The sequence below is a fragment of the Rummeliibacillus pycnus genome (genome assembly GCF_050459865.1).
GTDB lineage: Bacteria > Bacillota > Bacilli > Bacillales_A > Planococcaceae > Rummeliibacillus > Rummeliibacillus pycnus_B.
In genome coordinates, this window is record NZ_JBCMNM010000005.1 from 1 (window position 1) to 47,208 (window position 47,208).

Sequence of the window (47,208 nt, forward strand, 5' to 3'; positions counted from 1 at the left end):
AGCGTAATTAAGGAACGGAGTCTAAGAACGCCACGTCCTGTGGCAACGACTCCGTGACCAACATCCTGTTGCCCCGAGGAGGCTCGTCAGTTCGCCCACGGAAAGCGGAGCTAATTCCACTTCAAGTAAATGCAGCAATTCTATCCAAATTATTTCACTTTTTAGTTGATGAAACTTCTAAATGTTTTTGTAAAGAACTTGAAATTTGAGATAACTCTTTTTGGTCCGGGATGTAATACCAAATGCCATGGATGATCTTACCTTGTCCTTTTTCAAAATGAATTTGTTTGATATCACCTAGTGATTGTCGATAATTTTGCTGCAATTCTTTTATTTGATTGAACGTAAGATTTGTGGAGACGTTCTTGCCAAGAATTTTAAAAATGTCTTGATATATCATTAACGTCTTTAATGATGTACCTTTATCGATGATTGCTTGGATGACTTGCTTTTGTCGATTTTGTCTGCCAAAGTCGCCTTGTGGATCTACTTTTCGCATACGTACATAATCGAGCGCAGCTGATCCATCTAAACTAATCGTTCCCTTTTTAAAATGATGACTTCCTTGTTGGAAATCTATCTCATTTTGGACTTGTACATTACCAATAGTATCAATGACTTGTTTGAATCCTTCCATATTGACTTTAGCTACATAGTCGATTGGAATATCTAATAATTTTTCGATGGTGTTCATGGACATTTCCATACCGCCAAATGCATAAGCATGATTGATTTTATCTTTTCTATTTTTACCGACGATGGTTGTATACGTATCACGTGGGATACTAACCATTAATGTGTTTTTCGTTTGTGGGTTAACGGTTAGGACAATAATCGTATCTGAACGTCCGACATCATTTTCTCGTTCATCGACACCCAGGAGTAACATAGAGAATGGATGTTTTTCTTGTAATACTACTGGTTGAGTGCGCTGTTCCGTAGGAGTATGTTTAATAGGTGTGTGGATTTCCTCAAATGTTGAAACAGCGTTATAATAAACATGATAAGCGAAACCGCCTATCGTCAGGATGACAATGAAAATGATGCCCATGCACCATTTCATTAATCTATTTATTTTCAATCGTACTACCCCCAAATATAGGATTTTTCTGAATGGATTGGGAATCTTGTGATTTAAAAATCTTATAAATAATATGGTTGCGATATTGCTTTAATGAGAGGATTTCCAATATATTCGTTAATTTATTCAAATTTCCCTGTATATTTTATGAATTTAATAGCTTTTTTTACTATTTAAAAATTAGGAAAATAATAGAATAATACTTATCGTTCATTTGCACTAAATCGTTAAACAGTGTTAAAATGAGGGTTGAGACTATATAGGATGTGAAAATGAATGCCCAGCATATTGAATAAAATTTTTGATCCAAATAAAAAAGAAATTAAACACTTAGAAAAAGTTGCAAGTTCAGTTGAAGCACTTGCTCAAGATATGGAAAAACTTTCTGATGAACAATTAAAAGCTAAAACAGATGAATTTTATAAACGATACTCAGAAGGCGAAGAGTTGGATAGCATTCGTCCTGAAGCTTTTGCGGTTGTTCGTGAAGCATCAAAACGTGTACTAGGAATGTTCCCATACCCTGTACAAATTATGGGTGGCGCTACACTTCATGAAGGTAACATTGCAGAGATGAAAACTGGGGAAGGTAAAACATTAACATCTACTTTACCCGTTTACTTAAATGCACTTACTCATAAAGGCGTTCATGTTGTTACTGTCAACGAATACTTAGCTAGCCGTGATGCTGAAACAATGCGTCCATTATATGAATTTTTAGGTTTAACAGTTGGTTTGAACTTAAATAGCATGAATAAAGACGAAAAACGTGAAGCTTATGCTTGTGATATTACTTATAGCACAAACAATGAATTAGGTTTTGACTACTTACGTGATAATATGGTTCTTTACAGAGAAGAACGTGTTCAACGCCCCCTTTACTATGCAGTAATCGATGAAGTTGACTCTATCTTAATCGATGAAGCACGTACCCCTTTGATTATTTCTGGACAAGCTAATAAGTCAGCTGCCTTATATAAACAATCAAATGCATTTGTACGTACGTTAAAAAAAGACGAAGAATACAATTACGATGTTGAAACGAAGGGCGTTACGTTAACTGAACAAGGGATTGAAAAAGCTGAAAGAGCATTTAATATTGATAACTTGTTTGATTTGACTCATGTTGGGTTAAACCATGCGATTAACCAATCTTTAAAAGCACACTCAAGTATGCATTTGGATGTCGATTACGTAGTGCAAGACGGTGAAATCTTAATCGTTGACTCATTCACTGGTCGTATTATGCAAGGCCGTCGTTATTCAGAAGGACTTCATCAAGCAATCGAAGCAAAAGAAGGCGTGGAAATTCAAAACGAATCCATGACTATGGCAACTATTACATTCCAAAACTACTTCCGTATGTATGAAAAACTATCTGGTATGACTGGTACTGCAAAAACAGAAGAAGAAGAATTCCGTAATATTTACAATATGTATGTGGTTGTTATTCCTACGAACAAACCGATTGCTCGTGATGACCGTCCTGATTTAATCTATGCATCAATGCAAGGTAAATTCGATGCAGTTGCTAATGATATCGCTGAACGCCATAAGAATGGTCAACCAGTTCTTGTTGGTACTGTTGCCATTGAAACTTCCGAGCTGATTTCACATTTATTATCTAAACGTGGTATTCCTCATAACGTATTGAATGCGAAAAACCATGAACGTGAAGCTGAAATCGTAGCAGAAGCAGGTCATAAAGGCGCAGTTACAATTGCTACAAACATGGCTGGACGTGGTACCGATATCAAACTTGGTGAAGGTGTCCTTGAAGTAGGCGGCTTAGCGGTAGTTGGTACAGAACGTCACGAGTCACGCCGTATTGATAACCAATTACGTGGTCGTGCTGGACGTCAAGGGGACCCTGGTGTTACTCAATTCTATCTTTCACTTGAAGATGAATTGATGAAGCGTTTCGGTTCTGAAAGTATGAAAGCCATGATGACTAAATTAGGTATGGATGATACTCAACCTATCCAATCTAAAATGGTATCAAAAGCTGTTGAATCAGCACAAAAACGTGTTGAAGGTAACAACTTTGATGCTCGTAAGCGTTTATTACAATATGATGATGTATTACGTCAACAACGTGAAATTATCTACAAAGAACGTTATGAAGTATTAGAAACTGAAAATATGCGCGGATTAGTTGAATCGATGGTGGATGAAGAATTAGTCAATGTTGTTAATTCTTATACAGCTGAAGAAAATGCAAATGACTGGAATTTAACAGGTTTAGCAAGCTTTGTAGGTGCTAATTTACTTCCTGAAGGTGTTGCAACAGAAGAAAATCTTCAAGGTAAATCTCCAGAAGACATTATTGAATTCCTTCGTGCTGAAGTGAAGGAAGAATACGACCGCAAAGAAGAAGAACTTTCTCCAGAACGTATGCGTGAGTTCGAAAAAGTTATCTTACTTCGCGGAATTGATTCTAAATGGATTGACCATATCGATGCAATGGATCAATTACGTCAAGGTATCCACCTACGTGCGTACGCTCAAACAGACCCACTTCGCGAATATCAATCAGAAGGTTTTGCCATGTTTGAAGCAATGGTTGATTCAATTCGTTCAGATGTCGCTAAATATGCGATGAAAGCTGAAATCCGTAGTAACTTAGAACGTGAAGAAGTGGCAAAAGGTGAGGCAGTTAATCCGAAAACAGAAGAAAATGGACCTGCTAAACGCAAACCTGTTCGTAAAGAACAAGAGGTTGGTCGTAACGATCTATGCCCTTGTGGTAGCGGTAAAAAATATAAAAACTGTCACGGTGCTGTTTAATCTAGCCCTTTCAGATTCATATAGTGCACTCTTCTTGAGTTCTTGTAACCACCGAGTGACATAGGCAAAGGGGCTGTCCAAAAGTAGCTTTTGGACAACTCCTTTATGCCTTTTATAGAAAGAAACTATTTTGGAGGAATTTAAATGATCGAATTATCAGATGTTCGAAATGAGTTAGATAATACTGCTAAGAAATTAGCGGACTTTAGGGGGTCTCTTTGACTTAGAAAACAAAGAGGCTCGTATTCAAGAATTAGATGAAATGATGCTTGAACCTTCCTTCTGGGATGATCAAAACAATGCTCAAAAAATTATCAATGAATCAAAAGGCTTAAAAGATATTGTCAATGAATTTTACGTACTAGTCGAAACACAGGAAAATCTTGAAATGACTTTAGAGTTATTAAAAGAAGAACCTGATGAAGAATTGCAACAAGAGCTTGGCGATGAAATGAAGGAATTCACAAATCGTACTACAGAGTTCGAATTACAATTGCTTTTAAGCGGCGAATACGATAAAAATAATGCAATTATAGAATTGCATCCAGGTGCAGGTGGTACTGAATCACAAGACTGGGGCTCTATGCTTTTGCGTATGTATACACGCTGGGCTGAGAAACATGATTTTAAGGTTGAGACATTGGATTATTTACCAGGTGATGAAGCAGGTCTAAAATCCGTTACGCTTGCAATTAGAGGGCATAATGCATATGGCTATTTAAAAGCAGAAAAAGGCGTTCACCGCTTAGTTCGTATTTCTCCATTTGATGCAGCTGGTCGTCGTCATACATCCTTTGTTTCTTGTGATGTTATGCCAGAATTCGATGACGAAATCGCCGTTGAAATTCGTTCAGAAGATTTGAAAGTGGATACGTATCGTGCATCAGGTGCAGGTGGTCAGCACATTAACAAAACAGAATCTGCTGTCCGTATTACCCATTTGCCAACAGGCGTTGTTGTAGCATGTCAAGCTGAACGTTCACAAATTAAAAACCGTGAAAAAGCAATGAGTATGCTACAAGCAAAATTGTATCAACTCAAAGTAGAGGAACAACAAGCTCAATTAGATGATATCCGAGGTGAGCAAAAGGAGATTGGTTGGAGTAGCCAAATTCGCTCTTACGTATTCCATCCATATTCAATGGTAAAAGACCACCGTACAAATACGGAAACCGGTAATGTCCAAGCTGTCATGGACGGCGACGTCGACCAATTTATCAATGCTTATTTACGTTCACAATTATAATAACGAAAAAACTGTGGAAGAATGAAAATGTTCTTCCGCAGTTTTTTGTTTTACCAAATATTACAACGCCCATTTACTTGTCAAAAGCGTGACCTCATTGTAAAATATAAAACAGAACATTCGTTCTTATTTTGGAGGTGGAATGATGTTAAAATTATCAAAAGAAGCAATCCAAATGTTAGAACAGGTCATTTACTTACCAATGGTTTTACAAATTCTACAAAGAGACTGTCAGGCGTTTGAACAAGGTGCATTTAAATTAAAACAGCCATATATTAAATTAGTCGAACAGACCATATCATTTGTTCAAAAAGAGTTAGCAGAGGCTAAGCGCTATTTACGTCAAAATCAGTTACAGGTATTCCGTGGTGAACGAGACGATTTGTTTTCAGAGTACATTTTTGTACGTCAACGTGCACAAGATTGTCGTCGCTACTCAAATATTCGGCTGCGCAATCATGTAGAAGATTTATTGTCCTACTATTTATCTAAGGCACAAGAAATAACTCGTTGCGAACAGTAGCAAGTATATTTTCAGCATATTGTTGCTGTAGCATATTATCCATATGACGGAAGTATAAAATGGATGCATAGTATTGCTGTCTTGATAGGGTTGTGAAACTAATTTGTTCTTCTGTATAGACATCATTTTTAAAATGTAGGCCTATACCTTGCTTGCCGATTGATGAGTGCCCTCTAAAATTTTGCCATAGAATCCATGTATTATGATTCTTTTTAGGCGAAGCAGTTGGAAAGAAAATATAAGGTTTATTAAGAGTAGATAAAATAATAGGTAATTTAATCATATTTTCTTCCTTATCAGCATTTACATTTATCTCTCTAAAAATACGATTGGAATAATTTAAAGTGGTATCTAGGGTAGTACCTAATGATGCACAAATCCGATTCATTAAACGTGTTACTGAACAGGGGACGACATAACATTTTTCTAACTCCAAAACGAACGAATAATTATGCCCATCCAGCACCATTGGTTTCATCATGCAAAAATTAGGTGTTAAACAAAAATCATAAAGACTTACCATTTTGTAGTTCATTTTAGTTCCTCCTTGTGATCAAATCTTTGTTTTGATGACGATACCAAAAATGAAAAACAGGATATATATTGTGTATAATAGCACCTACTTTCTTTTCTAAAATGTTATGAAAAAGTAAAAAAATTGCATATTCATGATGTTTTTTTTATACTATCAAAAAGTATTAAGAATAGAAAAATGACAAAAGTGATCATTTTGTTGGCAAAACGGGCTGTTTACTTGGACCAAATGAGCAGTTTGGTTGGACCAAAAAATTTTTAATAAACGGTTTTTATTATTTATTTTTTTCGCAAAATCTCCCAAGGAACTTCAGTTAAAATGACTTATATTGAAAAAAGACATCCTAAGGAAAATTGTTGACTATGCTCCTTCTAAAGATAAAAACCGTTCTATCAGAGCGGTTTTTTTATATAAATATCTAAAACGTACGTTCGCACTTTTCTCGATATTTTCTAACAGCTATGTTAAAATATAGCTACTAGATGGAGACAAGCAAGGAGGAAGAAAATAATGGGGCAGGAATTCGATTTGCACTCAGCCTACAAGCCAAGCGGAGATCAACCAACCGCAATTCGAGAGCTTGTTGAAGGGGTTCGACAAGGAAAACGGGATCAAACACTACTTGGTGCAACAGGAACAGGGAAAACATTTACCGTTTCTAATGTTATTAAAGAAGTAAAAAAGCCAACACTTGTAATAGCTCATAATAAGACACTTGCAGGACAGCTGTACAGTGAATTCAAAGAATTTTTCCCAAATAATGCAGTTGAGTATTTTGTAAGTTATTACGATTACTATCAACCAGAAGCATATGTACCACAAACAGATACCTATATTGAAAAAGACTCCAGTATAAATGACGAAATTGATAAGCTAAGACACTCTGCAACATCTTCTTTGTTTGAACGTGATGATGTCATTATCATCGCATCTGTTTCATGTATTTATGGCTTGGGTAATCCAGAAGAATATAGAGAAATGGTTGTCTCCATTCGAACTGGCATGGAAATTGAACGTAATCAACTATTACGAAAACTAGTGGATATCCAATATGAACGAAATGACATTAATTTTATCCGTGGTAAGTTTAGAGTGCGGGGGGATGTAGTCGAAATTTTTCCAGCATCAAGAGATGAACATTGTATCCGTATCGAGTTCTTTGGTGATGAAGTAGATCGTATTCGTGAAGTTGATGCCCTCACAGGCGAGATATTAGGTGAACGTGAGCATATAGCTATCTTCCCAGCTTCTCACTTCGTAACACGTGAAGAAAAAATGTTAAAAGCAATCGAAATGATTGAAAAAGAATTGCAAGATAGATTAAAACAACTTCGCTCAGAAGATAAACTTTTAGAAGCACAAAGATTAGAACAAAGAACGAATTATGATTTAGAAATGATGAAAGAAATGGGCTTCTGCTCTGGTATCGAAAACTATTCACGTCCTATGACCCTACGTCCACCAGGAGTAACACCTTACACCTTGTTGGATTATTTTCCAGAAGACTTTTTGTTAATAGTAGATGAAAGTCATGTTACATTACCGCAAATTCGTGGGATGTATAACGGTGACCAAGCTCGAAAAAATGTTTTAGTAGAGCATGGTTTTCGCTTACCATCTGCACTTGATAATAGACCGTTAAAATTTGAAGAATTTGAGAAACATATTCATAACGCCATTTATGTTTCGGCAACACCAGGACCTTATGAACTGGAACATACACCTGAAGCGGTTGAACAAATTATTCGTCCGACAGGTTTGTTGGATCCAGAGATTGAAGTACGCCCGATTGAAGGACAAATTGATGATTTAATCGATGAAATTCAACAACGTGTTGAACGTAACGAACGTGTACTAGTAACGACTTTAACGAAGAAAATGTCAGAGGATTTAACCGATTACTTAAAAGAAATGGGCATTAAAGTTCAGTATTTGCACTCTGAAGTTAAAACGTTAGAACGTATCGAAATCATTCGGGAATTACGAATAGGTACGTATGATGTCTTGATCGGTATCAACTTATTGCGTGAGGGATTAGATATTCCAGAGGTTTCACTAGTTACCATTTTAGATGCAGATAAGGAAGGTTTCTTACGATCTGAACGATCACTAATCCAAACGATTGGACGTGCGGCTCGTAATGCCAATGGACATGTCATTATGTACGCAGATCGTATGACGGATTCCATGACGAAAGCAATTGAGGAAACAAACCGTCGTCGAGAAATTCAAATGGCTTACAATAAAGAACATGGTATTACACCAAAAACGATTCAAAAGAAAATTCGAGATGTAATTCGTGCAACACAAGCGGCAGAAGAACCAGAATCTTATCTAACACAAGTGACGAATGGTAAAAAGTTAACAAAGGCAGAAAAAACAACATTACTAGAATCACTCGAAAAAGAAATGAAGGATGCAGCAAAAGCGCTTGATTTCGAACGTGCAGCTGAACTTCGAGATACTATTTTGGAATTGAAAGCGGAAGGATGAGCAGTTTGAAAAATCAAGAAATCGTTGTACAAGGAGCACGGGCAAATAATTTAAAGAATGTTAGTGTAAAAATTCCGCGAGACCAATTAGTTGTCATGACTGGGCTATCAGGTTCTGGTAAATCTTCACTTGCATTCGATACGATTTATGCGGAAGGTCAAAGACGTTATGTAGAATCTCTTTCAGCCTATGCGAGACAATTTTTAGGACAGATGGACAAACCAGATGTGGATGCCATTGAAGGACTTTCACCAGCAATTTCAATTGACCAAAAAACAACAAGTCGTAACCCGCGTTCTACAGTCGGAACAGTGACAGAAATCTATGATTACTTACGTCTACTTTTTGCGCGTGTCGGGAAACCAATTTGTCCAAACCATGGTATTGAAATTACGTCTCAAACCGTTGAACAAATGGTTGATCGAATTGTGCAATATCCTGAACGAACAAAGCTACAATTACTAGCACCGATGGTATCTGGTCGTAAAGGAACACATGTTAAATTATTAGAAGACTTGAAAAAACAAGGCTATGTTCGAGCACGAATTGATGGCGAGCTACGAGATTTAGATGACAATATCGAATTAGAGAAAAACAAAAAGCATAATATTGAAGTAGTCATTGACCGCGTTGTATTAAAAGAAGGTGTAGAGTCTCGTTTAAGTGATTCTTTAGAAACAGCTTTAAGATTAGCTGATGGCCGAGTGATGGTCGATGTGATGGAATACGAAGAATTGCTATTCAGTGAACATCATGCTTGCCCAATTTGCGGATTCTCTATTGAAGAGTTAGAGCCTCGTATGTTTTCATTTAACAGTCCATTTGGAGCTTGCCCACAGTGTGATGGACTTGGTACAAAGCTTGAAGTAGATGAAACAATGGTCATTCCAGATTGGGATGTAACGCTAAATGATGGCGCGATTGTGCCATGGAATCCAGTCAGTTCTCAATTCTATCCACAATTATTAAAGTCTATATGCGATCATTACGGAATTGATATGGATATACCTGTAAAGGATATACCAAAAGAGCAAATGGATAAAATATTACATGGCTCAGGAGAAGACTTCATTCATTTCCATTATGAAAATGAGTTTGGGAATGTTCGTGATCAAGATATTCAATTTGAAGGAGTTTTACGGAATGTGGAGAGACGTTATCGCGAGACTTCTTCAGATTATATTCGTGATCAAATGGAAAAATATATGGCACAGCAACCTTGCCCATCTTGTCACGGGCACCGTTTAAAACCAGAAACTTTAGCGGTGAAAATTGATGGCAAACATATAGGGGTAGCAACGGAGTTTTCTATTAAAGAAGCCTATACATTTTTCCAAGAACTCAAACTATCAGAAAAAGATATGCAAATTGCTCGATTAATTTTAAGAGAAATCCAAGAGCGACTTAGCTTTTTAATCAATGTAGGACTAGATTATTTAACATTAAATCGAGCAGCTGGTACTTTATCAGGTGGGGAAGCACAACGTATTCGTTTAGCGACTCAAATTGGATCACGTTTAACTGGTGTTCTCTATATTTTAGATGAACCATCAATTGGACTACATCAACGTGATAATGACAGATTAATTGCGACATTACAAAGTATGCGCGATCTAGGGAATACATTGATCGTCGTAGAACATGATGAGGACACAATGCTTGCGGCTGATTATTTAATTGACGTAGGTCCTGGTGCAGGTGTACATGGTGGAGAGATAGTAGCAGCTGGTACACCACAACAAGTAATGAAAAATAAGAATTCACTGACAGGACAATATTTAAGCGGACGTAAATTTATTCCGCTTCCAACAGAACGAAGAAAGCCAGATGGCCGTTTCCTAAAGATCAAGGGTGCAAAAGAAAATAACTTAAAAAATGTGAAAGTAGATATTCCATTAGGTGTTTTCACAGCAGTTACTGGTGTTTCAGGATCAGGAAAAAGTACTTTAGTAAATGAAGTGCTTTACAAATCATTAGCGCAAAAGTTAAATCGTTCAAAAGTAAAACCAGGTGAAGTAAAAGAAATTGAAGGAATCGAACAATTAGAAAAAGTAATCGATATCGATCAATCGCCAATTGGTAGAACACCACGCTCAAATCCAGCCACTTATACAGGTGTATTTGATGATATTCGTGATGTCTTTGCGGTAACGAATGAAGCAAAAATACGCGGTTATAAAAAAGGCCGATTTAGTTTTAATGTTAAAGGTGGCCGTTGTGAGGCATGCCGTGGTGACGGTATTATTAAAATTGAAATGCATTTCTTACCAGATGTTTATGTACCATGTGAAGTGTGTCACGGCAAACGTTATAATCGTGAGACCTTAGAAGTAAAATATAAAGAAAAAAGCATCTCAGATGTTTTAGAAATGACTGTTGAGGATGCATTAGAATTTTTCAAAAATATCCCGAAAATTGCACGCAAATTGCAAACAATTGTTGATGTAGGTTTGGGTTATATAAAATTAGGGCAACCTGCAACTACGTTATCAGGTGGGGAAGCGCAGCGTGTGAAATTAGCATCTGAATTGCATAAACGATCTAATGGGAAATCTATTTATATTTTAGATGAACCAACAACAGGGCTTCATGCAGAAGATATTTCACGGTTATTAAAGGTTTTACAACGTTTAGTTGACAATGGAGATACTGTATTAGTAATCGAACATAATTTAGATGTAATCAAAACGGTAGATTATATCATTGACATGGGACCAGAAGGCGGAGACAAAGGTGGTATCGTCATCGCAAAAGGTACACCAGAAGAAGTAATTGAAAAGGAAGACTCTTATACTGGGATTTACTTAAAGAGAATTTTACTGCGAGATCGCGACCGTATGAAAGAAGCAGTCGCTGGCGCTCAAAAATAGTTGTTAAAAGAAATTATTTTTCTGCGACGAGTAATCGAAGGAGCAATCTTTACCATCGGGAAAGCAAAGCTGATTCAACTTCAGACAAAACAGTTTTCACTATAAATTTTTTATTAAATTAGTATTTCAGTGCCCACGTATTCACAAAGCCACTGAAAAAGTAAAAATAGCTGTTTTTTATGATGAAAATCTTGTGGGATTATCTTAATTGAAGTGGAATTAGCGGAGACTCCTCGAAAAAGCATTTGCATTTTCTTCGTGTGATGTTAATTCAATGTAATGTTGGAAAATGGGATAGACGAGACTACGAGGGCGCTGAAAAAGTAAAAAAAGTTGAAAATTTATAGAAAAAACTTGTATAACTATCTTTGTTGATGTGGAATTAGCGAAGACTCCTGCGGGAATGCGAGCAAGACGAGACCCCACAGCGTAGCGAGGAGGCTCGTCAGTTCGCCCGCGGAAAGCGAAGCTAATTCCACATCATGCAGATTATATTTTTTATGAATACTGCATTATGAAATTGATTTAACTAAATCAATATTGTTTTACCCACGTTAAAAAGTTACCAACTACTCTATCTAAAAATTGCACCGTTCCTTCATCTGTTAGATTTCCTGAATCATCAAATTTGGTATGCACTTCCCCTATATATACATCATTCCCTATTAGGATTGGAGAAGATAAGCCTCTTGAAAATAAAATGTCGCGTAAATGCATTTGTGCTTTTGCAGTTCCCAATACTCCCATCGAAGCTCCCATAATCCATGAAGGTTTGCCAATCATAACTTGGTCTACGCGTGATAGCCAATCTATCGCATTACCTAATACACCAGGAATAGATCCATTGTACTCTGGTGTTACCCAAAGTACCGCATCGGCAGCTTTTACCTTTGCTTTAAAATCCACAACAGATTGAGATGGATTATTTTCATTATCTTGATTGTACATAGGTAAATCATTTAAAGTTAAGATTTCCATGTCAAATTTATCTGTATTATATTTTTTTACAAATTCAGCTAGTTTTTTGTTATATGAGTCTTTTCGGATACTACCTACAATTGCAACAACATTCATAATCATTCCTCCAAAAATAGAATTCATCATATCATTCTCTTTTTTATATTTTTTATACCTCATTCATGATTGATCATTTTGGAGTTACTTTTTTGTAAAGTGACACTTAACTAAGATATTTTAATATTTTTACTACATTGTACCCCGGCTGTGATTATCACCAAATGATTAAAGAGGTTTAATTAGAAGTATTAAAAGCCTATAAATCGGTAACATTGGTACTGATAGAAAATTATGGAGGGCGAAAAATGAAAAAAATATCGATGGTACTTGTCTTAGCAATTACGGTAATTTTATCTGCTTGTCAATGGCAAGATTTTAATTTTGGCAAACAAGAACTTACTGCAAATGATAAAAATGAAACAAAAATACCCGTTACTTCAGAAGTAAAGAGTAATGAAGAGTCGTCGTTAAGTAAAGGCGAGAAAATTGCAAAAATCCTCGGAAGTACGTCTTGGCAAGGAACAAAAGTATATGATAAAAACAATCATGATTTAACACAAGAAAATCCAAACTTTATTGGCCTTGCTAAATATAACGCTGAAGCATCGAGATACGAATTCTTTGATAAAACGTCAAAAGAGAGCCGCGATAATGGAACTTTCTTTATTACAAATAGTGGTAAATTTCGTGTTCTCAAATCTAAATCTAAAGGAACACAGAGTGCTGTAGAGTTAACTGAAGTAACTGAGGAGAAATACACTTATAAAAGAATAGGAAAAGATGCAAACGGAAAAGATGTAGAAGTTTTCGTGGAACATATACCTTATACTGAAAGTAAACTTGCTTTTTCTGAATCAGAATAAATATAAGAGGACATGATATTATTATAACGTTCCATATTATGGTGAATTGAACCAACATTCACTCAGTAACAAAAATGAAATGAAACGTTTCGTATTATCTAGACCAAAATAAAAAGAAAAAAGTAAATAAAAGGACATTACATAATTTAATATGTAATGTCCTTTCTTATATTTCTGGAACAAACTAAACGAGCGCCTTCAGCACTTATTTTATCCGGCTTCAGCGGCTAGACCCTCGAGTCACAACGCTTTCTCGGTCGAAAACTGTAAAGACGTTTTCGATTCGAAAGCTTTTGTGATTTTCGGGTCTAAACGAGCCGCTTCAGCACTTAATTTTACATTTTTTCTGGTGCAGAAACTCCGATTAGTTTTAGTGCATTTGCGATTGTTGTACGGACAGCTGTGATTAGAGCAAGGCGAGCTTCAGAGCGGTCTTTGTTGTCAGCATCTAGAACTTTTTCTGCGTTGTAGAAGCTGTGGAATGTTGCTGCTAATTCTTGGATGTAGTTTGCGATACGATGTGGTGCGCGTACGCGTGCTGCATCTGCTACGACTTGTGGGAAATCGCCAACTTTTTTCAATACTTCAATATCTTTTTCTGTTGATAATGTGTCAAGATGTTCAGTTGAAGGTGCAAAACCTTTTTCTGATGCTTGACGTAAGATTGAACTAATACGTGCGTGTGCATATTGTGCATAGTATACTGGGTTTTCATTTGATTGTTTAACAGCCAAATCTAAATCGAAATCTAAGTGAGTATCGCCAGCGCGCATTGCAAAGTTGTAGCGTACTGCATCTAATCCTACTTCTTCTACTAGTTCACGTAATGTTACTGCATTACCTGTACGTTTAGACATTTTGACCTTTTCACCATCACGAAGAAGGTTAACCATTTGGATTACTTCTACTTCTAATGTGTCGCGGTCATATCCAAGTGCTTCGATAGCTGCTTTCATACGTGGGATGTAACCGTGGTGGTCTGCTCCCCAAATATTGATTAGTTTATCAAAGCCACGACGTAATTTATCTTCATGGTATGCGATATCTGGTGTTAGATAAGTGTAAGAACCATCTGATTTGATAAGTACGCGATCTTTGTCATCACCAAATGGAGTAGAACGGAACCAAGTTGCACCATCTTGTTCAAACACATGACCATTGTCTTTTAGTTTTTGAAGTGCAATTTGTACCTTACCTTCTTTGTATAAAGAAGTTTCAGAGAACCATACATCGAAATCTACACGGAAGTCTTTTAAATCTTTTTGAAGTTTACCGAATTCGTGTTTTAAACCATGTTCACGGAAGAATTCAAAACGTTCTTCATCCGATTTTTCTAATACATCTTTGCCAAATTCTTTAGATAATTCTTGTGCAATTACGATGATATCTTTACCATGGTAGCCATCTTCAGGCATATTAGATTCTAAACCTAGTGCTTCACGGTAGCGTGCTTCTAGTGATTTTGCTAATTTTGTAATTTGGTTACCAGCATCATTGATATAGTATTCACGTGATACATTGTAGCCCGCAAAATCTAAAACGTTACATAGAGAATCACCAACAGATGCTCCACGTGCGTGCCCTAAGTGTAAATCACCAGTTGGGTTAGCTGATACAAATTCAACTTGAACTTTTTCACCTTTTCCAGCATTGGTGCGACCGTATTCTGAACCTTGTTCAAGAACAGTTGTAACAACTTCTGCAAGATAGTCTTTGCGTAAAGTGATATTCATGAAGCCAGGTCCTGCGATTTCTATTTTTTCAATGTCAGTACCTTCTGTATCTAAGCTTTCTAAAATAGCTTCTGCGATAGCACGTGGTGGTTTTTTGGCTAACTTTGTAAGTTGCATCGCAACGTTTGTTGCATAGTCGCCATTTTCTTTATTTCGTGGTGTTTCTAAGTGAATGTTCAAAGTACTTGTATCTTCTACAAGTTCTGCTTTTTGAATCGCTGCAACAAGCGCTTCTTTAACGGCTTGTTGAACTTGTTCTACTGCGTTCATTAATTTCCCTCCGTATAGTTCAGTTCTAAGGCATAGTCTCCGACGGATTCGCCACCGATTAATAATTCATATTGCAAATAAAATCGACCGTTTTGTAAAGATTCGGACGGTTCGAATTTCATCTCTTTCGTTAAAGTAACGATTGGTAATTGGCCATATTCACTATTGTAGTGACCTTTTTGAGCTTGTCCAAGTACAAAAGGCATGCGCATTTTAATATCTCCATTACGAATAATTATGGCATCTTCTTGGCCAAATCGTAGTGTCGTGTGCATCTGTTGCTCTTCCTGTACTTCTTCATAACGTAAATAGATTTGATCACGCTTTTTCATAATTGTACCTTCAGACCACAGTTCAAACTGCTCAGGCTCTGTACCCTGTTGTGTAACAGTTGTTATTATTTTTAATTTTACGGGTGCTGTAAGTGCATCTGCCATTTTACGATGCCTCCGTTTTCTTCTTAATATAACCTTCTTATTATAGGATAGGATTATACTTGTTTTCAAGATACAACATTCTAATAGAAGGCTATTATTTCTATGACATCTTGATAATAATACTTTTTGTTCCTTTTTTGTTGATAAGAAAGAATTTTTACCCAATTAGCTAATTAATGAATGCTATAATTAAGTATAACTTGGTGGTGATCTTCGATTGATTCTTAATTATATTATCAATTTCTCGCTATTATTTACTTTTGTGATCTTTTTTTATCTTGTGTATGAATTTCTAGAACAATTCCACGATTCACTTAAAGATTTACATCCTTGGATTGTTGGAGTATTATCAGCTATCACTGGTTTACTAATAATAAAAACTTCCATCCATTTTGGTAATGGTGTGATTGGAGATTTACGAAATGTCATTATTCTAATAGCTGGGTTAATTGGTGGTCCAATTTCAATTGCTGTTTCCTCTGCTCTTATTGGTTTGTTTCGAATTTATATAATAGGCATGACAACAACTTCCATTATTGCAGGTTTAAATACTATATTTACTGGATTTATCCTTGCATTGTTTGCTAAGTGGAAGCCTATTTCATATCGGAATATGCATTATTATTTAGCATATACAATCATTCAATTCGGTTTTGCTATTATTTTTTTAAGTAAAGATGAGAAAAGTGCACTTCTTGGAATTTCTACATTACTCTTTACTTCAATGCCTGCACTCTATATAACCGTTTTTGTTCTTAAACTATTTAGAAAACAATTTGAACGAATTGATGTAATTAAAAAGTTAGCAGATACCGACTATTTAACAGATTTACCCAACAGTCGAAAGTTTGAAAGTATAATAGACGAGTTTATAAAAAATAATGAACATTTTACTTTACTTTTAATCGACATCGATCATTTCCGTAAAGTTAACTCGACTTATGGACATCTAGTTGGGGATGAAATATTAAAACAAATTGGACAGCATTTAAAACAATTTGTTTTGGAACACGAAGGTGCAAATACTGCACGAATTAGTGGTGAAGAGTTTTATATCGCTTGTAAGCAAATTGCTCCAGCTTTCGGTTTGCAGTACGCACATGAGCTAAGTAAAATGATTTCTCAAAAACCTTTTCACAGTTCTGATGGACGCAAAATTCCGATTACAGTTTCGATTGGCGTTGCAAACTTCCCAGACAACGGAAAAAGCATCTCAGAGCTTGCTGCTGCAACAGATCAAGCATTGATGCGAGCAGTCTCACAAGGTAATAATAAGATTATTCATTATAATAACATTCATGCATAACTTAAGAAAGGATTTCAATTTCCAATAAGGAAGTTGAAATCCTTTTTTGTTTCCATTTTTTGTGCCTATATGAACCAGATAGGTTCTCGAGGTTTTATCTAAGTGAACCCTATAAGCTTAATAAATTCATCATCGCTATTAATAGACAAAATTCGTGCTTTTCTTCCGTTTAGTTTATCCAAACACTTCACATACTAGATTCAACGATAAGAAAGGAAGCGATTGGATGAACCGAGCTGAATATCATCGGCAGCGGAAAAAGAAACTAAGACTACGGCAAATAATAGTTTGGGTTATCGTATGCGCCTCAGCATTTGCAACCGCTCTGTTGTCACTCCGCATATATGCTCAAATTACAGGAGCTCCTTCCTTAACTGTCCCGAAAGCAACTATTTTCTTAGATGCAGATGGAGAGCAAATAGGAGATAAATTTGCACAACAGCGACGTTACTGGGTTGATCTTAATGAAATATCACCGTTTGTAACAGAAGCACTTATTGCAACTGAGGATCAGAATTTTTATAGTCACCATGGTTTTGACTATACTCGTATTGCTGGCGCTTTATTAAAAGATTTAAAAGCTATGGGAAAAGTAGAAGGTGCAAGTACGATTACTCAACAATATGCAAGAAACTTGTATCTATCACATGATAAAACATGGCTAAGAAAAATAAACGAGGCGTTATATGCCTATCGTTTAGAAACCTTTTATGATAAAGACAAAATACTTGAAGGTTACTTAAATACAGTTTACTTCGGTCATGGCATGTATGGGGTTGAAGCAGCCAGCAGGTATTACTTTGCTAAATCAGCAAAAGATTTAACGCTTGGAGAAGCAGCTTCATTAATCGCAATACCAAAAGGCCCTAGTATTTACTCACCTCTTGCTAATGAAGAAAAAAACCATAATAGACAACAACTTATTTTGGCATTAATGCAAAATCAAAATATGATTACGAAAGAGGCAAAAGAACGCGCAAAACAAGAGAAACTTACTTTCAAATATGATGAGTGGGATAGCGGTAAAATGAGTGCACCATACTTTATCGATACAGTATGGGCAGATGCGCAAAAAATATTAGAGAAGAGTGGTCGAAGCATTGAAGAAGGTGGTTGGACTATTCAAACAACTTTAAATCCTTATCATCAAAAAGCAGCTGAAGAAGCAATTGAAAAAAATCTACCTAAATCAGGGCTTGAAGTTGGTTTCATGAGCATGGATCCAAAAACTGGATATGTTACTGCATTAGTTGGCGGAAGTCAGTATGTAAAAAGTCCATTTAATCGTGCTACACAAGCGAAAAGACAACCAGGCTCAGCTATTAAACCATTCTTGTATGCTACTGCTTTAGAGCAGAATTTTTCACCTTTAACATTTATGAGTACTGAACAAACTATTTTCACATATGATGGCGGTCGCTCTGAATACGAGCCAAAAAATGTAAATGGCAAATTTGCAAATCACCCATTATCACTGGCACAAGCTATTGCGATTTCTGATAATATTTATGCGGTTAAAACATTTGAAGAAGTTGGCTATCGTAAATTCAAACAAATGCTTGATCGCTTTGGATTAGGAGAAACTGTGCAAAATACACCATCTGTAGCTCTAGGCACTACAGAAGTTTCCTTAATGGATATTACTTCTGCATACAATACAATTGCTGCAGGTGGCATTAAGAGAACACCGATTACCGTTCTATCAATCAAAGATGCAGATGGAAAAGTTCTATACAAATTAAATAAGCATAAGGAATCAAAAAGAATAATGAAAAAAGACGATGCATTCATATTAACACAGCTAATGACAGGCATGTTCGACCCTGTGTTTAATGATTATGCACCTGCAACAGGCATTAGCCTTCGAAACAGACAAACACGACCTTACGCTGGAAAATCAGGAACAACACTTACAGATCAAATGATGATTGGTTTTTCCCCTTCACTAACAGCTGGTGTTTGGAATGGTTACGATCAAGGAAAGCAAATGACTTCTGATGCAGATAGTCGTGCAACGAAGCAAATTTGGATTGACTTTATGGAAAATGCACATAAAGATATAGCAAGTGAACCGTTTATCGCACCAAATGGAGTAGAAGCAGCGATTATCGATGTAGAAACGGGTGGCATAGCAACAGAAAGTTGTAGTAGACAACGAGTGGTTTATCTAAAGAAAAAGGATATTCCAAAGAAAAAATGTACAGATCCTTCGATAATAAAAGATTTAACGAGGGATACTAAAGATACTTGGAGTCTATTTCCATTTTCATTCTTTGAATAATTTTTTCGACAAATAATCAATGGCTTTGCCTTAAGAGTATTTCGCTCTTTGGGCAAGGCTATTTTTATGGTGTTCAAAACTCAAAAATAAAAGCTTCCATTCCAACGAAGTCCGTTATCCGTTGGAATGAAAGCTTCTTTGCTTAAGAGAAGATGGGAATCATGGGCATGAGGATTGGTCCAGTTCAAAATGCCAAATGATGCTCATACAATTTCTATAAGCTTTTGTCCTAGCCTACTTTTGTAAGCTTTGTTTTAAGTTTACTTCCTGTCCATGACAGTTTCAATTATGTATTGAAAAGCTTAGAAAATGTCACAGATAATTTAAGGAATCACAATCTAAAAACCTAATTCTTTACGTAGAATAGGATCACTTTGCTGCCACATTTCTTCGTTAAAGTTCTTTAAGAATTCTCCTAACACTTGTTTAGAAGACGCATCCATATGATCTAAAATAATGTGTCGTTTCATTGATTTATCCATTTTATTAACATGGTCTGCTAGTATTTTATAGCCTCTACGTTTTTCACGATTAATCACCATTTCGCAAGCTGTTACACCTGCATAATATGCGCCTTCTGGTTTTTGTTCAATGGTAACCCATACTAACCAATATGGTTTTCCACCCTCAGAGTCGGCGCGGTCTACTGTAAATTTAATTCCTTTTTCTACTGCACTACGAGCATGCATAGCACCGACATCAACTTCTGCTGTTTTTTCGTTGATATCGATAATAACCGGTGAAACATTTTCAAGTGATAGTGAACCGATGCCAAATCCTTTGTGGCCATCAGTTGGATTGTTTTTTATAATTGTAAATTCCATTTTTTTAGATTTTTCTTCATTTGCCATTTCGCTAAATCCCTCCGTTCTGTTATTATAACGAATATACACTATATTTTACACGAGGAGGACTTAGAATGCCTGTAGTTACTATTAAAATGATTGAAGGTCGTACAGACGAACAAAAACATAACCTAGTTGAAAAAGTAACAGAAGCCATTTCAGAAACTGTCAATGCTCCAAAAGAAAATGTAACAATTATCATTGAAGAAATGAAAAAAGAACACTATGCTATCGGTGGCGTTCGAAAAAGCGAACAATAATAAATTAATTTTGGATTTATATCGTATACAAAAAGCCACATATAAGTATGTGGCTAGCCTGTAGATGAACTAGAAATATTATAGTTTGTCTACAGTTTTTTTCTTTATTATCTTATACGAGCAAAGTACACCGTTAATTTCCGCTGCGGGTGGCGCTTTCCGCGGGCGAGCGGTGAGCCGCTTCCTTCGCTACGCTCAGTCCAGGGTCTCACCTGTCTCGCTATTCCCGCAGGAGTCGCCACCCTCCGCTCCAATTAACTGAATCGTATTTACAATATTATAATTCTAGCGAATCTTTAAAACCTAGAAGAACATACATTCAAACACTTACAGTAGAAAGTTGTTTTTCCTAATAAACAAAATTCATCTGTTTCTGCCCAAAAGGATTTATGAAATTGATTCATTTGTCTTTTTTAAAAAAAGTAAGTGTATCCGACTGAAAAATCGAATACACTTTTGTTGATCAAAAAATTAGTTGACTTTAATTTGGGAAAGTGTGCCAATTATTTCAAAAGCGTCATCCATTTCTTGTTCTGTAAAATTTAATTTTCCTTTTACGACATGTATCTTTTCAATTTGTTCATTTTTAGGTAATTCATCAAAGTACAACAATGTTGAAACAAGCTCTAAGAATCTTGCACTTTTATTATTCAATATGTCAATAATTTGACCTAAATTTTGTTGCTCCTCGCATAAAGCATTGGAAAAGTCTTCCCCTTTATCTGTTACCTTATAGCAATATTGAACATATGAACCTTTGTCCTCCATTTGTTCTGTTAAAAAGCCCATCGTACATAATTCTTCCACGCGTAATGTAAGTTCTTCTGAATATGGTCCATAAATATGAAAATGATATTTTTCATGGAATGGAAATTGCATTTTCTTTGCGATATAAACCATCTTTTGCAATTTTTTGCGACCAGTGACCTGTCCTGCTAACGACACAAATTGTACTACTTTTGCGTGTTCTTCTAACACATTTTTCTCCTTTCGAGAAGATTTATCCTCTCAACACATTTAGTATTTGTTTTCGTAATGTTTTTTGTTTTCCATTTTGTAGTAACGCATCTTCTGGAAAATATAATTTATGATTTGAACGACGCTTACCTGAAATTGCATCGACAATTTCAGAACAACGGGATAATTCCTTAATGTCTCCATTTGGCATTAACAATTGGATAGGTACTCGTTCTTCCTCTTCACCTGGACGATAGAAATCATACGGTAAATCCGATATCGAATCGTGCACTAAATAATATTTTGGATTCATCCCTGCTTGTATAAATAAATCTTCCAAATCTCTTAGCTTTTCATATTCATTTGCCGGATCGAATTCAATGTATTTAAATAGTTTTCTATTGATAAAGCGACGACTTAAATCACTTAATATAGGATCATTTTCTTTTATCCACATTTGGAAATAGGTCAATAATATACTTTCATCCAGTGAAATATAATCTTCCAATTCAATTTTATTATCAAAAAATGCCTTGAAATGAGTAGGTTCTTGAATGAATTTATAGTTTTCTTTACTTAATTCTTTTGCACGATGCAGGATTTTAGTTAATATTACTTCTGCACTTCGAGATACAGGATGGAAATAGACTTGCCAATACATTTGATAGCGACTCATAATATAATCTTCAACTGCATGCATACCACTCGATTTAATCACTACTTGTTCTTCTTTTGGTCTCATAACGCGTAGTATTCTTTCCATATCAAAATGGCCATAGCTTACGCCAGTAAAATACGCATCTCTTTGTAAATAATCCATGCGGTCTGCATCGATTTGGCTAGAAATCATACTGACAACCTGTTTATTTGCGTATGTTTTAGCAATAACATCTGAAACCTTTTGTGGAAAATCTGAAGCCACACGAGTTAGTACTTCGTTTACTTCGGTGTTTCCCTTGATAATCGCCCTTGTAAATTCTTCATGATCCAAGTCAAAAACATGTTCAAATGCATGCGAAAACGGACCATGGCCTAAATCATGTAATAACGCTGCACATAGTACGACTAGACGTTCACTTTCATTCCATTCGGGTCTGCCCTTGAACACATCATCGACCATTCGACGTACAATTTCATAAACTCCTAAAGAGTGACTAAAACGGCTATGTTCTGCCCCGTGGAATACTAAATATGTTGTCCCAAGTTGTTTAATACGACGTAAACGCTGAAATTCTCTAGTTCCTATTAAATCCCAAATCACTTGATCTCGAACATGAATATAGCGATGTACGGGATCTTTAAATACTTTTTCTTCTGTTAGCTTTTTTGTCGCATAACTCAATTTAAGCACCTCCGCCCACACTCTTAATAAGTTACATAATGTACTATATTATTTCATTATAAATGAAAAAACCACCTTATTAAAAGGTGGAAAAAGTAGTGTTATGAGGATTTTTTTAATACGTTTTTATTATTATCCGATTTTGGATACTAGTTAATCGAGCCATCTCAGTATCTAAATTGATAACAAAAAAATAATTTCCATTCAGATATTTTATGATTTTCTGACCTGAATGATCATCCTCATTTTTATATTTTTTCTTGATAACTTTCAGGTAATTTGTTTTGTGATTTCAATTTGGCGATAATTTTAGGCATTAATTCTTCTTCTGTATGTGCTGCACATGGACGGTTATTTACGATTGTAAATGTTTTACGTAGTCCAGGACCACAATAGGATTGGCATTTAATATCTATTGTTGCATCAGGATCGATTGCTTTTAGCTTTGGAATTAATGTTTTTAAATTAACGGCCTGACATTCATCGCAAACACGAAATTCGTTTGCCATCTTGTCTACAACCCTTTCTATATCTCAGTTTAAAGTCTATGTAATAGTGTATCGCATTTTCTATCTTTCATTCAAGACATAATACTCACAAAGCTATTACAAGTTTATGAATAAAAAATATAAAAACTGTCTAGGCTAATCCTATGAATCAAATAGGAGGTTTCAAAACAATGAAAACAAGACAAGATGCTTGGTTACAAGAAAACGATGAATTATTAGCTGAAGCTGTTTTACGTCATGTTAAGGAAGGAAGTACTCAACTTACTGCTTTTGAAGAAGCAGGCGATGCGTTGAACCGTACTGCTGCTGCTTGCGGTTTCCGTTGGAATGCAGTGGTTCGAAAAAATTATGAGAAAGAACTTTCTCTTGCAAAAAAAGAACGTAAGGAAAGAATGCGTATTTACGGTGCTTCAGCTCGTAGAAGAACGGCTGGACTCTATTTATTACCCAATGAAAAACATCCTGAAGTAACACGCACGATTCCACTTTCTTCAATGTCAATTGATCTAGTTATTGCATACTTAATGCGTCTGCAACAAAGTGATTTTCACGATGAAGAAGTGACTAGATGGCGCCATTTAGCAAATATCGCTAATGATAAAGCATCACGATTGGAAAAAGAAGTGCTCCGTTTAGAGAAAGAACATCGTAATATGAAAAAAGATTATGATCAATTTATGCACGTGATGAATCGTGCAAGACGTTTAATGACACTTGGCACAGAAGATGAACATATAGCGCCAATCTTTACAATGGAGCGAAATGGAAATCTTGTTAAAAAAGAAGATGCATCAGTAGGCGTTGAAGAATAGGCTGTCTTATAAGCCAATAAAAAGCAACAATTAAGTATCTTTAGACAATAAGCCCTTTTCTCAAGAACAACTAAAAATTTTCTTATGAATAATTTAGATTCAAGCAAGAAAGCTGTCCAAAAGTGAGTTTTCCATTACTTTTAGACAGCTTTTTTAATTTTTTTATTATAAAGGATCTGTTAAAACGAGGAAGTTGGTCGGTTCACCCGTGGAAAGGTCCACGATGAGAGCGAACTGATAAAGTATCAACAGTTCAGCATTGATAAATAAATCCATTATTAAAAAGCAAATTTCCCGGGAAATCGACAGGATGTTATAAGAAACTATCTAAATTAATCATCCTTTTGACAGCATAGATTGATTTCTGTCGAGAACTCTTTTTAAATAAAAAGCATATAACTCCATTTCTTCAGTCTGCAATGTTCCCATTTTCAGTTCGTTGCATAAAGATGCTAATAACCTCTGTAAGTCTATCACTGTTTTTTGTACAGTTAGCGGTTCATCTAGTAATTCAGATAAAGAAGCCATCACTTCCGGTTGAATATCTGGATATATAAATTTCGTTTCTTCACCTTGCAAACTGATTTGATAAAAATCTCTTACAAGTTTTGCTCTTTCCACTCCGCTACCTTCAATACAAAGATAGATTTGCACCGCAATTCCTTGGCGCAATCGCCGTTGTGAAATCCCCGCAAATTTTTTCCCATCAATACTTAGATCATATGAACCTGGACAGTATGAACCCACAATTTCATATGCTTCAATTTTATCTGCAACCTGTGGAAATAATCGCTTGATCAATTCGACCATAATATTGTAACCTGTATTAATATCTATTTTGTCCTCTTGTTCAGACATAACAATTGAAATATTTAATACACCAGGGTCTAACACAACAGCTAGTCCACCAGAGTTACGAACAATTGTTGTGAAACCTCTATTATTTAATAATTCCATACCTTCTTGAATATGCGGTAAACGGTGGTCTTGAATGCCCAGAACAACCGTTTCATCATGAACCCATGTACGAATGGTTGCAGGTGATTGGCCCTGACCTACCAATTGGCAAAGTGTATCGTCCGCTGCAAATGATTCTAATGGCGAATGACCTTTCCCACTAACAGATTGATCCCAAAAACGCCATATTGATTGTTGTAAATAATCCTTCATCGATCGGTCTCCTGAATTAATTTTATGTTTGTATAGTAAGCATACAATATTTAGCCAAATATCTCATGTCAAATTCGTGAAACTAAAGCGTTGTTGATACTTCTACATCGCATTTATGTTAAAATTTATGTGAATGATTCTCAATAAAAAGGAGTGTCCACACTTATGATCGAAGCAGCACAAACACTAGATGGCTGGTATGTATTACATGATTTCCGCTCAATTGATTGGGCTTCTTGGAAGTTAGTTTCAGAAGAAGAACGTCAAGCAGCAGTTGATGAATTTATTAATTATCTAGAAAAAATTAATGAAGCGGATATAGCGAAAACAGGTAGCCACGCTTTCTACTCTATTCTTGGTCAAAAAGCAGATTTCATGCTAATGACAATGCGCGAAACAATGGAAGAACTACAAGATCTTGAAAACGAATTCAACAAATTAGCTATCGCTGATTTTACAATTCCAACCTATTCTTATGTATCTGTTGTTGAACTTTCTAACTACCTAGCTGGAAAACCAGCAGGAGACGAACCAGCAGAAGATCCATACCAAAATCCACATGTACGTGCACGTTTATATCCTGAACTACCACGATGGGAACATATTTGCTTCTATCCAATGGACAAACGCCGTCAAAAAGGTGCAAACTGGTACATGATGGAAATGGATGCACGTCGTGAATTAATGCGATCTCACGGCTTAATAGGCCGCAGCTATGCAGGTAAAGTAAAACAAATCATCTCTGGTTCTATCGGATTTGATGACCATGAATGGGGTGTAACTTTATTTGCACATGACGTTTTAGAATTTAAAAAATTAATTTACGAAATGCGCTTCGATGAAGTTTCTGCTCGTTATGCTGAATTTGGCGAATTCTTCGTTGGTAATTTTATGGATAACGATAAACTAGTTAAATTCTTAGCTGTAAAATAATTAATTATCAAATAGTCCAGCTCTCCTCTTAAATGAGATGAGCTGGACTATTTTAATACGCGAAGCGCTTATCCAATTCGGCAAGCTTTTCAATAATACTTTCTTCTATTAATGTATCATCTTCAATACTTTCATCAGCATAATGTGATAACAGCGGATGCTGTCCGATCATGACACTATGTTGAGCATTTTCAAACATCGTAATATCATTCGCATCATTGCCGAAAGCAATATACTTTCCTTTTCTTACACCTAGTTTTTGTAGTGCACTCCATTTATGAATACCACATGGGCTAATATCTAATATACCCTCTTGATGATGGGTATGTATAATGACATCTAATTTATCCAACTTTTTTCGTAAGGTCGCCATATTATAGGAAGTAAGAATAGCTATCTTTACAACATGTTCTAACTTTTCTAATGATCTATTTACTGCAAGTCTTTTGGTGTCTAAATTTTTTAAGATAGGGTGATCTACTGGACCAGTATAGGAATAATCCCATTCGCTATCAATTAGATACGTAGCATGATATTCTGCCATTAGTCTTTTTATATGCTCTAGGGTAATATCATCGAACTCCGCATTTTGCTTCACATTTCCATTCTCACATATTAAAGATCCATTTCCACCTATCATCTTATAACCATGGAATCTTTTATGTAATACTGGTAACATATCACGAATTGGACGAGCAGAAGCAAAAATCACCTCATGTCCTTTTTCTGTTAAGTGCTCTAAACTATATAAAATAGGTTCAGCAACGGGCTTACCTTCAAAACAAATCGTACCATCTAAATCAAAAACAAACTGCATATGAACGAACACTTCTTTCTGTATTATTACATCAATTACATTCTGACCCTACTTGAAAGTATACAAAAGAATCCATCTTTTTTCTTTCTAGTCACATTTGAAGGGACGTTTCATTTTATAAAATTATTTCCCTAGTTCCGACAAATTTATACACATATTATGGTTCTTAATTTCTTTAATTTTCATATATAAAGAAGAGGAGGTTATGTAATGCCTGTTGTGAAATCAACTCCAAGAGAACTGGTTTTATTAGCTAGACTCATCGGGCAAAGGTTATGAAACAACCACACAGAGCTACTTTTACCAACGAGCAAGTGATTCAGTTCAAAAGTTGGTCTAACGTGTGATTAATGGCGAACGTTTCCATCCTGCTACCCGAGCTTTATGGTTTTTCCGCCCTGAAGGTGATTGCGCAGATAACTGGTATGGCCAATGAAACGCTGGCCACTATAAAGCCCATTGCTTCTTTGCCCCATCAGTAGAGGATTGCCCACAAGTATAATAATTTGAAAGGAAGATGTTATGGTTCAATATTATTGGACACCCAATTATCCTACTGGTACACCGAATTATCCTAGTGGTACTCCACCATTTCCACCAGGTACCTCACAAGTGCCTCCTGGGCAACCTGGAACACCACTATTCCCAGCAAGAGAGCAATCATACATTGAAAATATTTTACGTTTAAATCGTGGAAAACCGGGGAATTTCCACTTTTCTTTCGAACATGCAGTATCTCCTACTGGAAACACCCTCACTGTAAGAGGAGTTGTTGAAGCTGCAGGACGAGATCATGTTATTTTACGAGAACTCGCAACGGATCATCGATATCTCTTCCCAATGATTTACTTTGACTATGCAGAATTTGACGAGCAAATGAATTACTTCCCTCAAACCCCATAAACATAAAAAATGCCCTGTGGTTTTTAAAAAACACAGGGCATTTTTACGTTTCTATTTAATTTCAAAATTTCACTAAAAACATTTTTACAATTAGCATTTTACATTTTTGGCCAAACTATTTTCCGATTTTCAAAGCAGATAAAATGACTAATAGCCATGAAATTAAGAATAGTACACCGCCGATTGGTGTAATCGCACCTAATACTTTAATTTGAGTAACAGCTAAAACATAAAGACTACCTGAGAACAAAATAACGCCTATGAACATTAGAATCCCAGCTCTTGATAAAAGTGGAGTTGGACCAATTAGACCTTTACTCATTAGAATACCAATTACAATCAAACCAACTGCATGGAACATTTGATATTGGACAGCTGTCTCCCAAACAGCAGCATACTGTTCAGTTAGGACATTTTTTAATGCATGGGCACCAAATGCACCGAATGCTACTGCTAGAAACGCAAATACAGCGCCTGAGATAATATTAAATTTCATAATTTTTTACATTCCCTTCTAGAAATCAAAAATAGAATCACCATTAGCATCGTCTTCTTCAAGCTTGTTTGCTGTTAAAGATTGAGGAACCTGCATAGAAGTTTGCTGTGGTAGCAATTTTACAGTATCCTGCATCATTTTAGGAATACTATCATTCTTTGCTAATTGAGATTCCTCATTATGTAATGCTACATCACATAATGCACGAATAGCAGCAAATTCTTCACGCATTTGTGCCTCACTTTTTACTGATTGCACTTGAGCTATATGTTTTGCTAATTCTGCTACAATTGCTTCATAAGAAATCATTTTTCTTTACCACTCTCTTTCAAATCAAACTTCAAGCAATCCATACCTGACGAATTTTTTACTACTACCGATGGAACCGCTTTGCTTTTGAATTGATAGGCACGACACCCTCTAGGTGTATTTTGATCCCAAGTTACGAAAAAGTGTCTACATTTAAAACAACTCGGTTGCATGTTATGTCCCCTTTTAAGTTCGTTCAAGTGTATTGAAAATACTATATTAATACAAAAATTTAAAGTGAAAATCTGATTTTGCCCGAAGTGGAATCAGCTTCGCTTTCCGCGGGCGAGCGGTGAGCCTCCTCGGCTGCAAACTTGCCTGTGGGGTCTCACCTGTCTCGCTTTCTCGCAGGAGTCTACGCTGATTCCACTTCAACATAGATAGCCCTACAAAATTTTTATGAAAAATGTTCTACCATTTAAACTTTTTCAGTTAGTACTTCATTTCACTCTACCATGATTGTACTCTTACGTGAAGTGCTAGGGCTTAGTGTTTACTCAACCTACTCACTATTTTGACAAATCAAAGTCGATTGGTTGTTGACCCCATTCGATAAGCTGACTGTTAATTTTAGAATAAGGACGGCTACCAAAGAAACCTCGATATGCACTTAGGGGGCTTGGATGTGGTGCTTTAATCATAACATGTCGACTTGTATCAATGAGTCGTTCTTTTTGCTGAGCAGGTCTCCCCCATAGCACAAAGACAATTGGTTCTTCACGTTCGGAAAGCTTTTGTATGACTGTATCCGTGAATAGCTCCCACCCATGATCCTTGTGTGAATGCGCTTGGTGAGCACGAACCGATAACACCGTGTTTAATAACAACACACCTTGCTCTGCCCATTTAATTAACGTACCATCACGTGGAATAGCGTAGCCTAAATCATCATTTAATTCCTTGAACATATTTTGTAAGCTCGGTGGATGTGGAACGCCTGGCTTCACTGAAAAACTCATCCCATGTGCTTGCCCTGGTCCATGATAAGGATCCTGTCCTAATATAACGACTTTTACTTTATGGTAAGGCGTATAGCGAAAGGCACTCCACATATCTTCCATTGGTGGATAAACTGTTTCTGTGAAATATTCCTGTTTCAAAAACTCTTGTAATTGTAAATAATAGGGCTTCTCAAATTCTGCACCGAGTACCTCTTGCCAATCATTATCAAAAATAATCTTCGTCATTCACTTACTTCTCCTTAAATTTTACTGTTACATCGTATCCAACTAAAGAAAACATTTCAGCGACTGAATTTTTAGCATTTTTTTCTGCAGTTTTGAGTATCCCTTGAGCTGTTGCTTCCTCAATCATTTGTTTTTTTGCATCTGCTGCTAGACTATAAGCTTCTTTCATATCTGGTTTACTACGAAATAGTCCTTCGCTAGAGAAAACTTGTACTTTATTAAAGTTAATTTCTGGTTCGCCTAAAATTTTAGCGGCTGGTAAAGTAATCGTAGCTGTTTTATGCTTTTCATCAATATCAATGCTTTTTTCGCTTACTCCTGAAAAATCAACTCCAGCCTTTACTCCGCCTGGAATAACAACCAATAGTTCACGTTTGGTTCCTGGAATATCAACACCTATTTCTTTCCCAAAGAGCTCATTATTTTCACGTTCAATCATGACCTTCGTATAAGCCTCCGCAGTTGTGAGCTGATTGAGATTTTGGATTTTTTCAACAAGTGAACCCTTTTGTTCTGCAAAACTATTTCCCTGTAGTAATTTCCATGTAGCAAAAGGTAAGATTAAAATCGCTAATATAATAATAATCGCAGTCCATATATACCATTTTTTAAATAACCCGATTAGTAAACTTTTTCTAAATCGTATACGAGAACTAGTAGCAGCTTCCATGATCGTCGCTGCTTGCTGCTCCTCTAAATGAAAGTCTTTTAGCACTTTTTCTAGCTCTTTATTTTTTCTTGTCATAGACTTCCCTCTTTTCTTTCTAACATTATACCTTTCTATTACTCTACTTTCTTTAATTGTAGCGAAAAAATCGACTTTTTGTCGAAATGTATGGTTACACAAAAATATTTCTTTTTTTACCAAAAATCATTTACGATACTACTGGAGGGATTTATATGGCAAATTCACAGTGGAAAGAAAAGTTAAGAAAGGTAACAGATACAACTGAAAATGCGAAATATGTACCTGAAAAAGCAAAGTCAGTTGGTATAGTCTTCTTTTATGTATTTTTTGCAATTATCATTGCTATGTTACTATTTTTTGTGATTGGTTTATTCCAACAAACTCATTATATTGCTGGTTGTGTTATAGCCATCATTAGTATCAGTTGTCTATACTTTTTATGGAAGATTATTCAGGCAGATTCACTCGAAAACAAAAACTGACCACATTAAATTTATGATTTTTGACTATTTTATTCTAGCCAGTTTTATACATATAATAAAAGTTAATCAAGATACAAATGTACCGCTTATTACAAAGCGATTAATGGGTAACCTACAATAGTTGTTGTCCGAAAAATTAGATAAAGGGGTCTTCAATATGTCATTGAAAAAAACTTTAACAATTGCTGGTTCTGACGCATCGGGTGGTGCTGGTTTACAAGCTGATTTAAAAACTTTCCAAGAACACGGCACATATGGTATGGTCGCTGTCACTGTAATTGCTACAATGGATCCAGATAACAACTGGTCTCATGGTGTATACACATTACCAACCGATGTTTTGCAAGCACAATTAAAAACAACTTTCTCTACAGGTATTGATGCATTAAAAACAGGTATGTTATCAACAGAAGAAGTCATCCAAACTTCAGGTGAAGGGATTAAAGCTTCTGGTGTAAAAAATGTAGTCATTGATCCGGTTATGGTATGTAAAGGTGAAGATGAAGTACTAAATCCTGGTAATGTCGATGCTATGATCACATACTTACTTCCACTTGCATTAGTTACAACTCCAAACTTATTTGAAGCAGGACAATTAGCAGGTATGAAAACGCCTAAAAACATTGACGAAATGAAAGCAGCTGCTGAAAAAATCCACGAACTTGGTGCAAAAAACGTTGTTATTAAAGGTGGCCGTTCAATCGATCCAAATAAAGCGTTCGACTTATACTATGATGGTGAAAAATACTATTTATTGGAAACACCAAAAATTGATACAACTTATAACCACGGTGCAGGCTGTACTTTTGCTGCTGCTATTACAGCAAATCTTGCAAATGGGCTTGATGTTAAAGAAGCAGTTGTAGAGGCAAAAGGATTTGTTGCCGCTGCCATTACTCATGGTTGGAAATTAAACCAATTTGTAGGACCTGTTATGCATGGTGCAGAAGGCGTTTACGGCGCTTCAGAAGTTACAGTTACTGAAATTTAATAGCTATTGTGCGAAAATGATAGCTTAACAAAACAGAGCTTCCACTCCATTTTAGGGTGGAAGCTTCTTTTTCATTTTATGATAGGACAAAAATTAAATATGCATTTTAATACCATTTTTTATATTGAATCTTCCGTCTTCCCCATGTATAAATTGTACTCAACAACAATCCAGCAGACATCAAGATTCCCGCTACCGCTGTTATTAAGCAAATCCATTCGTATATTGAATAACCGAAGATCTTCGTCCAATCATAATGATCATTCCATTCAATAACGACCAGATTCATACCAAAAATCCCAGATATAACTGAGAACATCGTTAAGATAAATAGTAATTGGTTTTGTCTTTGATCTGCAGTCTTTTGTTGATTAACATAAAGTGCGTCGAGCGTTTTGGCTACATCACCGAATAATTCATCAATTCGAAAGATACTCCGTAACCTCTTTGCCGTTTCTCGACTCGAGGAACGACTACTGACTTCTTGAAAATAAAATTTAGAGGAGAACATCGTGATTTGTGTCATTAACTTTTCAATATATATCTCGTCTTTTTTCCAGGCCAACTCACTATACCTGAATGATAATTCTAATAACGTTAACTTATAAAAATAATGAAGCAATACATTATAATAATGTATTCCCATAAATCTCACTCTGGCTTTCTCCTTCAACACATCATCTGCTTGCCGAAAAACAATGGTTGTTTGAACATGTTCTGTCGTTATATCACATAATTTTGGCATATAACGATTATTGATCTTCGTCTTTAAATACTCTTCCATATGTTCGGTATTTCCTGCAGAAATCAATGGTATGTCAGCCTCTGTATAACCATCTAATTGACTTGCTCGGTACAACTGTTCAATGGGTAACTGATCTTCATTTACTTCAATATAACTTGAAACGAGCATTCGCTCATCTTCAAAAAAAGGTAAGCTACCATAGTAACCATTTCGTATTTCATCATGAATGATATATGGCTGAATTTCTGGACATAGATAAAGCATGATAAAATCGTTTATGCTATGAAATGTAAAAGAAGATACATACAGTCGAACTCCTCTTTCATCCAAGGATTTCGGCTCAAGGATTCGAAAATGATGCATAAAATCAAGTGTTTCAGACAAGGAATAACCTTCTCCTAATTCAATTCGAATTGTCACAAAGCCCACTCCAAATGGACAAAGAACAACGTCCACACTTAAAATTTGAAAAGTATAATGTCGATCGTGTATAACCAACTCACCTTTTTTAGGCACAGTTTTTGAAAAACGGCGAAAAGCATCGTCTTCTAAACAATCCGGAAAAAGTCGGCGTTCTATGTAAGGCAAAAAATGCTGATTTAATGCAATGTTTGAAATATGAATGTCCCCATAATACGCTGACTGCTGGTCTTCGTCCTGTAAGTCAAAAAATTTATAGCCGTTAGCTAATAATTCTTCTGCTAACTGCTTATCCTTTTTTGCTATAAATAAAAAAGGCATCATAGATGTCATCAATGCTTTAGAAATATTACTTTCCTCATCTACATTTGGTATGGTTAGCTTCATCCTGATCATCTCCTAACACTAGTATTCCCATAGATACTTTGTTTATAAACATTGATTGGATAATCGATGTACCTTCTATCTTTTTATTCATTAAGTAAAGCCATTGCATAAAATAGACTTCTATTATTCTAAAAAGTGCTTAGCAATCGCTTTTATAAAAAGAATTCTCTATACTATAGAATAGATTCTATCTGTGGAAGGAGCTTTTAGATGGAAATAGTAGATACACAAAAACTACAAGAACTTCTTAATTCCTTTGCGAATAAAGATGTCTATATACACTTAGAAACAACGAATGGTGCATATGCAAGTCATTTCGATGAAAAAGTGTTTAATGCGGGAACTTTTATACGTAATGTAAAATTACGTTATGAATTAGGTAAAGTAACGCTAGATGCACCTCACCGTGTTGGTTTGAAATTACATGATGACGGCTGGTTATATGCACAGGGTATTACACACTACGAATTAGATGAACAAAATCGCTTATTAATGGCTGGTCATGGTTACGATGGCAAGTTGGCTGTTGCTTTAGAAATTAGCGAAACACCATTTGCATACTAGAAGGAGTTGATTTTTTGATGCTACAACCTGAACGTCAAATACTAGTCGTGTTCCCTCATCCTGATGATGAAGCATTTGGAGTATCTGGAACATTGGCACAATATGCACAAGCTGGTACACCGATTACATATGCTTGTCTTACTTTAGGCGAAATGGGCCGTAATCTCGGGAACCCTCCTTTCACAACACGTGAAGGACTACCACTTATCCGTAAAGAAGAATTAAAAGCTTCCTGTGAAGCCATCGGAATTAAGGATTTGCGTATGATGGGCTTACGTGATAAAACAGTTGAATTTGAAGATGATGAAAAAATGGTTCAAATGATGACCAACTTAATCAATGAACTAAACCCTTCATTAATCATTACTTTCTATCCAAACTATGCTGTACACCCTGATCACGAGGCAACTGCAAGAGCTGTTGTCCGTGCAGTACGTCGTATTCCAGAAGCAAATCGTCCACGTCTTTACGGTGTTGCATTCGCAAATAATACTTTAGATGATCTTGGTGAACCAGATATCATCAATGATATCCGCGATGTAAAAGACGCGAAATGGAATTCTATGAGTGCTCATATATCACAAACAGGATGGATGCTTCAAGAAGAAACAAAGCGTAGAGACGAAGGCGCAACAGATGAAAATAACTGGTTTGCGATTGAACGCATGTATTCTTATCGTTGGCATGAGGATTTTGAAGAAAGTTTTTAATTTATAGAAAAGAAAGGCTACTGAACAGTTCAGATTTATATCAACTGTTTGGGTAGCCTTTTTTGCACTATGTTTATGCAATTTTATACTTTCTGTTGATGATTTTTGTGTTACTAAACGTTCCCCGACTATTTGCGGAGGTTACTGCGACCTATTTTGGCGTAGTAATCGTAACTACAGTTCGCTATTGTTGTTTTATTTTAGTAGTTTGAATGCAGCATTGACGAAAATATTCACACCATATTGTAAGGCATCATCATCTACATCAAATTTTGGATGATGATGTGGATATGTGATTCCTTTTTCTTCATTACGTGAACCAATCATGAAAAAGGTACCTGGTTTTTCGTTTAAGAATGCTGAGAAATCTTCTCCACCCATTCTAGGTCCTTGAATTGAAATCGCTTCATCTCCATAAAGTTCTCTTACTGAATCTTCGATGACTTTGGTAATTTGGTGATCTGTTATGACTGGATCATATCCATACTCATAATCTAATTCATACGTAGCTCCATGCGCTTCTGTTACCCCTTTAATAACACGTTCGATACGCTCTTTCGCTTTGGCTCTTAGTTCTCCTCCAAAACTTCTGACAGTTGCACTGAGTTCCACTGAATCAGCAATCACATTAGATGCTACTCCTCCAGAAATTTTACCCACTGTAATAACGAAGCTTTCTAATGGATCAATATTACGTGACACGATATGTTGTAAATTTGTAATTACTTGCGCTGCAATAGCTATACTATCAACTGTTTGATGTGGAGAAGCACCATGGCCACCAAATCCTTGGATTTTTAAATTAAATCCATCAGGTGATGCCATCATTGGGCCATAAACAATTCCAATTTTCCCTACTGGTGTGTCCGACATAACATGAGCTCCAATGACTACATCAACACCCTCCATTACACCTGCAGCAACCATTTCTTTTGCGCCACCTGGCAACGTCTCTTCAGCATGTTGGAAGAAAAATCGAATTTCACCTTTAATTTGATCTTGCATTGTTGTCAAAATTTTCACTGTACCCAATAGCATAGCTGTATGTGCATCATGACCGCAAGCATGCATAACACCAGGATTTTCGGATGCAAATTCTAATCCTGTTTGTTCTTGAATTGGTAAAGCATCCATATCTGCACGAATCCCTAAAACTTTACCTGGTTGTGAACCGATTAAACGAGCCATCACACTTGTTTTCGTTGGTCTAGTAATCTCTAAATTGCCAAATTCGGATAGTTTATCATAGATAAATTGAGACGTATTCACTTCTTGAAAGGATAACTCCGGATGTTGATGTAAATAATGTCTCCATGCGACTACTTCCTTTACAATCTCTTGAAAATTCACCTTTGTTTGATGTAAAACATTCATTCATTTTCCCCTCCAATTTGATAATTCTTTAAAAATCCATTCGTTAATAGATGTAGATAGAATTTATTTTCATAAAAAGTTGTTAAATCTACATCTTTCACTATATGTTTAGTGGTAAAGAGAATATCACATATCTATAATTTCTCCTTTTAGATAGTTATCCCTTTTAGAATATCTTTTTTATGTGCAACTAAATCAATCTCATAAATCCATTTTTTTGTTTTTGGCCTCAATTTCCTCGTTGAAGTCTGTATCGCGTAGCTCACTTCGACTTAGTAGCACTCCAGTTTAGGTTAATGAAAAAATGTTTACATTCAATTAATAATAGTATAAATCTGCTTTCGCATGATGTGGAATTAGTTTCGCTTTCCCGCAGGAGTCTTCGCTAATTCCACATCAACAAAGATAGCTATACAAGATTTTAATTATGAATTTTGCATTATGAAATTGATTCAACTAAAAAAGCATCGATGAAAATATCTTTTTCATCGATGCTTCTTTTAAACCTTTTTTAGATAACCATGATTCAAACAAAAACCAAGCATAAACTTTTTCATTCCTACTGACTCAAATTCAATTTCAATCGAATCTGCAGCTAAACTCGTAATTCGCCCAACTCCATATAAATGATGAGCTACTTGAATACCTAGATCTAGTTCTGATTCATCAGTAATAGCATTTTCTAAAATTGGTCTATATTTAGGTTGTGTGGTCTTTTTCTTTTCCATCAGATCCCAATTCTCTTCAGGTGCAATAATTTTCCTCACGTTTTGTACAAAACGTGATTCTTTCACATGAGCACCATTCCGAACATTATAGGTTAATAATTCTAGATGGTGACGCGCTCGTGTCATTCCGACATAAAAGAGACGTGTAGCTTCTTCCATTTCTTCGATATTCCCTATTTCATATTCTTTTATGTCTTCGTTATTTGGGATAATTCCTTCAATTAAATCGATCATATACACACGGTCATATTCCAACCCTTTAGCACTATGCAATGTTGATAGAGTAATAACATCTTGTCCTTTGTACTTTTTCGACGTACGCATAAGCTGTTCAATATCTTTTAAACGATAGGCAAAAGACTCGAGAGTGGGTAGTTCTTTCGAAATTTGCTCTAATGTATTTAAAATATCAAACAAGTTTTCTTCATTCATCCGTAGATGCTCCGCTGCATTTTGAAGAGATTTGTCATACCCTAAATCTTGGCGAATCGTTTGGATGGCTTCATAGGGTTCCTGCATTTGAAGCTTGCGAATGGTTTGCTTTACCCGTTTCAACACTTGCTCTTGATATGGAGCATGGATGATTGTTTGTAAACGGTCAAATACCGATTCTTTGTTCACATGATTTTGCAATTGTACCATTTGATTTTTCTTAATATAGGCATTGATCTTCGTATAAACCTTTTCTAAAATATCTACTCGCGAATCATTATACGATAGACGCATAATATTCAAGATATCTTCCACAATCCAGTGATGGAAAAATTTTAATTCAACATCTTTCATATAAAAAGGGATACCTTCTTCAAAAAGCTTATTAACAAAAAGAATAGCTGAATTATTATTACGATATAAAATAGCAACCTCACATGGATTGTCCGCTTTTTGTAATTCATCCACAACATAATTCAATTGCAAATCGTAACGTTTTACATTATGAATTTCGATTGATTCACCTGAAGCATTTTCAGTAAACATTTTCTTTGGATATCGATTACGATTGCGTTTGATAAATTCATTTGCTGTATCTACAATTTCTGGAGTGGATCGATAGTTTTGTGCCATTGTTACCGTTTTAGCATTTGGATAGATTTTTTTAAAGTTCAGCAGCTTTCGTACATCTGCTCCTCGCCACTTGAAAATCGATTGATCATCATCTGCCACGACACAAATATTAAATTGGGGGGCTGCTAAAAGATAGATAATTTCATGCTGTATAACCGAGTTATCTTGACTCTCATCAGTTAAAATATATTCAAACCGTTGCTGGTATTTATTTCGAATAGATTCATCCTCATTTAAAGCTTTATAAGCATATGTCAACATATCATCAAAATCTAGTAGTACCAACTCTGGATTTTGAACCTTATAAGCTTCGTATTGCTTATACATTTCTACTAACCCAGGCATCATGATTTTCTTCTGAACCAGTTCCTCATCAGGAACCATTTTATTTTTCACAAAACTACTGTAAGAAAATAGTTCTTCCATTTCATCTTCAGAAGGGATAGTATTGCGATTCTGTATGAAGATATTCCGAAGAATCGTCTTTTTATCAAAGTGCCCATTACTATTCCCTTCAATAATTTCGAAGTTTTGGTGATGCATTGAGAAATACTCGCGTACAATTTGAAAAGCGATACTATGAATCGTCGAAAAGTGAACTCGATCCTTTATAATAGTAGAAAAAAATTGGTCAAAACGTGCAGCCATATCTACAGCAGAAGCTTTACTAAATGTAATGGCTAAGATTTTATGTGCCGGTACTTTTTTCACCAAAAGTAAATAACCAATTTTCATATTTAATGTAGTTGTTTTCCCTGATCCTGGGGATGCAAGTAATAATAAGGGGCCCTTTGCATAGCGCACAGCTTTTTGCTGCACCTCATTTAAGCATACGCCCGTCAATTCTTGCATCTTATCAAAAAAGTTCATACTTCTCGGACCTTTCTATCGTTTCTGTTATTTCTATTATAACTGATACATCACTATGTTATCTTTTGTCGTGAATTCTTAATTTAATAAATAAAAATTTAGAATTAACTTAAAATTTAGTAAATTTAGCGCTATAATAAGTTAAACTAAATTGATGCTTACAGAAAGTGGGAGGTCTCTAATATGACTGTACAAGAAGAAAAGACTGTACAGGTGGAAAACGTACTAATCGCCTATCAATTTTTAAAAGACGTCGTCGTACACACACCTTTACAAAAGAATGATTATTTATCCGAAAAATATGACTGTAATGTTTACTTAAAACGCGAAGACTTACAACTTGTTCGCTCTTTTAAATTACGAGGAGCTTACTATAAAATCAAAACAATTGAAGTGGAAGCCCGTGAAAAGGGCGTTGTTTGTGCTAGTGCTGGTAATCATGCACAAGGTGTTGCTTATGCTTGTGCACATTTAGGCATCCATGGACATATCTTCATGCCTACTACAACACCAAAACAAAAAATCGACCAAGTTCGTATGTTTGGTCGTGAATTCGTCGAAATTATTTTAGCTGGGGATACTTTCGATGATTCCGCGAAAAGCGCAATAGAATTCTCAGATGCGGATGGTCATATTTTTATCCACCCATTCGATGATGTTGATATTATTGCCGGACAAGGAACAGTCGCTGTTGAAATTATGAACGATATTGAAGTACCAGTAGACTACATTTTTGCTAGTATCGGTGGCGGTGGTTTAATATCAGGAATTGCTACTTATGTGAAAAACCTTTCGCCTCAATCATCTATTATCGGTGTTGAGCCTGCTGGTGCTGCCAGCATGAAAGAAGCGCTTGCTCAAGATCATCCTGTTGAATTAGCTCATATTGATAAATTTGTTGACGGAGCTGCTGTTCAATGTGTCGGACAAAAAACATTTGAACTATGCAAAAAATACCTAGATGATATCGTTGTAGTGCCAGAGGGTAAAGATTGTACAACAATTTTAGATTTATACAATAAACATGCCATCATTGCAGAGCCTGCTGGTGCTCTATCTGTTGCGGCACTTGATTATTACAAAGATCAAATCAAAGGAAAATCCGTAGTCTGTGTCATTACTGGTGGTAACAACGATATTAGTCGAATGCAGGAGATTAAAGAAAAGTCACTTATTCATGAAGGGTTACTCTATTATTTCCTAGTTAGCTTCCCACAACGTGCAGGTGCACTTCGCCAATTTCTAACTCAAGTACTTGGACCAGAAGATGATATTACAACATTCGAATATACTAAGAAAAACAACAAAGAAAGTGGTCCTGCATTAGTCGGTATTGAACTAAAACACCCTGAAGATTACGCAGGTTTACTTGATCGCATGAAACAGAACGGCTTCTCATTCAAAGAGGTAAATAATGATAGTACGTTGTTTGCATTATTAGTATAAGAGAGCGATCAGTACTTAGACATTCAATATATTGACATAACAAAGCCCCCAAAGAAACTATACTCTTTGGGGGCTTATTTAGATAGAATAGCTATTTTTTAGGCTGTAGCATTACACTTTTTATATTGTTCAAACTCATGAAGAATCTGTTCATGCATCACTTTTGACTTTTGCACACTAATCCAAAAAATATCGAAAGAGTATCCTGTGGCCGTTGATTTCCATTTATCAAGGCGCTTTTGGATGTCTTGTCCGTATTCTACTGATGTAGAAATAACCGTTGCTTTACCGATTCCGGGATAGTACATGCGATGTATATCCTCAATCTCATACCAATATATTTTGTGATTACTAAAGTCAACGAATATCCCTTCTTCATCCCAACAAATCCCTCTGTTCTTCATTCGAGCGATTAAATAATAATACCCTAAAAATGAAAATGAAAAGTAGACAAATATACCGACAATAAGCATAACTAGTTGACGCCATGTCCAATTATATAAATCTGGATTGCTGGCAATTTGAGCAACAACACCTACAATTGTTAAAAAACCTAGAATCAATAATAAAATTGTACTCCAAAAATTCGGCAAAAATTTATTCATATAAAAGCTCCTTGCTTTGCATATAGGTTTATCCTAACGGTGATTTTTAATCTTTTTTGGAAAAGCAACCACATTACATCTTAACTTCTAAAATGTCGTTATTTAGGAGGTCTAAAGATAATCCGTTTGCTTTCATGTTCTAATTTGATTCTATTATAACGGATATTTAACAGCAGAGCCTTGATTGTATATTAAGTTTGAAAAATTTATATCTTTTTAGCTATTTAAGGGGTTTTAACAGAAGCTTTAGTAAAAATTCCCCCTAGGTTACTTTTTAATAGATCCATTTTTTGAGCTAAGAATTGAGGACATATTAGTTTACTTAAGATGATCACTCGTCCATATGTTGATAGACTTATTCTTTTACTATGCTTCATTTAGTCTATTTTCGACTTTGGAAATACTGGTCCTCTCATTCAAATCCTGTACTATGTATGAAATCTATAAAGAAAAACCTGCACAACAAATTCGTGCAGGCTTTCATTCCATATTAAACACTTAATAGAGTTCTGTCCGACACCATTTTTTCTCCACGAATACGTTGGAATTGGTTCATTAAGTCGTCTATTTCCAAGTCTTTTTTCGCTGAAGGTTCTACCTCTAAAATAATTTGCCCTTTATCCATCATGATGAGACGGTTACCTAAGTCAATTGCTTGTTGCATATTGTGAGTTACCATCAATGTTGTTAGCCTATCTTTTTCAACCAGTTGCTTTGTTAAATTCGTAATTAACTCCGCTCTTGATGGATCGAGTGCAGCAGTATGTTCATCTAACAAAAGGATATTTGGTTTGGTGAAAGTGGCCATTAATAGTGACAACGCTTGTCGTTCACCGCCAGATAGTAGACCAACTTTTGCATTTAAACGATTTTCTAGATTAAGATTTAATGTTTCTAGAGATTCTTTGAAAAATTCACGACGTTTTTTATCTACACCGATGCGTAGAGATCGTTTTTGATTACGTGAATAAGCAATTGCTAGATTTTCTTCAATTGTCATCGTCGGAGCTGTACCAGCCATTGGGTCTTGGAATACGCGGCCGATAAAGCGGGAACGTTTATATTCTGGAAGACGTGTGACATCATTGCCATCAATTCGAATATGGCCAAGGTCGGGCATCAAAGCACCAGAAATCATATTCATCATAGTAGATTTGCCTGCACCATTACTACCGATAACAGTGACAAAATCACCTGCTTTTAGATCTAAGTTAATATTGTCTAAAGCGATTTTCTCATCGGGCGTTGCTTCGTTGAAAATTTTATTGATTCCTTCTAACTTAAGCAATCGACTTCCCCTCCTGTTTCACTACTGCGGTAGCACGTTCTGTTCGACGTTTGGCAATACGAACTTTTTCTTTTTGTTTAGCTCTTATTGTAGGAACAACTAATGCAATCACTACAATAACAGCTGTTATTAATTTCATATCACCAGTGTCTAAAAACTCGACTTGTAATGCTAATGCCAAAACGATTCGATAAATAATAGCTCCGAAAATCACAGCTAATGTAGTACGGACAATTGTTTTTGTGCCAAAAATAGCCTCACCAATAATAACAGAAGCTAGACCAATGACAATCATCCCGATTCCCATACCAACATCGGCGAATTTTCCGTATTGAGCAATGAGCGCACCTGATAATGCAACTAATCCATTTGATAAACCTAAACCCAAGATAATCAGTGTATCTGTACTTGCAGAAAAGCTACGAATCATTTTGTCATTATCACCTGTTGCACGAATGGCTAAACCAACTTCTGTTTTTAAGAACCAGTCAAAGATAAATTTAATAGCAAAGGTCAATATGAACATGATAAAAATAGTACCCCAAGTATTCGGAACATGTTCTATTCCCATACTCGATAACATACCGTTTAAAGTTTTATCTAGCCCAAGTTTTTCCCAAAAGCCAAAGAACAATGTGAATAGTGAATCAGAGTTTGCGAGTGGAATATTCGGACGCCCGACAGCAGTATCTGTCGTCATCCCCATAATTCGCAAATTAATGGAGTATAAAGCAATCATCATTAATATCCCTGAAAGTAGTGAATTGATTTTTGCTTTTGTGTGTAGAAGGCCTGTAATTGAACCGGCAACAAAGCCAGCTAATGTTGCACATAGTGTGGAGATAATTGGGTTGTATCCTAGTGTAATCATCGTTGCTGCTGTTGCGGCGCCAGTCACAAAGCTACCGTCTACTGTTAAATCAGGAAAATCTAACACTCGGAATGTTAAATACACCCCGAGTGCCATTATTGCATAGATGATCCCTTGCTCCACTGAGCCAAAAATTGCTATAAACATATAGAATCATCTCCTATCTATTTGACTACTTCTGCTTTCCATTCATCTTTGATGTCTACGCCGATTTTATCTGCTGTTGTTTTGTTGATTTCTAGTTTTAAGTTTGCTGGATAAGCAACTGATATATCTGCTGGTTTTTTGCCGTCTTTTAAAATTTCAACAGCTTTTTGACCTGCTTCATAACCAATATCGTAATAGCTGAAGCCGTATGCGCCAAATCCACCGCGTTTTACTGAATCAAGTTCTCCTACCATAACAGGCATTTTCTTGTCATTTGCCACATCTAATACTGATTCAAGAGCAGATACTACTGTGTTATCTGTAATGATGTAGAATGCATCTACTTTACCTACTAATGATTCAGTTGCTTGTTTTACTTCTGCTGATGTTGAAACAGACGCTTCTACAATTGTAATGCCTACTTTTTTTGCTTCTTTCTTCACGCTATCTACTTGTGCACGTGAGTTTTGCTCACCTGAGTTGAACACCATACCAACTTTTTTAGCACCTAATTGTTCTGATAAGAATTTTACTGTGTTTGGAATTGCATCTGGGTGAGTATCAACAGTACCTGTTACGTTACCACCTGGTTTTTCCATTGTTTTTACCAGTTCAGCACCAACTGCATCTGTTACAGAAGTAAATATAATTGGAATATCTGAAGTCGCTGCGGCTACTGCTTGAGCACTCGGTGTAGAGTTAGCAAAGATTAAATCTACTCCACTCCCTACTAAGTTGTTTGCAGCTGTTGTATTAAGACTTGGATCACCTTGAGCGATTTCAGTTTGATAGTCAACTTTTAATCCAGCATCTTTAAGCGCAGCTTTGAACCCTTTTGTTGCCTCATTTAATGATGGATGCTCAACGATTTGTGTAATTCCGACTTTATATGTTTTTCCGTCTGCTGCTGCTTTTTCATCTTTTGTATCAGATGATGCTCCATCTTTACTACCACATGCAGCAAGTGCTAATACGATAATCGCTGACATTAAAACCAATGCATACTTTTTCATTTTTTTCATGAAATATCCCCCTTAATTTCTTACTCTTTTTTATTTTTATCTACTGAAGCAACTAATTATTGTTATATTACAGAAGGCTTTTAGAATCGTCAATAATATTATGAATCTTTAGACTATTTTAGCAGACTGAACTTCAACGCTTCAATGCGCTAAACCGTTTGCGTATAAGGATTTCGTTTACCTTCTGTTAATTGTGTCTATTTTGTGAATTATTTTAAAATTAAAATTTTCACCTATTTATTTCTTATTTAACAAATGATAGGTTTGACATTTTTATTTATTATATTTACAATATTGTTTTGTTTATAAATAATATCGTGGTTCGAAACCATCCCACGTTAAAAAAACTAGGAGGAACTTAATAATGAAGACAAAGTCTTTAGCTATCAGCGCAATTATCGCTGCTCTTTATATTGCAGTTTCAATGCTTATTGCGCCCTTCGGCTTTACAAATGTCCAATTTCGTATATCAGAAATGTTCAATCACCTTGTTGTTTTCAATAAAAAATATATGATTGGTATTGTAATTGGTGTATTCATCACTAATTTGTTCTCACCACTCGGTACGTATGATTTAGTATTTGGTGTGGGGCAATCAATTCTTGCACTTGGGATTACCATTTTCTCTGCTCGCTTTATTAAAGGGCAACTATCACGTATGATTTTTAATACGCTAGTATTTACGATTACTATGTTCATCATAGCTATTGAATTAAATTTTGTTTTACATTTACCATTCCTATTTACATGGTTAACTGTAGCTGCTGGTGAATTCGTTGTTATGGCTGTGGGTATTCCTGTAATGACTGCATTAAATAAGCGCATTAATTTTAGTAAATTAATTGAAGACTAATATTTCATAAAAAGAAAAAGAGCAATTCCATGTTATTTTCACATGGTATCGCTCTTTTTTTATAGTCGATCAGTTTATGCTACAACCGGTTACTTCAAATTGACAGCCAAAAGGCACTTTTATAGCTTTTGTTCCTTCAGGTCCTCACGAAGTTTTGCTTTCAGGAATTTACCGACAGATGTTTTTGGAATTTCATTTAAAAATACAACGTCGTCTGGTACCCACCATTTTGCAAATTGACCTTCTAAATAAGTAAGCAATTCTTCTTTCGTGACTTTGCTTCCTTCTTTCAGAACTACACATGCGAGTGGTCTTTCTTGCCACTTTTCATCTGGCATGGCAATAACCGCTGCTTCAAACACGCCTTCATGTGTCATCAACGCATTCTCTAAATCTACGGAAGAAATCCATTCGCCTCCACTTTTAATCAAATCTTTTACACGGTCAGTTATTTTAATATAGCCCTCCGGAGTCATAACTGCGATATCACCTGTATATAGCCATCCGTCTTTAAATGCTTCTGCTGTTCTTTCGTCATTATAGTATTCATCCGCAATCCATGGTCCTCTGATTGTTAACTCTCCCATTGTTTGACCATCCCAAGGTACTTCCCCATCATCATTCACAATACGGGTTTCAACTAAAGAGACTGTTAAGCCTTGTGTTGCACGGATATCCAGCTTCTTCTCTTTTGACCACTGATCCATTTCAGAAGTATAAGTAGAGAGACTAACGATTGGTGTTGTTTCCGTCATACCATAGCCTACTATAAAAGGTACTTTATATTTTTCTTCAAAGGCTTGGATTAAACCTTTGGGCGACGCAGAACCTCCACATACAATAACGCGTAATGAAGTGATATCTCTAGGATTCTCTTCTAATTCCTTCAATACTCCTAGCCAAATAGTCGGTACACCTGCGGTTAATGTCACTTTTTCTTGTTCAATTAAGTCTAGTAATAATGCAGGAGTAAACATTGGTCCTGGTAATACTTGAGTTGCCCCAAAATTTACTGCAGCAAACGGCATTCCCCATGCATTAACATGAAACATCGGGACCACTGGCATTACTACATCATTCTCACGAAGCCCTAGTGAATCTGCTAAACCAAGCGCTATACTATGAAGCACTAAACTACGATGAGTATAAACAACTCCTTTTGGGAATCCTGTAGTTGCACTTGTATAGCACATCCCTGCAGGCATATTTTCATCTAAATCTTCAGGAAACTCGTAATCCTCGCCTGCTTCTGCAAGTAATTGCTCATATGAATGAACATTTTCCAATTCTGTTTCAGGAAGTGCTAGTCCATCCTGCATTACAACAATATGTTTGACAGATTTCAACAATGGAATTGCTTTCTCTACTAATGGGAATAAATCTCCATCAATTAATAAAATTTCATCTTCTGCATGGTTAATAATATAAACAATATGTTCAGGTGATAGTCGAATATTAATCATATGCAGGATTGCTCCTGCACAAGGAACCGCAAAATATGCTTCTAAATGTCGGTGATGATTCCATGCAAATGACCCTACTTTTGTGCCTTTTTTCATGCCTAATTTCGTTAAAGCTTGTGCTAACTTTCTAGTACGTTGTCCAAATTCCTTGTAAGTTATACGATGAATAGTATTTTCTGCAGTTCTTGAAATAATTAATTTCTTTGGAAAATAACGTTCTGCCCTCTTTACAAAGTCTGTTAATACTAATGGTGTTTGCATCATACTCAACCAACCCCTTTGTTTGTTATAAGTACTCTTTCAAGGATCGCTAATGTTCAGGAAATCTCCTAACGATAATCTCGATTAGTATTGACATTTCTATCAATCTAATTAATATTTATGATTTTTTAGAGAATTTATGAATGGACAGTATGTAGAAAATACTGTTTCAATACAAACATTAATAGTATTAATCTGTTTACTGAATGATGTGGAATTAGCTTCGCTTTCCGCGGGCGAGCGTTG

42 protein-coding genes, 1 pseudogene and 1 riboswitch are annotated in these 47,208 nt (G+C 35.8%); of the genes and pseudogenes, 19 read left to right on the top strand and 24 right to left on the bottom strand.

Annotated features, from left to right (window positions below; genetic code table 11):
* Positions 1-154 precede the first annotated feature (154 nt).
* Entirely contained in the window at positions 155-1,081 is a 927-nt protein-coding gene (locus ABE048_RS00710) for an LCP family protein (protein WP_430308566.1), read from the bottom strand.
* Between the two features lie 276 nt (positions 1,082-1,357).
* Here ABE048_RS00710 and secA point away from each other — a divergent pair, with 276 nt between their 5' ends.
* The 3 genes from secA (at position 1,358) to ABE048_RS00725 (ending at position 5,637) form a co-directional block, all read left to right on the top strand.
* Entirely contained in the window at positions 1,358-3,868 is a 2,511-nt protein-coding gene (gene secA, locus ABE048_RS00715; protein ID WP_430308567.1) for a preprotein translocase subunit SecA, read from the top strand.
* A 147-nt stretch (positions 3,869-4,015) separates the two neighbouring features.
* A protein-coding gene (prfB, locus tag ABE048_RS00720; RefSeq protein ID WP_430308606.1) for a peptide chain release factor 2 occupies positions 4,016-5,114 on the top strand; the annotation gives its coding sequence in 2 pieces (ribosomal slippage) (positions 4,016-4,087 and positions 4,089-5,114; 1,098 coding nt in all).
* Positions 5,115-5,259: 145 nt separating this feature from the next.
* Positions 5,260-5,637 carry a hypothetical protein gene (locus ABE048_RS00725; RefSeq protein ID WP_430308568.1) on the top strand — a complete coding sequence of 126 codons (378 nt, stop codon included), beginning with the start codon at positions 5,260-5,262 and terminating at the stop codon, positions 5,635-5,637.
* Here the strand turns inward: ABE048_RS00725 and ABE048_RS00730 are convergent.
* Positions 5,603-6,172, bottom strand: coding sequence for a competence protein ComK (locus tag ABE048_RS00730; protein ID WP_430308569.1), 570 nt, complete (start codon positions 6,170-6,172; stop codon positions 5,603-5,605). The genes ABE048_RS00725 and ABE048_RS00730 overlap by 35 nt on opposite strands.
* A 510-nt stretch (positions 6,173-6,682) precedes the next feature.
* Here ABE048_RS00730 and uvrB point away from each other — a divergent pair.
* Positions 6,683-8,665: an excinuclease ABC subunit UvrB gene (gene uvrB / locus ABE048_RS00735; protein ID WP_430308570.1), complete on the top strand. Its 1,983-nt coding sequence runs from the start codon at positions 6,683-6,685 to the stop codon at positions 8,663-8,665.
* Positions 8,662-11,535, top strand: coding sequence for an excinuclease ABC subunit UvrA (gene uvrA, locus ABE048_RS00740; RefSeq protein ID WP_430308571.1), 2,874 nt, complete (start codon positions 8,662-8,664; stop codon positions 11,533-11,535). Before uvrB ends, uvrA begins: the two co-directional genes overlap by 4 nt.
* A gap of 534 nt (positions 11,536-12,069) precedes the next feature.
* Here the strand turns inward: uvrA and ABE048_RS00745 are convergent.
* Positions 12,070-12,609 (bottom strand): NADPH-dependent FMN reductase, encoded by a 540-nt coding sequence (locus ABE048_RS00745; protein WP_430308572.1) that lies wholly within the window; start codon positions 12,607-12,609, stop codon positions 12,070-12,072.
* A 248-nt stretch (positions 12,610-12,857) separates the two neighbouring features.
* Here ABE048_RS00745 and ABE048_RS00750 point away from each other — a divergent pair, with 248 nt between their 5' ends.
* Positions 12,858-13,415, top strand: coding sequence for a DUF4822 domain-containing protein (locus ABE048_RS00750; RefSeq protein WP_430308573.1), 558 nt, complete (start codon positions 12,858-12,860; stop codon positions 13,413-13,415).
* Positions 13,416-13,750: 335 nt separating this feature from the next.
* On the opposite strand, the gene argS is transcribed toward ABE048_RS00750, so the two are convergent.
* Positions 13,751-15,418, bottom strand: a complete 1,668-nt coding sequence (gene argS / locus ABE048_RS00755; protein WP_430308574.1) for an arginine--tRNA ligase — start codon at positions 15,416-15,418, stop codon at positions 13,751-13,753.
* Positions 15,418-15,855, bottom strand: a complete 438-nt coding sequence (locus tag ABE048_RS00760; RefSeq protein WP_430308575.1) for a DUF1934 domain-containing protein — start codon at positions 15,853-15,855, stop codon at positions 15,418-15,420. The genes argS and ABE048_RS00760 overlap by 1 nt, the downstream gene beginning before the upstream one ends.
* 217 nt (positions 15,856-16,072) lie before the next feature.
* Between ABE048_RS00760 and ABE048_RS00765 the strand changes: the two genes are divergently transcribed.
* Both ABE048_RS00765 and ABE048_RS00770 read left to right on the top strand, forming a co-directional pair.
* Positions 16,073-17,161: a diguanylate cyclase gene (locus ABE048_RS00765; RefSeq protein ID WP_430308576.1), complete on the top strand. Its 1,089-nt coding sequence runs from the start codon at positions 16,073-16,075 to the stop codon at positions 17,159-17,161.
* Between the two features lie 226 nt (positions 17,162-17,387).
* The gene (locus ABE048_RS00770; protein WP_430308577.1) at positions 17,388-19,442 is read left to right on the top strand and encodes a transglycosylase domain-containing protein; all 2,055 of its coding nucleotides are present in this window, start codon (positions 17,388-17,390) and stop codon (positions 19,440-19,442) included.
* Positions 19,443-19,780: 338 nt separating this feature from the next.
* Here ABE048_RS00770 and ABE048_RS00775 read toward each other — a convergent pair whose 3' ends face one another.
* Complete coding sequence (locus ABE048_RS00775; protein ID WP_430308578.1) at positions 19,781-20,293, bottom strand: YwhD family protein; 513 nt, start codon at positions 20,291-20,293, stop codon at positions 19,781-19,783.
* A 68-nt stretch (positions 20,294-20,361) separates the two neighbouring features.
* Between ABE048_RS00775 and ABE048_RS00780 the strand changes: the two genes are divergently transcribed.
* Positions 20,362-20,547 (top strand): 2-hydroxymuconate tautomerase, encoded by a 186-nt coding sequence (locus ABE048_RS00780; RefSeq protein ID WP_397537001.1) that lies wholly within the window; start codon positions 20,362-20,364, stop codon positions 20,545-20,547.
* 471 nt (positions 20,548-21,018) lie between these two features.
* Here ABE048_RS00780 and ABE048_RS00785 read toward each other — a convergent pair whose 3' ends face one another.
* The 3 genes from ABE048_RS00785 to ABE048_RS00795 all read right to left on the bottom strand — a co-directional run bounded on the left by ABE048_RS00785 (position 21,019) and on the right by ABE048_RS00795 (position 23,355).
* Entirely contained in the window at positions 21,019-21,525 is a 507-nt protein-coding gene (locus tag ABE048_RS00785) for a YwgA family protein (RefSeq protein WP_430308579.1), read from the bottom strand.
* Between the two features lie 22 nt (positions 21,526-21,547).
* A complete protein-coding gene (locus ABE048_RS00790) occupies positions 21,548-22,846 on the bottom strand; it encodes an HD domain-containing protein (protein WP_430308580.1) in 1,299 nt (432 codons plus the stop codon).
* Positions 22,847-23,094: 248 nt separating this feature from the next.
* Positions 23,095-23,355: a DUF1450 domain-containing protein gene (locus ABE048_RS00795; RefSeq protein WP_430308581.1), complete on the bottom strand. Its 261-nt coding sequence runs from the start codon at positions 23,353-23,355 to the stop codon at positions 23,095-23,097.
* Positions 23,356-23,525: 170 nt separating this feature from the next.
* Between ABE048_RS00795 and ABE048_RS00800 the strand changes: the two genes are divergently transcribed.
* Positions 23,526-24,167: an RsfA family transcriptional regulator gene (locus ABE048_RS00800; RefSeq protein ID WP_430308582.1), complete on the top strand. Its 642-nt coding sequence runs from the start codon at positions 23,526-23,528 to the stop codon at positions 24,165-24,167.
* Positions 24,168-24,503: 336 nt separating this feature from the next.
* Here ABE048_RS00800 and ABE048_RS00805 read toward each other — a convergent pair whose 3' ends face one another.
* Positions 24,504-25,337, bottom strand: a complete 834-nt coding sequence (locus ABE048_RS00805; RefSeq protein ID WP_430308583.1) for a lipoate--protein ligase family protein — start codon at positions 25,335-25,337, stop codon at positions 24,504-24,506.
* Between the two features lie 165 nt (positions 25,338-25,502).
* Between ABE048_RS00805 and hemQ the strand changes: the two genes are divergently transcribed.
* Positions 25,503-26,270, top strand: a complete 768-nt coding sequence (hemQ, locus tag ABE048_RS00810) for a hydrogen peroxide-dependent heme synthase (RefSeq protein WP_430308584.1) — start codon at positions 25,503-25,505, stop codon at positions 26,268-26,270.
* A gap of 52 nt (positions 26,271-26,322) precedes the next feature.
* On the opposite strand, the gene ABE048_RS00815 is transcribed toward hemQ, so the two are convergent.
* Entirely contained in the window at positions 26,323-27,087 is a 765-nt protein-coding gene (locus ABE048_RS00815; protein ID WP_430308585.1) for an HAD-IIB family hydrolase, read from the bottom strand.
* Between the two features lie 271 nt (positions 27,088-27,358).
* Here ABE048_RS00815 and ABE048_RS00820 point away from each other — a divergent pair.
* A pseudogene (locus tag ABE048_RS00820) lies at positions 27,359-27,589 on the top strand (cell wall hydrolase); the annotation flags it as partial.
* Positions 27,590-27,609: 20 nt separating this feature from the next.
* Positions 27,610-27,990, top strand: coding sequence for a spore coat protein GerQ (locus ABE048_RS00825; RefSeq protein WP_430308586.1), 381 nt, complete (start codon positions 27,610-27,612; stop codon positions 27,988-27,990).
* Between the two features lie 115 nt (positions 27,991-28,105).
* Here the strand turns inward: ABE048_RS00825 and ABE048_RS00830 are convergent, their stop codons facing one another.
* The 5 genes from ABE048_RS00830 to ABE048_RS00850 form a co-directional block, all read right to left on the bottom strand.
* Entirely contained in the window at positions 28,106-28,486 is a 381-nt protein-coding gene (locus ABE048_RS00830; protein ID WP_430308587.1) for a DUF423 domain-containing protein, read from the bottom strand.
* Between the two features lie 18 nt (positions 28,487-28,504).
* On the bottom strand, positions 28,505-28,795 hold the full coding sequence (locus ABE048_RS00835) for a YwdI family protein (RefSeq protein ID WP_430308588.1): 291 nt from the start codon (positions 28,793-28,795) through the stop codon (positions 28,505-28,507).
* Positions 28,792-28,968 carry a uracil-DNA glycosylase gene (locus ABE048_RS00840; RefSeq protein WP_430308589.1) on the bottom strand — a complete coding sequence of 59 codons (177 nt, stop codon included), beginning with the start codon at positions 28,966-28,968 and terminating at the stop codon, positions 28,792-28,794. Before ABE048_RS00840 ends, ABE048_RS00835 begins: the two co-directional genes overlap by 4 nt.
* Positions 28,969-29,304: 336 nt before the next feature.
* Positions 29,305-29,982: a uracil-DNA glycosylase gene (locus ABE048_RS00845; RefSeq protein WP_430308590.1), complete on the bottom strand. Its 678-nt coding sequence runs from the start codon at positions 29,980-29,982 to the stop codon at positions 29,305-29,307.
* 4 nt (positions 29,983-29,986) lie between these two features.
* Entirely contained in the window at positions 29,987-30,727 is a 741-nt protein-coding gene (locus ABE048_RS00850; RefSeq protein ID WP_430308591.1) for a DUF4230 domain-containing protein, read from the bottom strand.
* 155 nt (positions 30,728-30,882) lie between these two features.
* On the opposite strand from ABE048_RS00850, the gene ABE048_RS00855 reads away from it, so the two are divergent.
* Positions 30,883-31,152, top strand: coding sequence for a hypothetical protein (locus ABE048_RS00855; protein ID WP_430308592.1), 270 nt, complete (start codon positions 30,883-30,885; stop codon positions 31,150-31,152).
* Positions 31,153-31,309: 157 nt separating this feature from the next.
* Positions 31,310-32,143, top strand: coding sequence for a bifunctional hydroxymethylpyrimidine kinase/phosphomethylpyrimidine kinase (thiD, locus tag ABE048_RS00860; RefSeq protein WP_430308593.1), 834 nt, complete (start codon positions 31,310-31,312; stop codon positions 32,141-32,143).
* A 106-nt stretch (positions 32,144-32,249) separates the two neighbouring features.
* Here the strand turns inward: thiD and ABE048_RS00865 are convergent, their stop codons facing one another.
* A complete protein-coding gene (locus ABE048_RS00865) occupies positions 32,250-33,695 on the bottom strand; it encodes a hypothetical protein (protein WP_430308594.1) in 1,446 nt (481 codons plus the stop codon).
* Between the two features lie 210 nt (positions 33,696-33,905).
* On the opposite strand from ABE048_RS00865, the gene ABE048_RS00870 reads away from it, so the two are divergent.
* The gene (locus ABE048_RS00870; protein WP_430308595.1) at positions 33,906-34,259 is read left to right on the top strand and encodes a YojF family protein; all 354 of its coding nucleotides are present in this window, start codon (positions 33,906-33,908) and stop codon (positions 34,257-34,259) included.
* 14 nt (positions 34,260-34,273) lie between these two features.
* Positions 34,274-34,969, top strand: a complete 696-nt coding sequence (bshB2, locus tag ABE048_RS00875; protein WP_430308596.1) for a bacillithiol biosynthesis deacetylase BshB2 — start codon at positions 34,274-34,276, stop codon at positions 34,967-34,969.
* A gap of 195 nt (positions 34,970-35,164) precedes the next feature.
* Here the strand turns inward: bshB2 and ABE048_RS00880 are convergent, their stop codons facing one another.
* A complete protein-coding gene (locus tag ABE048_RS00880) occupies positions 35,165-36,343 on the bottom strand; it encodes an amidohydrolase (protein ID WP_430308597.1) in 1,179 nt (392 codons plus the stop codon).
* 500 nt (positions 36,344-36,843) lie between these two features.
* Positions 36,844-39,006: an ATP-dependent helicase gene (locus ABE048_RS00885; protein WP_430308598.1), complete on the bottom strand. Its 2,163-nt coding sequence runs from the start codon at positions 39,004-39,006 to the stop codon at positions 36,844-36,846.
* A gap of 183 nt (positions 39,007-39,189) precedes the next feature.
* On the opposite strand from ABE048_RS00885, the gene ilvA reads away from it, so the two are divergent.
* On the top strand, positions 39,190-40,452 hold the full coding sequence (ilvA, locus tag ABE048_RS00890; RefSeq protein ID WP_430308599.1) for a threonine ammonia-lyase IlvA: 1,263 nt from the start codon (positions 39,190-39,192) through the stop codon (positions 40,450-40,452).
* A 98-nt stretch (positions 40,453-40,550) separates the two neighbouring features.
* Here ilvA and ABE048_RS00895 read toward each other — a convergent pair whose 3' ends face one another.
* The 4 genes from ABE048_RS00895 to ABE048_RS00910 form a co-directional block, all read right to left on the bottom strand.
* Positions 40,551-41,057 (bottom strand): hypothetical protein, encoded by a 507-nt coding sequence (locus ABE048_RS00895; protein WP_430308600.1) that lies wholly within the window; start codon positions 41,055-41,057, stop codon positions 40,551-40,553.
* Positions 41,058-41,547: 490 nt separating this feature from the next.
* Positions 41,548-42,345, bottom strand: a complete 798-nt coding sequence (locus tag ABE048_RS00900; RefSeq protein WP_430308601.1) for an ABC transporter ATP-binding protein — start codon at positions 42,343-42,345, stop codon at positions 41,548-41,550.
* On the bottom strand, positions 42,338-43,363 hold the full coding sequence (locus ABE048_RS00905) for an ABC transporter permease (RefSeq protein WP_430308602.1): 1,026 nt from the start codon (positions 43,361-43,363) through the stop codon (positions 42,338-42,340). Before ABE048_RS00905 ends, ABE048_RS00900 begins: the two co-directional genes overlap by 8 nt.
* Positions 43,364-43,380: 17 nt before the next feature.
* Positions 43,381-44,385: an ABC transporter substrate binding protein gene (locus ABE048_RS00910; RefSeq protein WP_430308603.1), complete on the bottom strand. Its 1,005-nt coding sequence runs from the start codon at positions 44,383-44,385 to the stop codon at positions 43,381-43,383.
* A 311-nt stretch (positions 44,386-44,696) separates the two neighbouring features.
* A riboswitch (PreQ1 riboswitch) is annotated at positions 44,697-44,742 on the top strand.
* A gap of 7 nt (positions 44,743-44,749) precedes the next feature.
* Here ABE048_RS00910 and ABE048_RS00915 point away from each other — a divergent pair.
* Positions 44,750-45,238 carry a QueT transporter family protein gene (locus ABE048_RS00915; protein ID WP_430308604.1) on the top strand — a complete coding sequence of 163 codons (489 nt, stop codon included), beginning with the start codon at positions 44,750-44,752 and terminating at the stop codon, positions 45,236-45,238.
* Positions 45,239-45,357: 119 nt separating this feature from the next.
* Here the strand turns inward: ABE048_RS00915 and ABE048_RS00920 are convergent, their stop codons facing one another.
* On the bottom strand, positions 45,358-46,965 hold the full coding sequence (locus tag ABE048_RS00920; protein WP_430308605.1) for a long-chain fatty acid--CoA ligase: 1,608 nt from the start codon (positions 46,963-46,965) through the stop codon (positions 45,358-45,360).
* Positions 46,966-47,208 lie beyond the last annotated feature (243 nt).

Bases quoted from the DNA above. Each gene is read 5' to 3' on its own strand.
- secA (WP_430308567.1), top strand. From the start codon at position 1,358: ATGCCCAGCATATTGAATAAAATTTTTGATCCAAATAAAAAAGAAATT.
- ABE048_RS00895 (WP_430308600.1), bottom strand. From the start codon at position 41,057: ATGAATAAATTTTTGCCGAATTTTTGGAGTACAATTTTATTATTGATT.
- ABE048_RS00825 (WP_430308586.1), top strand. From the start codon at position 27,610: ATGGTTCAATATTATTGGACACCCAATTATCCTACTGGTACACCGAAT.
- ABE048_RS00775 (WP_430308578.1), bottom strand. From the start codon at position 20,293: ATGGCAAATGAAGAAAAATCTAAAAAAATGGAATTTACAATTATAAAA.
- ABE048_RS00915 (WP_430308604.1), top strand. From the start codon at position 44,750: ATGAAGACAAAGTCTTTAGCTATCAGCGCAATTATCGCTGCTCTTTAT.
- ABE048_RS00850 (WP_430308591.1), bottom strand. From the start codon at position 30,727: ATGACAAGAAAAAATAAAGAGCTAGAAAAAGTGCTAAAAGACTTTCAT.
- ABE048_RS00730 (WP_430308569.1), bottom strand. From the start codon at position 6,172: ATGAACTACAAAATGGTAAGTCTTTATGATTTTTGTTTAACACCTAAT.
- ABE048_RS00805 (WP_430308583.1), bottom strand. From the start codon at position 25,337: ATGAAGGATTATTTACAACAATCAATATGGCGTTTTTGGGATCAATCT.
- hemQ (WP_430308584.1), top strand. From the start codon at position 25,503: ATGATCGAAGCAGCACAAACACTAGATGGCTGGTATGTATTACATGAT.
- ABE048_RS00800 (WP_430308582.1), top strand. From the start codon at position 23,526: ATGAAAACAAGACAAGATGCTTGGTTACAAGAAAACGATGAATTATTA.
- ABE048_RS00725 (WP_430308568.1), top strand. From the start codon at position 5,260: ATGTTAAAATTATCAAAAGAAGCAATCCAAATGTTAGAACAGGTCATT.
- ABE048_RS00780 (WP_397537001.1), top strand. From the start codon at position 20,362: ATGCCTGTAGTTACTATTAAAATGATTGAAGGTCGTACAGACGAACAA.
- ABE048_RS00845 (WP_430308590.1), bottom strand. From the start codon at position 29,982: ATGACGAAGATTATTTTTGATAATGATTGGCAAGAGGTACTCGGTGCA.
- ABE048_RS00905 (WP_430308602.1), bottom strand. From the start codon at position 43,363: ATGTTTATAGCAATTTTTGGCTCAGTGGAGCAAGGGATCATCTATGCA.
- ABE048_RS00770 (WP_430308577.1), top strand. From the start codon at position 17,388: ATGAACCGAGCTGAATATCATCGGCAGCGGAAAAAGAAACTAAGACTA.
- ABE048_RS00750 (WP_430308573.1), top strand. From the start codon at position 12,858: ATGAAAAAAATATCGATGGTACTTGTCTTAGCAATTACGGTAATTTTA.
- ABE048_RS00815 (WP_430308585.1), bottom strand. From the start codon at position 27,087: ATGCAGTTTGTTTTTGATTTAGATGGTACGATTTGTTTTGAAGGTAAG.
- ABE048_RS00835 (WP_430308588.1), bottom strand. From the start codon at position 28,795: ATGATTTCTTATGAAGCAATTGTAGCAGAATTAGCAAAACATATAGCT.
- ABE048_RS00920 (WP_430308605.1), bottom strand. From the start codon at position 46,965: ATGATGCAAACACCATTAGTATTAACAGACTTTGTAAAGAGGGCAGAA.
- thiD (WP_430308593.1), top strand. From the start codon at position 31,310: ATGTCATTGAAAAAAACTTTAACAATTGCTGGTTCTGACGCATCGGGT.
- ABE048_RS00880 (WP_430308597.1), bottom strand. From the start codon at position 36,343: ATGAATGTTTTACATCAAACAAAGGTGAATTTTCAAGAGATTGTAAAG.
- ABE048_RS00745 (WP_430308572.1), bottom strand. From the start codon at position 12,609: ATGAATGTTGTTGCAATTGTAGGTAGTATCCGAAAAGACTCATATAAC.
- ABE048_RS00795 (WP_430308581.1), bottom strand. From the start codon at position 23,355: ATGGCAAACGAATTTCGTGTTTGCGATGAATGTCAGGCCGTTAATTTA.
- uvrA (WP_430308571.1), top strand. From the start codon at position 8,662: ATGAGCAGTTTGAAAAATCAAGAAATCGTTGTACAAGGAGCACGGGCA.
- ABE048_RS00865 (WP_430308594.1), bottom strand. From the start codon at position 33,695: ATGAAGCTAACCATACCAAATGTAGATGAGGAAAGTAATATTTCTAAA.
- ABE048_RS00830 (WP_430308587.1), bottom strand. From the start codon at position 28,486: ATGAAATTTAATATTATCTCAGGCGCTGTATTTGCGTTTCTAGCAGTA.
- argS (WP_430308574.1), bottom strand. From the start codon at position 15,418: ATGAACGCAGTAGAACAAGTTCAACAAGCCGTTAAAGAAGCGCTTGTT.
- ABE048_RS00840 (WP_430308589.1), bottom strand. From the start codon at position 28,968: ATGCAACCGAGTTGTTTTAAATGTAGACACTTTTTCGTAACTTGGGAT.
- uvrB (WP_430308570.1), top strand. From the start codon at position 6,683: ATGGGGCAGGAATTCGATTTGCACTCAGCCTACAAGCCAAGCGGAGAT.
- ABE048_RS00760 (WP_430308575.1), bottom strand. From the start codon at position 15,855: ATGGCAGATGCACTTACAGCACCCGTAAAATTAAAAATAATAACAACT.
- ilvA (WP_430308599.1), top strand. From the start codon at position 39,190: ATGACTGTACAAGAAGAAAAGACTGTACAGGTGGAAAACGTACTAATC.
- ABE048_RS00870 (WP_430308595.1), top strand. From the start codon at position 33,906: ATGGAAATAGTAGATACACAAAAACTACAAGAACTTCTTAATTCCTTT.
- ABE048_RS00910 (WP_430308603.1), bottom strand. From the start codon at position 44,385: ATGAAAAAAATGAAAAAGTATGCATTGGTTTTAATGTCAGCGATTATC.
- ABE048_RS00885 (WP_430308598.1), bottom strand. From the start codon at position 39,006: ATGAACTTTTTTGATAAGATGCAAGAATTGACGGGCGTATGCTTAAAT.
- ABE048_RS00855 (WP_430308592.1), top strand. From the start codon at position 30,883: ATGGCAAATTCACAGTGGAAAGAAAAGTTAAGAAAGGTAACAGATACA.